This window comes from Nostoc sp. NZL, from assembly GCF_015714705.1.
GTDB lineage: Bacteria > Cyanobacteriota > Cyanobacteriia > Cyanobacteriales > Nostocaceae > Nostoc > Nostoc foliaceum_A.
This window is the reverse complement of record NZ_WBKL01000210.1, coordinates 1-57,671: the sequence shown is the minus strand read 5'-3', so window position 1 is coordinate 57,671 and position 57,671 is coordinate 1. Positions and strand designations below refer to the sequence as shown.

Genomic DNA, 57,671 nt, shown 5'->3' with positions numbered 1-57,671 from the left:
TAGTAATTGTTTAATTCGCTATGTGCAGCAACCGTTTCATAAAGAGCCAGATTTCGCAGTTACGAGTGTAAATTACAATTTACAAGAATTGTGGCAGATGGGGACAGAACCGCAATAATTGGAGATTTTAGAGAATTGATCTGCGATCGCAATTTTGTCAGAGTAATCGCTCTTAAGTCTGCCTCCTTTATTGGATAGGTAGTTATCCAAGTAAAAAGGGATGCTTTTAGTGAGAGGAATCACAGGACTAAACTAACTCTTTAGCAGAAATCGTCAAAGGCTCGACTTTGTGCGATGATCGCTTTCCTTTGGGTGCTACAAAGCGAATCTCGACATCGTAACCTGCACTCCTAGCAAGTTTTGCTAGAGTTTCAATTTTAGGAACCTGTTTCCCAGATTCAATCCGAGCTAGCTGTGGCTGTTTAATGCCAACCAACTTTGCAAAATCCCGTTGATTTAAGCCGCTAGCCTTCCTTAAAGCAATAACTTGTTTTGCACACTGGAATTCAGATTCCAAGGCATCGTATTCAGCCTTTACCTCTGGATCTGCTAAAACTTCATCACGGATAGAATCCCAAGAAATTGTGTTAGAAGTCATCGTTTTTTACCCTTCTTGGATTTATTACCTTCTGGAGAAGAAGCTTTCTCCTGCTGATTTTTCTCTTGATTCACAAGCTCCTTCATTCGTTGTTTAGCCAATTCCAACTCTCTTTTAGGTAGCTTTGGACTTTTCTTTTGAAAGCCGTGAAGTAATATGAATCGCTTGCCAGTGTAGGCAAAATAGATTACACGATAAGTATTTGTGTTTTGTTCTGCTCGAATTTCATAAAGCTTGTCTTCAACGTGCTTAACATGAGGCTCTCCTACAGATGTGCCTTGCTCCTGCAAGAGGTCAAAAATACGACCTAATCTAGCCTTGACCTTTGCCTCTTGTTCATCAAACCAATCTTTTGCTGGGGATTGACCGTCAGCAGATTGATAAAATTCTATTTTCCACTCGCTCACTTAAATGCACTATTCTGATAACATTAACGTTATCAGAAATCTTTACTATATTCAACGTTTTGTACCTGCCAAAGCTGAAAAGTTTTCGATAACCTTACAAATAGAGCCACTGCCTTGACCGTAGTTCTCGATTTTTGGCTTGTCAGATTTTGGTTTTAGGAGTCCTAGCAGCAAAAACGGGATTCTCAAAAACTTTTCATATTATTAAAACCATATATTTTTTCGCTCTTCTAAGTAATTTCACAAAGCACAGAACTAATTTTAGTGACTATAATTGCCAGACGAAGCTCTGTAACTAAGTTAAGTAAGCAGCAATCAACAAAGGCTAATTAGCCCAGTAAATTCTTTGATGCAATGATTCCGTAAGCCCACTCATTCGGAATATTTTGTGCTGCTTGCTGGTAAAAATACAGACTTCAATTATACAAGTCTGGCAAAAGGAATGACCTACCGCAAGAAGCTAATCGAAGTCGCGTTACCACTGGATGCTATCAATCAAGGTTCAAAGCCAGAAACAGAAAATCCTTTTCTAAAAGGACACCCTCGCTCTATTCACAATTGGTGGGCGCGTACACCACTATCTATTTCCCGTGCCATTCTTTTTGCACAACTGATTGATGATCCAGGAAATGACCTACCACCGGATGAAGCACAAAAGGAACGTGAAAAACTTTTAGATTTTGTTGCAAATTTAGCAACTTGGGATGCAACAACTGACAAACGTATCATCACAAAAGCCCAAGAAATAATTCGACAGCAGTTTCAGGGACAAATGCCTGAGTTTTGGGATATGTTTGGCGGACGTGCTAGTATCCCATTAGAAGCGCAGCGTTTAGGTTTAAAGGTAACAAGTAGTGACCTCAACCCTGTAGCGGTTACTATTCAACGAGCTTTATTAGAATATCCACCCAAATTCAGAAATCGACCCCCTGTTCATCCTCATCCTTCAATTCTTAAAGAAGGGTGGCGCGGTTTGACTGGTCTAGTAGAAGACGTAAAGTGGTACGGAGAATGGATACAACAACAGGCTGCGAAACAATTAGCAGAAGTTTATCCTAAAGGCCCAAATGGAGAGGAAATTACTGCATGGCTTTGGGCACGTACTGTTACGTGTCCAAATCCTGTTTGTAAAGCACAGATACCTTTGGTACGCACATTTGTGCTATCAAACAAAAGTGGGCAGAAAGTATGGATTGAGCCAACTATAGACCGCAGCCAACAACCACCTATAGTATGCTTTGAGATTAGAACTGGTAAGGGGACATCACTAGAAGGGACAGTCAGTAAAAATAAGGGAGCAACTTGTTTATGCTGTAGTACCTCAGTACATTTTGACTATATTCGTTCTGAAGGACAAGCTAAACGAATAGCTGTGCAACTTATGGCGATGGTGGCAGAGGGACAACGCGCCCGCTTCTATCTACCTGCCACTAGAGAACATGAAAATATTGCTGCTTTAGCAACCCCAAAATGGCAACCTAATACAGATTTACCAGAGCAAGCACTGGGTTTTCGCGTCCAACGCTACGGTTTCACAAAACATACTGATCTATTCACATCCCGTCAACTGCTAGTTTTAACTACGTTTTGTGAGTTGATAAGTCAAGCTCGCGATAGCATTATTAAAGAATCAGATGGCGATTTTGAATATTCCAATGCGGTCACTACATACCTGGCTTGTGCACTTTCAAGGTTGACTGATTACTGCTGCGCTTTCACTAATTGGAATGCTAAAAATGAAAACGTAGCACATCTCTTTCAACGTCAGACTATATCAATGGTATGGGACTTTGCAGAAGCTAACCCAATTTATGGTAAGTTATCATTTTCTGTAGCAAGTGAATGGGTTACAAAAGCACTGAGTTCTCTACCTGTAGATAGTAGCATCGCTAAAGTTGTCCAACTTGATGCCAGGAAAGGGTTTGATTCATGTCAAAACTTGTATGTTATTTCAACTGAGCCACCCTATTATGACAACATAAGCTATGCTGATTTATCAGATTTCTTTTATACTTGGTTACGCGCTATCCTGAAAGAAATAGACCCTACAAACTTTGCTACATTAGTTACTCCAAAAGAAGGAGAACTAATTGCGACATCTTACAGACATAATGGCTCAGAAGAAAAAGCAAAACAGCACTTTCGGGAAGGTTTTTTACAAGTTTTCCAGAACATCTATAAACAAGCAAGTAGAGATGTTCCAATTACTGTTTATTATGCTTTTAAACAAGAAGAAGAAGAAGACAAAGAGAATCACTCAGAGCGTGCTTCCACGGGATGGGAAACCATGCTTGAAGGTTTGGTAGATAGCGGTTTCCAAGTTACAGGAACTTGGCCTGTCCGTACAAATAAAAAAGCTAGAACACGTGCGATAAGCTCTAATGCTTTGGCATCTGCGATTGTAATCGTTGCCCGTCCTCGGCCCGAAACTGCCCCATCCACCACTCGCCGGCAATTCGTCAACACCCTCAAACGCGAACTCCCCGACGCATTTCAAAAACTCCAACAAGGCAACATCGCCCCGGTCGATTTAGCACAAGCCAGTATTGGGCCTGGTATGGCAATTTACTCTCGCTACAGTAAAGTCTTAGAATCAGACGGCACACCCATGCCCGTTCGCACCGCTCTGCAACTAATTAACCAAACATTAGATGAATTTCTCGCCGAACAAGAAGGAGAATTTGATGCTGAAACTTGCTTTGCTTTGATTTGGTATGAACAGCATACCTTTAATGAAGGTTTATTTGGCGATGCTGAAACCCTCTCCAAAGCTAAGAATACAGCAGTACAAGGCATGGTAGACGCTGGCATCCTCACTGCCAAGGCGGGTAAAGTACGACTATTGTGCCGCGACGAATTACCCAAAAATTGGAATCCCCAAACCGATAACCGCCTCACAGTCTGGGAAGCCACACAACACATGATTCGGGAATTGCAAGACGGTGCTGGAAATCAAGGTGCTGCAAATTTGCTATCTCAACTGGGAACCATAGGAGAAGCAGCAAGGGAATTAGCTTATCGACTCTATAACATTTGCGACAGAAAAGGCTGGGCTGCTGAAGGTGTTGCTTACAACAGCTTAGTGATTTCCTGGCCAGAAATTTCTCGCCTCGCTGCTGAAACCGAAGAATCGACTCCCTTACAAATGGCTTTACTTTAATTACTTTCGACTCTCGTTATTAGCCTCAGCCTATTAATACATTCTGGGTGGCTCTAACGCCCGGAGTAGATGTAGCTATCGTGAGGCAGCAGCCCTGAGTTCAAAGAAAAACTAGTATAAAAAATCTATGTCCGTAAGTAACCGCGAACGAGTTGGCAGGGTGCTAGACCTTTTGAGAGATGGCTTATATCCTTTTGTGGAAAGGGAAATGCGTTCCATTTATGGTGATAAGTGGGTAGTTGCCGCTACACCTTTTGTTCCAGAAGACCATAGCCTAAGACGTAATGTCCAGCAAATTCTCAAGCAGGACGAATCAGCACTCCTGAAACTCATGTCTAATCAGTGGCGTGAGGTTTTCAAAAAGACTCTGGGCAATGCAGAAAGAAGCTTGGTTGGGGAATTAATTGACACGCGCAACTCTTGGGCGCACAACAAGCCACTCTCTACAGATGATGCCTATCGCGCTCTTGATAGCGTATCGCGGTTACTTTCTGCTTTTTCTGCACCAGAAGCAGATGAAGTTGATAAACAAAAACAAGAACTTTTGCGGGTACGCTTTACAGAACAAGCTCGTCGTGAAACTCGTCGTGCTACTCTCCAACCTCTAGAAGGCAATCCTGTAGGCGGTTTAAAACCCTGGCGAGAAATTGTTACACCTCACCCAGATGTTGCCTCTGGTAGCTACCAACAAGCAGAATTTGCTGCCGACCTCTGGCAAGTTTATTTAGATGAAGGTTCCGACGAATACCGGATACCTACAGAGTTTTTTAGCCGCACTTTTCTCACCGAAGGGCTAAAGCAACTGCTCACAAATGCCTTGCTACGTCTTTCTAGCAATAAAGGCGACCCCGTTATCGAACTGCAAACCAATTTTGGTGGCGGCAAAACCCACGCGATGCTGGCACTATACCACCTGTTTATGGGCGTTCCGGCATCCGAGTTACCCGGATTGGAACCAGTGCTGGAAGCGGCAAATGTTTTACCTCCGCCAAAAGTTAACACAGCAGTGCTGGTAGGAAATAAAATTTCTCCCGGTCAGCCTCAATCTAAAAAAGATGGCACAGTTGTCCGAACACTCTGGGGCGAATTAGCTTGGCAACTGGGCGGTAGGGAAGCCTATGAAATGATTCGAGAGGCAGATGAAACTTCAACAAACCCTGGCGATACCCTCCGGCTGCTGTTTAACCGCTATGCACCCTGCCTGATTTTAATTGATGAATGGGTGGCTTATGCCCGACAGCTTCACGAAATAAACGACCTTCCGGGGGGCAGCTTTGACACTCACTTTACCTTTGCCCAGACTTTGAGCGAGTCGGCAAAAAATGCTAACCAAACTCTTTTGGTGGTCAGTATTCCGGCATCTGATAATGAGATTGGAGGCGATCGCGGTAAAGCAGCCTTAAGTAGACTCAAAAATGCTATTGGCAGAGTCGAATCTCCTTGGCGACCAGCAACTGCCGATGAAAGCTTTGAAATTGTGCGGCGGCGGCTGTTTCAACCCATTACCGAAGAAAGTGGCTTTATTGCCCGTGATGCCATCATCCGTGCCTTTGCAGAAATGTACCAAAACCAATCTCAGGAGTTTCCTAGCGAGTGCCGAGAAGGTAGTTACAAACGACGGCTAGAAAATGCCTATCCTATCCATCCAGAACTGTTTGACCGACTTTATAATGACTGGTCAACTCTCGACAAATTCCAACGCACGCGCGGTGTGCTGCGACTGATGGCAAAGGTGATTCATTCACTTTGGGAGGGACAGGACAAGAGTTTGTTAATCATGCCTGCCAGCGTGCCAATGGATGACGGACAGGTACAAACAGAATTGACTCGCTACCTGGAAGATAACTGGGTGCCAGTGATTGAAAAAGATGTAGATGGATATAATTCTCTACCATTGGCGTGCGATCGCCAAAACCCGAACTTAGGACGTTACTCTGCCTGTCGCCGTGTCGCCCGGACAATTTACCTTGGTTCCGCCCCAACTCTAAGAGCAGCCAATCGCGGTGTAGAAGATCATCGGATCAAGTTAGGGTGTGTTCAACCAGGGGAAAGTGCAGCAACTTTTGGCGATGCTTTGCGCCGACTTACCGACCAATCGACACATCTTTATGTCGATAATACTCGTTACTGGTTCTCAACTCAGCCTAGTGTCACCAGACTTGCCCAAGACCGAGCCGAGCAAATCCAACAGGATCAGGATAAAGTTTGGGATGAAATTATTCTCCGATTAAAGGCTGATAAACAGCGCGGTGAATTTGCTGGAGTACATATCGCTCCCGACTCCTCCGCAGATGTTCCTGATGAAATGGCCGTAAGGCTGGTTGTCATGGGGCCACAACATCCCCATAAAAATAAGGAAAGCGAAACCCAAGCCCGCACCAGAGCCGAAGAAATACTAAACCAAAAGGGAGCCAGTCCTCGGTACTGCAAAAATATGTTGCTGTTCCTGGCACCAGACAAGGCAAAACTGGAGCTATTAGAACAATCTGTTTGCCAGTACCTCGCCTGGAATTCGATTATTCGGGATAAAGAAGCCTTAAACTTAGATGTTTTTCAAAGCAATCAGGCGACGACTAAACAACAGCAAACCGACAAAGATGTAAAAAGTTTAATTCAGGAGGCTTACATCTGGCTGTTAGTACCGATGCAACCCGACCCTCAAGGAGAGATTGAATGGCAAGAAATCCGATTGCAAAAGCAAGACTCTCCTATTCTGCAAGCAAGCCGCAAAGCAGTTCATGAAGAACATTTGATTGCTAACTATGCCGCTAGTCGCCTGCGCCTAGAAGCCCTCGATCCATATCTCTGGCGCGATGTAAACCACCTCGACCTTAAAAAGTTGTGGGAGTACTTAGCGTACTACCTTTACCTGCCACGCATCAAAAATCAACAAGTGCTATTACAAGCGATCGCAGAAGGAGTTGCAGCGTTACTATGGAATGAAAACTTTGCTTATGCCACAGGCTGGGATGAATCCAAAGGACGTTATCTTGGTTTGAAAGCAGCTGAACACATTACCGTAACCCTTAGTAGTCAAAATCTGATAGTTAAGCCAGAAGTAGCGCAACGCCAAATTGACGCAGATGCTGCTGCTAAAGTAACTCCACCAGTATTTAAAGAAAAAACAGGAAGCTACAAGACTGAAAAAGACAAAACTATTGACATTGTAATAACAGAAAATGGCTCCTCTGATAGCCAAGTAACTGTCATAGTTCCACCAAAACGTTTCTATGGTTCAGTCAAATTGGACGCATTGCGGCTAAGACGTGACATAGGACAGATAGCAGACGAGGTTATTCAACACCTCAGTAGTTTAGTAGATGCTGAAGTAGAAATTACCTTAGAACTTCAGGTCACTGTCCCTGAAGGAGTGCCAGAGAACGTGATTCGCACAGTTAGCGAGAACTGTAGGGTTCTCAAATTTAGTAATCAGGGATTTGAACAAGAATGAAGTTGAGATACATAAACTTGTTAGATAGTAATGAGGTAAAGCATTACGTCACACCCAAAGAAGTAAGGGAAAGTCTTATGGGTTAACGGATTTGAGTGCGATCGGAATCTTAAATTTAGTTACTACCTATTTATTACTCGTAGTAACTGCATATCTTCCCATAGTTAATCTCCCTAACAAAACTAAACCCGTCAGGCATCTGACGGGTTTTTTGGGTTCTTAGGGGCAGAACTGATAATTTGATCTATCCATAGCCTGAGAGAATCGTTCTCTTCTCTCAGGCTGCTAATTTTCCCAAGTATTCATTTTGGAGTGCAGCAACTTGTTGTTTTAGATTCTCCAAGTCCGCTTGCATTTTGGCTAAGTCTGGAGTTCCTTGGAGTTCTTCAGCCATGTAAGAACGAATCCATCCCATGATCAATTCTGAGGCTGTCTTGCCTTCAGCCTTAGCTTTATTCATAAAAGCTTCCTTTGTCTCATCGTCCATTCTAACAATGATCTGATTGCTCAATTTTGTTGTCTGCCGCTTTGCCATACTACTTTCTGCTGAAAACTTTCAATCTGTAATAACTCTATTTACCCTAATTGTGGCGAATTTTGAAAATTTTGTAGTAACGCTCTTGCCTTAGTAATAACAAGTAACTACAATATAGTAACAAGACAAAGGCGATCGCCCTCCGGGAAGAGACTGCGATCGCCTTTTGTTAAACCCCGTTAATGAGGTTACTCAGATGATTGTACAAGATGAATTTGACAACCAAACCTCGGCTCAAGCAGAGTTTGAGGAATATGTTGACCATTTAGCTGACGCAGTAGCACCAGAAATTGAAATTGACTCAGTACCAGATGATTGGGGAGAACTTTATCGAGTTTGGAATGGTTCCCATCTGCTTGGAACTTTTTATCAGAATCTTGAGGGTAAATGGGTAACACAACCCTGCAATAGCGATAAAAGACATTGCTGTGATACCTCTGCTTCAGCGCAACTTTTGATCATTGCTGTCAACGGGTTACTGGTCGCGGATGTAGCCGCTTAATGGTTTTTCTCCTATCACCTGGAGACGTGAGGTTAGCCACGTCTCTTTCTTAATTTTTGGCGTGTTTGTATTTTTTTGTAGTACTGGAAGGACAAATTTATGCCCGTGTGTACTAAAACACTATAAATTAACACTCAGTATCTTTTTCTGATTTATGCTCTGCCTCAATATCGTAGTTGATAAAAAGAGCAGAAATGGAGATGTTCAGTGCTTTTGCAAGCTTTTCAACATTTTTGAGAGAAGGATTACGGGTTCCTGTCTCAATACTTGAGATGTAATTACGGTGAAGCCCAGCTTTTTCAGCTAGTTCTTCTTGAGAGTAATCTAGCTCTCGCCTTCTTCGTCTTATCGCTTTTCCAAAACGATATTCAATATTGATGTTATTTTCCCTCACAGCCTAATAGTGAGGTACTATCAATCATAAATCTACATATAATAAATGTAATATTGCACACTATAAGTGTTATTTTAATAATATTGGTGTATTTAGTGAAGTTTAAATAACAGAAGCCGCTATGAGCGTGATCACTATTCAATGTCGATTAGTAGCCAGCGAAGATACCCGCCGCCATCTGTGGCAATTGATGGCGGACAAGAATACACCTTTGATTAATGAACTACTTGAACAGGTAAGAATACATCCTGATATGGAGCAGTGGTTGAAGAAGGGCAAATTACCAGATGGAGTAATCAAACCACTGTGTGACTCACTCAGTAGTCAAGAACGCTTTGTTAACCAACCTAAGCGTTTTTACAAATCAGCTATTGAAGTAGTCGAGTATATCTACAAGTCTTGGTTGGCATTACAGAAAGAACGACAACAAAAAATCGATAAAAAAGATCATTGGCTCAATATGCTTAAAAGTGATGTAGAACTGGAACAAGAAAGTAACTTTAGTTTAAATATTATTCGGGCTAAAGCTATTGAAATTTTACCGCACTATATTGCTAAGTTTGAAGAAACTAATAAGCCGGATATTAAAAAGGAAAATGTAAATAAAACTAAAAAAAGTAAAAGCAAAAACAATAATTACATACTGTTTGACATTTTATTTAAGGCTTATGATCAAGCAAAAAATCCTCTTAATCGGTGTGCTATCGCTTACTTATTGAAAAATAATTGTCAGGTTAGCGAAGAAGAGGAAGACCCTAATCGGTATTCTCTACGTCGTAGTAAGAAAGTCCGAGAAATTGAACGTCTTAAAGAACAACTGCAATCGAGGATACCCAGTGGTCGTGATTTGACAGGACAAGAGTGGCTGCAAAGCCTTTTAGTAGCAACCACCACTGTTCCTGAAAGCGAAAATCAAGTTAAAATTTGGCAGAAGTATCTCTTACAAAATTCTAGTTCGATACCATTTCCAGTTCAATTCACAAGCAACGAAGACCTTATTTGGTCAAAAAATGAAAAAGGTCGTATTTGTCTTAGCTTCTCAGGTAAAGAGTTCAATAATCATATCTTTGAAATTTACTGCGATAATAAACAAATTTATTGGTTTCAAAGATTTTTAGAAGATCAGAGCATTAAGCGCAACAACAAAGACCAGCATTCATCTTCTCTCTTTACTTTACGTTCAGGACGTTTAGCATGGCAAGACAATAAAGGTAATGACCTTCCCTGGAAGATTCATCGTTTAACTCTTTATTGCAGCGTTGATACTCGTCTGTGGACGATTGAAGGGACTCAGGAGTTTAGGCAAGAAAAAGTAGACGAAATTACTCAAAAACTGGCAGACATCGAAAAAAAAGAAAGCTTAAATAAAAATCAGCAAATCTATGTTAAACGCCTTAACTCAACACTCACTAAAATCAATACCGCCTACCCACGTCCTAATCAAAACTTGTATCAGGGCAAAACATCAATTCTCATTGGTGTGAGTTTGGGTTTAGAAAAGCCTGCAACAATAGCTATTGTTGACTGCTCCACAAATAAAGTTCTTGCGTATCGAAGTGTTAAACAGCTACTTGGTGATAATTACAAGTTACTGAACCGCCAGCGACAGCAGCAGCAACGTAATTCTCATGAACGCCACAAAGCCCAAAAAAGCAACACACAAATTAAGTTGTCAGAATTGGAGTTAGGAAAGCACATTGATAACTTACTAGCACAAGCAATTATCATGTTAGCCAAAAATTACCAAGCTGGCAGCATTGTTCTACCCACAATGAAAAATGTACGCGAGAGCATCCAAAGTGAAATAGAAGCTAGGGCATTGAAAAGATGTCCTAATTACAAAGAAGGTCAGCAACAGTATGCTAAACAGTACCGCCAGAGCATTCATCGTTGGAGCTACAACAGATTGATCGAGTGTATTCAAAGCCAAGCAGCTAAGGCAAACATTTCTATAGAACAAGGCCCACAACCTATTCGAGATAGTCCTCAAGAAAAAGCGCGAGATTTAGCGATCGCTGCTTACCATTTTCGTCAAAATAAATCTTAATCTTCAGATTGAGCAAATATACTGAACCTTGACAATAAAATAAGTAATAGCGCCGCAGTTCATGTTCTTTGTAACCGCTGAACTGTGAAAAATATGGGGTAGTTTGACTATTGGAAGATAGTCTTGCTTTCTGACCCTAGTAGCTGCTCACCCTGATGCTGCTGTCTCCAGACAGGAATAAGGTGCGCTCCCAGCAATAAGGGCGCAGATATACTGCTGTAGTGGCTACTAAATCACCTCCGACCAAGGGGGAACCCATACCAATCCTTGTTTTCAGGCATTAGAAGAGATTAAAAATTTTCAGTCGATTCGCGCTTGCTTGCGGTGAAAGGGTTTTAGCGTTTAATGGCACACAAATTGCCCATTCAAACGGTAGTTGAAGAAGGGTGGAATATAGATCCGCGCTATCAACTCTGGAATCCTTCACAAAACAAGGATTCTATACAGGAAGGGGTACAATGACCCTTCCCGTGTTGAGCGGGTTGAAAGGTTTATGTGTGGAGACACATTCATTGAGGGAAATGGTACAATGACCCTTCCCGTGTTGAGCGGGTTGAAAGGCTGCATTGGAGGACATCCCCCTGCAACCCTCATGGTACAATGACCCTTCCCGTGTTGAGCGGGTTGAAAGTTATAGTATCCTTGCCTATCGCTACCTCAAAGGTACAATGATCCTTCCCGTGTTGAGCGGGTTGAAAGCATTAATGGGCATGGGAGTGCGGTCGCCAATTACAATGACCCTTTCCGTGTCAAGCGGGTTGAAAGAAAATTTTCTATATCGACCCCAAGGGCGATGGTAAGTTACAATTCCTTCCGGCAAAAATGGATTGAAGATGTAATACCTAACGATGAGCAAGAAAGGACAAGTTATATAAATTTTTCCAGTGCAGGGCTGGTGAAAATATAAAGATTACGAGATATGGGTATGGGTTGAAAGGGTTCAACTCCAACCTGCTTAACTATAAAGAACAAAAGTTCTCTGTTTAAGTAAGGTAGAGTAAAAGTTTTTAGAGCTTAAGTTAAACTTAAGCTTATGGTCTCCTATTTGGCAAATCTGATGTTGACCTGTCACCGCTCAAAGTCGATAAGTCACTAATATTGCGACATTAATTTGTGAACGGTTGTCTCAAATGAGCTACGACAGCAATTAGTGAAAGAGCGACATTAATGTGTGAAAAACGACATTAATTTGTGAACGGCGACATCTAATTTGTGAATGTACAACTAGGAGCTGAAACCCTTATATAATCGTTTTTTTAAAGTGGCTCAGGTTGGAATTGAACCAACGACCTCAGGCTTATGAGTCCCGCGCTCTAACCAACTGAGCTACTGAGCCATATATCTTCAAATCATAAACTAGTATAGCATACAAATTTGCTCAAGACTAGGATTTTTGCAATTTTCTTACAGCTTTTATCCCTGTTAAGGTCATAGAAAGCAAAAGAGGGAGGTAAACTCCCTCAACAAAACAAGGCGATGATTTAGTTACAGAAAGGCAAGTAATTATATGCGATCCGGTAACATGGCAATTGGGTTAACAGCACCCTTGCCTGATCGATGAATTTCAAAGTGAGTGTGTGGCCCAGTACTGTGACCAGTGCTACCCATTAAGGCAATTGTTTCTCCTTGATTCACCTGCTGACCAGGTTGCACCAGAATCTTGCTGTTATGAGCATAGCGAGTCGTGCTGCCATCAGGATGACGGATTTCGACAAGGTTGCCGTAACCACCTTTGTTCCAACCAGCTTTTTCTATCGTCCCCTCAGCTGAGGCGACAACTGGCGTGCCAGTGGAGTTAGCAACGTCAATTCCTTTGTGCATTCTACCCCAGCGCCAGCCATAGCCAGAAGTGAGCGTACCTTTCGCTGGCCATGTGTAAGATATGGTTGAGGAAGATGGAGGAGGTGTAAGTTCGTCAATGGGTCTGGGCAGATACTGATCCACTGCTGCCAAAGGCGGTACTATCTGTGGAGAAACTGTAGTTCCCCGCATCTTTCCTAAGGAGTCAGAAGCATTTACTCTTCCAGGAGGAGTTGCAACCTTTGTGGCAGATGGAGCGCGAGAGGGAGTCCACTGGCTAGCAGACCCTAGATTAGGTAAGAACTCTGGGTTTATTGCTTCGTTAGGGCGTACAGTCGCACGGAATTGGGTCTTAATTGGTTGAGCGCTATAGTTAGACTGAACAGACTGAATCGGTGTAGGAACTGGAATTGGTATAGCTACACTATTTGGTCTAGCAGCAGAGTTGGGTACAGTGAAATTATTAGGGGTAGAAATAGGAGTGAGCATCGCAGCATTATTAGTTTCAGTAGCTGCTGCCGACACAACTAAGTTACCAGACTGTTGAGCGCGATATTTCTGCTGTAACCTCTGGATTTCCGCTTGTAAGCCCCGTAAGCGGTCATTATTGTTATTGTTTCCCCTTGCTACCCTATTTGCTGGTGTTTTAGGCTGTTGCATTTCGGCAAAAGCTTTTGGCACTGGAATGTCACCACCCACGCCATAAGAACTAGCCGTGGAGGGGGCTGTTTCTAAGTCGGTCGCACTATTTGCCTGAACCTGAACAGTTACCGGTGTAGGGGCGGTAATGCTGCTACTGTTATCGGCAATAGTTGGTGATTGTGAAGTAGGTAGATATGAGTTGGCACTACCAATGTTCACCGGGGAGGTGGCTACCTTTGGAGTTTTGCTGGTCTCTACGAAAGTAGGCTTAGTCGCTACAGTTGCCTCAACTTGAACAGCAGGAATAACTAGTTTTTGACTAATTTGCAGTTCATTTGGATTATTGAGGTTATTTGCCTTAACTATTTCTGATACTGAAGTATTGTATCTGCTGGCGATCGCTGCTAGTGTATCTCCAGGCTTAACTTCGTAATCTGTTCGAGTCGAGGACGCAATAACTGTTGGTGTAGCTGGTGTCAGTGCACTCGTCTGTGTCTTCTGTTTTAACTTCGATATCAAGTTCGCTTTGCTTGTATCGCCAAAAGTGTCCGACTGGGCTAATACAGTCTTCTCTACTACAGTCGACTGCGCCAACCCCATATCAGCTTGGGATAAATCTTTGGTATCTCCAGACCGCAACTGTGCCAGACTATTTCTTAACCGATTCGATTTTTCTTGTAAGCGATTCAGTGCGAACTCTTGTTGCGCCTTCAGTTGTGCATTTATTTCACTGTTGGCTGCGCCAGATATTGCCACTGTCTGTGGCTGGGCAGTTAATGATGCATTTGTAATACCAACACCATCAGCACTAGAGTCAGACAGATTATTGACTGTTGGAAAACTAGTCTCAGCTAAGGTATTGTTCAATCCCTGTGCCACTTGGGGCTTCAGGTAGGTAGAATTTTTATAAACTGTTGTTCCTTGGGAAAACGTTTCTGATGCAGGAACTTGCAAAGACATTCCATTTGCCGCGACTTGCCATTTAGCTTCAAGCCCAGGCACTTGTGAGACTGCCGTTGGTTCCACGATAACAGGATTTTCCGGCACGGTCGCTGATGAGACTGCTTGGGACTCCAGCTTTGTGGAGGCGAATTTCACCTCAGTGTCAGGAACAGCAGGAATCGTTGAGCTTGCCTTTTGGCTTCCTACTGGCACCGCTGCTTGGGCTTGATCGCTTTGTCGAGTCACCAAAAGGCTGGTTGCTCCCATAGAGATTGCCAAGCCAATCATGGCGGCTTTTGTCCGCACCCGGCGGTTAACTTTTGGATTCATCACATTTAGCAGTTCTACCGGGGCATCATCGCTGCTGGGGTTATTGTTCAACACAGCTTTTACTCTCTTTTTTAATGCTCGTTTCAAAGACGACCTCCTATGATCACTAGCGCTTAACTGACCTCGATTTTTCAGTTGGATACTAGTCAATGATTTAGATCACAACAAATAATAGATCAAGATCACATTCACCAGAGATGCTTACGCAAGATTAACCTGCTTCTCTGATTTAGACAAGTTCACATGTGTTAGCAAAACTTAAATTTTGCTGTGTTTACTTGTCCGAACCACTCCTAACACCACTTAGGACGTTTTACTCTTTACCATTGTCCGCGCTTGTCTTGCGTCAATCGCGGGGACTGGACAAACTATTTGCCAAGTCCATAGTCGCTGCCGAGAATTAGATTGTTGCGACTTCTGGAAAAGTGATGCCCCCTACTGTAGATATCTTCAAGATATTTCTACCCAATCAGCCTTCTCAACACGAGACTTTACGTTGATTATTCCCTAAAAAACAACCGTATGAACTATTGGCTACTTTAGGGCTGCTTTCTAGAGTTCATTGAGCTAAAATCGCTCAAATTCATGGCATGAGAGGATTATAGCGGTTTTCACCCCCAATTTAGGATGTTTCAAATTCATCAAAATCTATCATTCAAATTTGGCAATATCCCAAGTTTTATATACAAATTTCTTATAATAACCTTCTTCTCCTTGTAAGTATCTTCCACTACAATTTACGAAAAAAACCAATTTTAAGTATATTGTTTTACATATTATTGCAGTAATCAAGAAATTTTTTGCTGCCATAAATCATTCGTCTAATAGATATCTGGAGATACAATAAGTATAATTACTTATAAATATGAAGGTAAACAACTATTGTAGATAGCCTAACTGACGACGGGTTTCAAATAATCCAATTGCTACACTCACTGACAGATTCAAGCTGCGAACCCCCGGTTGGCTCATGGGAATATACAGAGTAGCATCGCAATCTGACAGAATTTCTGGTGGTAAGCCCGTAGTTTCACTACCAAACAGCAACCAATCATCAGCTTGAAACTGAAAGCTTACATAATTACAATTTCCACCAACAGTAAAACCTAACCATCTGCCTCCACGCTCCTGATGTACGTTTTTAAAGGCTTCTAGCGATTCGTGATAGTGTAGCTTGACATAAGGCCAGTAATCCAAGCCAGCTCTTTTGAGGTAGCGATCGCTAATTTCAAATCCTAAAGGCCCCACCAAATGCAACTCTGTACCCGTAGCTGCACAAGTACGGGCAATATTACCTGTATTAGGAGGGATTTGCGGGTTAACTAAAACTACCTGAGGCATTTACCGTATGATTTACGTATGGTATAAAAAAAATTATTGTCAATGTTAAATCTACCAAAAGATAGAGGCTATTCATAGGTTTTGTTAATAATAATCAAGCATCCTCCATCGATTAGATTTTTAAAACGAAGCGTAAACCCTCCCAGAGCAATGCCTGAGAAGATATTTGGCTTAAATTGGAAAATATTAAGTTTTATGTAGAAAAAGTAAGTGTTTGTGTCTTTTAGGGCTGGTAGCGTCTCCAAGAAAATTGTCTAAAGACGGGAGATGTGGGTAGGGGCCGGAGACTGGGCATTAATTTGTCTCCTTCACCCTCCCCTACCTTTCTGCTCCTTAAGACTATGCCAGTAGGGACGAACACAATTTGTCTTCGAGTTCGATTTCGCGCTCTTGAGTGGCGACAATAGCTTGAGTGATAACGCGCTGGCTGTCAAAACCGACTGCGTGTAATTGCAACCATTGTTGAGCTTCATTGCCTTCGCGGAGGATTTTGTGCAAGGGCGAGAGGAAACAGCCAAAGCCTCGTTGTTTAGCGATCGCCCAAACATTTTGGTACATTTCAGAAATCCAATCTCTGGCTAGAATACTTCTGCCATCTTGCCAATGCCTCAAATGAGCATCGAGACTACCAGCAGCAACAGCAGCTTCGTTGTCAGCAGTCAGGGTGACGAGTTCTTCAGCAGAGAAAGTACTTTGAGTTAATGGATCGATGCTGGGATTTTCGATTATTTGCAATAAACGCGCCTCTAATAAGGCAGTAATGGCTAGCAAGGCAATGGGATCTGTGACTAAATCGCAAATTCGCAATTCTAGGCGATTTAGGTCATAGGGACGGCGATCGCCATTTGGTCGCACCGATGCCCACAAATGCCGCACGTTTTGCATGGTTCCTGCAACGAGTTGATCTTCCACCCACTGAATATGATCGGCGTGGCTGGCAAATAACGGCACATGGCTAGGCGTTTGTGGAAATACGCCCCAACGGGTGGAGTGATAGCCAGTAGCTTTGCCATCGAGGAAGGGAGATGAGGCGCTGAGGGCGAGAAATAGAGGTGCTTCCATACGGATCACCCGACACGCCCGCATTAATACTTCTGGGTCGCTGATACCTATATTGATGTGTACGCTGGCGGTGACTACTTTTGTCCCGTAGGTGTTTTCAATGTAGTCATGATAAGGGTTTGCTGGATCGGAACGCAGAAAGCGATCGCCTCCACCCAAAGATAAAGTACTCCCCGGTATCAAGGTATAATCGCCCAAACGATTGAGGTAGTTTCGCAACTCCTGCCGGGGACGCAGCAAGGCACACAATAAATTTTCGTAATTATGGGATGGTTGGGTTATGTATTCCACATTGCGGCTATCTGGCTCTCGCATAAATCCATCCAAAGCCGCAACGATCTTGTCGGAGAGACCGACGATTTCACCTTGAGGTGTGCCAGTGTACATCTCAATCTCAAAGCCTTTTAATAAGACCACCTTGTTCTCCTCGGCTCTCTCTACCTATAAATTGTATCGAATAAGACGAATCTCTGGATCTATCTTTAAGTCAATCAAAGGTTAAGAATCATTTAATTGATAATTCATACCAAATCAGGACGACGAATTTATTGGCTGTCTTTCGGAGAATCATTAATACTGAAGCTAAAAAATACACTAGTTTAATCTCCGCACTGTATAGTTCGGCAACATGTATGTTCAGAAATTTTGTTATTTCAAAGAGCTAATTTAAACTGAAAAGCTCCGTACTAGGTTTGTTTTCTTTTAGGTATATTGCGAAATAAAATTCTCAGGTGAATCACTCTTTTGGGCAATATTGAGGCGTAGAAACTGCGCCCATACTTCATCACTAAGTAAGTTTAAAGCAGTTTTGGGATTGTTAATTGCGATCGCGCCGATAACTTTACACCATCCCTGCTGCAATAACTCAATAAATTCCTCTTCAGTAGAAACTTGACTCAGCAACGAAAGTGCACTTTTAAAACTTGCTGAATCACATGATAAGTTTTTCGATTTCAATCCCTGTAGTGCTACATTTAACCATACAGGCAGAAGCTCAAACCAATTATTTTTCTGTATTTCTTTGAGTGCAATATCTTCCATACCTAGCACACCCCACACACATAAAGACTCTATAGCCAGTTTAGAGTCGCGGTTTTCTAGAGCATTTTTCCATAATTTTTGAGCATGATTTTGGAAGCGATTAGCGAGAAATTCATAAGCTTCCTGGACTTGATGCGGAATTGTAACTTTATAAACTGACTCGCCTTGTGGTAGATAATCGCCGCGATAAGATAGCCAGTTATGAGATCCGCAAAGATAGATTTCTTTATCAACTATTACTTCTTTGACATGGGAATCTCCCAACCAAAAAACCTGTGCAGATGGTAAACCATGAGGTGTTTTGATCGCTCGAAGTTTTTTCTCTACTTCTGGTGGAATTGGTTTATCTTCATCTTCTTGTAGCCGTGCAATTCCATGTCCAATTAAAATCCGAACTCCACGATTAGCCAATTTCTGTAATAAATTTAGAAATTTTTCATTGACAACTGCCTGATTAACCCAAGGAGAATAGATTAGAATCTGACTTTTAGCTGAATTTAAAACTTCTGAAAAAACTAGGCTAATTTGTCCATCGCGTAACTGTACAGCTTCACCTAACGCTTTATAGTTATCTACTTTTTCACCAGCTTTTGTGGCAGATTCTAGCGCCTTTTGGCGAATCTTTTCGAGTCTAGCTTCTATTTCAGTATTTTTCTGCTTGAGAATGGCTTCACGTTGAAAATTGATGGTTTCGGTTGACAATTTGCATAATGTTTGCAAGGATATTTTACCTTCAGCATGTAACAGTTCTAACCAATTTGATGCTGGCTCTAAAATTTGCTTTCCATTTTTTATTTGAATGCTCAATTTATCTTCAAGAGCATCGAAGATAATGAAAAGCGATATTTTTCTCCAAATTTTTTGAGTCGAAGCTAGTACCTTACAGGAAGTGACGATTTTTCCCTCTTCTGGGATATGAAGTTCTAAACCTGAAGTTTGAATACTTTTTTGGATTTCCTCAAGCGGTAAGGAAGCAATATCAGCAATTGTATTATCAATAGTTATAAAGTCTGCCAAATCAGGCAAATTTATCACTGTCTCATTTAAGGATTCAGATTGAAATGTGATTTTGTCGCTTAAGGGGTCTATAATAGCATTAATTTGTACAGCATATGGCGGCTGTGGTACAGACCCTTTTTCATAAAATGAGCGGCCTTCAGAAGTAACTGTAATTGGCGATGTTGCTGATAGAGTTTGTAATGAACGAAGAGTTGCAGTAGTAGTTTTAATAAATACAGAATCAAGCCCAAGTACAGAGGCTAATTCATCCTCTGTTGGTGGTGGTTGAAATTCAATCGCAGCGCGGATGATAAATTCTTCGAGGACGTTAAACTGGCGTGGTTCCTTAATATTTATTTCTACAGGAGTTTGACCTAGGCTATAGCGAAATTGACGCGCTGCTAAAACTGACAAACTAGGACTTTGCGCTTCAATTTCGTCTACAAAATTCTTAAGATTGTCATCAATTGGTTTAGCAGAAGAGGCAAGAAACATCAACAAAACAAGATTGGATAATTTAATTTGTACAAATACTTTTAACCGATGAGGCAAATTATCTTTATGCTTTCAACAAGCCTTGACGACGACTAGCCCACCAAGCAAATCCAGCACCAGTCACAAACATTAGCAGACCATAAATTGCCCCAGGAATGGCCATTGTGGGAGTATTCAGCAGTGTAGGCGTAGAAGCGATCGCGATCGCCAGTGTCCCATTTTGAATTCCTACTTCTACTGTAATTGCCGTAACGCGTTTTTCTCCTAATCGGGTTAAGGTAGCGATCGCAAAACCTAAAGCCATTGCAACCACATTCAAAACCAGAGTTGCCCAGCCCACATCTATTACGTAAGAAATAAAATTATTCCGTTCTCGCAGCAGCACTCCAGTAATTACCACCGCCAGGAAAAATAAAGACAGCCACTTCACAGGTTTATCTGCCTTGTCTGCCAATCCGGGTGCATACCGCTTGGCTATCATCCCAATTGCTATAGGTAGAAGTGTAATCACCGCAATCTGCAAAACAGTACTTAAGAAAGGTAATTGTAGCGTTGTTCCTTCTCCCAAAAATCTCTGCATTGACAAATTTACTACCAGAGGAATCGTAAAAACCGTAATAAAACTACTAATAGCTGTTAGGGTCACAGAAAGAGCAACATCACCCCCAGCCAAAAACGTAATCATATTAGAAGTAGCGCCACCGGGACAGGCTGCTAAAATCATCACACCTACTGCTAATTGTGGGTCAAGGGGAAACACCGACGCAATGCCAAAGCCCACAATCGGCAACATGATCAACTGCGCCACCAAGCCAATCACCACTGCTTTGGGATAGATTACAACTCGCTTAAAGTCTTCTAGGGTCAAGGTTAACCCCATGCCTAACATGATAATAAATAGAGCTAGAGGCAGAAAAACAGCCGTCAGAAAATTTGCTTCCATCCTTAACCCGCGTTGGTAACAATAAAAGTGCCTTTGGATTGTACCGTGTTTCCCCTTAGGGGATTGATGGCTGTTGCAAATTAAGCTCTTGAAATGGTTCAGAAGACTCTTCTAATTTCAAGCTACCAGCAGATTTACCGTTGATTTGTAGAGTATATTTTCCCTGTGGTAAGCCTTCTAAATAATAGACTCCAGCACCGTTGGTAACAGAAAAACGCCGAGTTCCTTGATCTGGTTGTATGGCTTCTACCCGTGCGCCTGCGATCGCTTGACCTTGAGCATCCGTAACTACTCCCGATCGCGTGTAAGAACGAATTAACGGAATCATCACAGAGGTGTAACTACCAGCAATCACATCAACGGCTAAGGATTCAGCCGCAGCCTGCCAATCAGGAGGTAAACCTGCTGGATCGAGGTCGAGGCGATAAACGCCAGGAGACATCCTTACTAAAGTGCGTAGGCAAAGCCCGCCGCAGGCATCGCCCTGGATTTGTGGTAAAAATGACTTAAGCGGTTTATTGTTCAAAGTCAACAATAAATCAGCGTTATCTGTATAAACTTCTTCCCTTCCATCCAGTTTGCCGTTATTGTTTCGGTCAAAAAATGGCTTAATCAAAAGTCCGCCTTGTGTACGGAAGTAACTAGAACGGCGATCGCCTGGACTAATACCCCCTTGTAAATTCAGGCTAGAAGCTAAATCTATGCTGAAAGTTGCTTCATCGGAACTCGGCGATACACCTTGATAACGCGCCCGTAATAGCAAACCTGGTAAAACTGTTGTTGATAATGTGGCTAGTAGTCCACTACCCTGAGAACCAATACCATAGCCCAACTGTGCTTCCCACTGATAGCTACCATCAATCGCCTGTTGTTGTGAACGATACCGCCAACTCACACTTAGCAAGCTGTCGCTACGATTTTGATTCTGTGTTTCATAATTTAACAGCAGTGAACTGCCACTATTAGAAAAGCTATTTTTAGAAAAGTTGTAAGTCAGTTCCGACAAACTGCCAATTTCGTTACCGCGTTGCGTTAATTCTAGTTTCCCAAGACGTTGCAGCAAATTCCAGCGCAGGCGGTTTTTAGTATCTAAGCTGACACGGGCAAAGGTAAAGGCATCTTTGCCATTCAAGTTAAATTGCATTCCCCCAGATGTTGCATCAGCTGTATCAGTACTGGCGAATAAGGTGAATTGAGGCAAAACTCGCCAATCTAAATTAAAACGGCTAGACAAGCGATCGCTGGTAAATGCAGCACTCAAGCTGGAAGATGGATTATAGCGAATATCTGTGTTCACAGCCCACTTATTACCCGTCAGTGCTGAAACTGCTACCTGCAAAGGTAACTTTCCAGGACGCCAAAATAATTCTGCTAAGGCTCTAGGCGATTCGTCGTACACTCCACCTAAGCCTACTGTCAGATTTTCTGATAAACCCCAACGCCCAGCAATTCCCCCCCGGAAGTCAGAAAAGTTTCCCAACAGACTTTGATTTTCAACAAAATCCCGTCGTAAGCCACCAGAAACGATTAATCCTGAAGCACCTGCTGGTAATTGTCCTAGTACTGTAGAAAAAGTAGCTTCTTGAATTTCTGGTTGTGCGGTGAGTCGCCCTTGGGGATAGAGCAAAACGCGATAATTGTTGCCCAAAAATTGATTTTGGCTTTTAATATTTTCAAAGCGGTAAATGCCAGAAGAATCAACTAAAATTTCGGCAATCACGCGATCGCCAAAACCTTGTACTAACCGCGCTAATGTACCTGGTTCAGCCTTACCAGAAATTGTGCGTCCAATAGAATCTGCTTGTAAACGTTGGCGAGGATCAGAAGAACCACCACCAAAGGGTTGAGGTGGTACAAACCCCTGTCGTTGAATGGATGTAAAACCCCAATAGTCTCCTGTTCCTTGAGTTTGCCAAAACGTTGGCTGGGAACCTACAAAATAATCAGCTGAATTAGTTTGTCGCAGAAACTGCGCTTCGGCAATATTCCAAGTTTGTAGATTTTCTAGATTTGGTTGATCGGTGCGGATGAACCACGAACCACCAAAAGCACTACCAACAGCAAGAAAATCACCTCTATAGTTTGTCGATCTGGTAGCACTACCGCTAGCATTTACCTTCTGTTCAATTGCGGCGATACTAAACTTTTGAGGTGCAACGTGTGGTAATCCTTCTAGTTGAATCGGAGTTTCCGTTTCTGCTAGTTTGCCACTAGATTGATCTAGTCCTGGAACATCCAAAACAATGGCGTATTCATTGATATCAAATTTTGCCGCTACGCCAAATAGAGTTTGTAAATTTTGAATTGTAAAGACTAATCCTAATTCTGGATCGGTGCGAAGTTTCGTTGGATCGATGCGAGTCACAACACCAGGCGATCGCACTTCTAATTGACCATCAGGTAAAGTGGTAATATTTAATTTCAACCCTTGAATTACAGCATCATAGGGTAACAGCCAATTTGCAAAATCAATTGCTTCAGAACCATCTTCTTGACCACGCACTAAAATGCTAGGATTGACATTGCGGTTCCCTACATTCAATCCTACGGGAAAAACTTTAAATTCGGAATCCTTCGCTAATTGGATAGTTGTGGGCGTTTGGGAATTTGAAATCGCAGGTGTATCTGCCTTCGCAGGGGTGATAATAATTTGACAGATCAGAGCGATCGCAGCTAGCAGATACTTACCTCTACTAGTTAATAACCGAAGTTGCACAAATTTTTCATTTTCCAGTAAAATCTCTTATAAAAATAAAGGCGTTGCAATACAACGTCTCTACAAACATATAATTCCCACGCAGCAGGCAAAATTATCGATATTAATGCTGTCTTTTACAGCAAGACTAATTCTCCCAAACCAGGCTACAGATGCCAGATTTAATTTGAATTTATTAATTACGAATTACGAATTACGAATTACGAATTATTACACAAGCTATTTCTTTTGTGATGCAGCCGTTTGTGTAGGAATAGTAATATTTATATTGAAGGGCAACTTACTTTTATTACTGTCTTCACCCCAGAACAACTCACCACTTAGCTGATATTGACCAGGATTCAGGGCTGGTTGGTCTTTGTTGGGGTAACTTAATAAGAAATTGCGATCGCTATTTGCCACCACAGCATTAGCATCTACCCGCCCAGTTTTGACAACAGTTTGCCCTTGACGTAAAGTCCAATTTACACTAGGGAGAACAGTTGCTTGACCGCTATTCCGAACTAAGAGTTGAATTTGTTTTTGCTCTGGATTAAAGCTGGCACTATCAATTGCTAGTTTGGGAGAAAGGTTGCCTTTTCTGACATATAATGTCACGCCAATTCGTGCCACTAAAGTAACGTTATTACCAGCAGCATCTTTTGATTCAGTGAGAGTTTCATTAAACACTACCGCTCGATATTCCCCGTCAGGTAAATTAGGAGCCAAGCGACTGATAAGGCGCACTCGCCGGACTTCTCCTGGTTTGACAGTCAACTCACGCGGTGAGAATTGCAGATATTTTGTCAGGTCACTGGGGCTAGAGGATAAGGTTTGAAACCCTGCATCGCGGCTATATGTGAAAGGTTGAGCATAGATCCGAATCCGAGAAGGGGTCTTACTGGTATTGGAAATCGTGATCATTCCTTGGGCTTGTCCGCGTTCCGCTTTAGCTTCAATCACCAGAGGAGAAACGCTCATTTGTGCTTTAGCAGCAACAGGAAACAAAATTAGGGCGAATAAGCCAGCACTAACAGCAGCTAGAGAGCGCCAATTATTATTGAACATATTGATAACTATGGCAGGATTGTAAATTTAATTCCTGATTTATAGTTCCCAAAAGCAGACTTATTTTATCTCTGGGTAATCAGAAAAATATCTTGTCGCTTGAAGATTTATTCTCTAGCGACAAGATATTCAGCAACTATTTTTCTCAATCAATCTGAAGGGAAACTGGAAAAATTTTAGACTATGGCACGATAGTCAAGGTTGTCACATAGCTGTAGCTTCCAGGAACAAGGGGACTGCCCTTATCTACTATCATGTTTATATCCAAAGGCAAACCGCCACCAGGAGGCAGCGGCAGAGAACCACCACCTTGAGAACTCGTACTGCCAAAAGGTGAATTGATCTCCCCGACAGAGAACATAGGTGTAAACCCAGGACCTCCGGTTTGCTGTGGTTGAGATATACTCACTCTGGCACCTTGGTTACAGCTAACAATAACCTTACCAAATACCCCTCCAGGAAACATTGCCGCTAGTGCAGTTGGGTTAGTCTGCTGGTTGAGTCCCAATTTACCAGGGGTAATTTGATCGAAGTTGCAGACACCAGCGACATTTCCCGTAAACGGAACATCAGCGGTTTGTGCCATTGTTTTAGGTGCAAGAGCAGCAGAACCAACAATTATCAAAGCAGCGGTTAATAAAGAACGACGAATCATTTTTAAATCCTTTTAAAATAAATAAGGGTTGGAGAAAACAGTTATGGTGCGATCGTTAAGGTAACAACGTAGGTATAAATTCCCGGCGTAAATGCTACTGGTCGTTCTACCAATAAACCCACCTCTAAATTGGTGTTACCTGCTGGCAAAGTTGTGCTTCCACTACCAACATCACTGCGAACATTGGTCGAACCAAATTTTAAAAACCCAATGTGCGTTGTGCCAGATGGATCGGCACTAGGGCCAGATACAAGCCTGGGGGGAGAAACAGAGATAGTGGCAGATGTGCTGCTTTGTACACCGATAGTGGCAGGACTTTCTGATTCAAACTTTGTCGGAATTCCGCCAGAATCGCTAGCAATAGTTGGTTCAGCAGTGCCAGAGGCAGGAGAACTAAAGCTAGCTTCAACTGGTACTGTTCCACTGAACGGAACATCTGCATTTTGAGCTAGCACAGCTTGATCTAAAGCGAATGCCTGCACGCTTAATGCACTTGCCAGCACCAGGCTAGAGGTTAACGCTAGACGGTAAAGCATAAAGAAGTTAACTGATTACTCAGCTTTGTCCTGTATCAGTGTCTTGTTCTTATGCTAGCCATCAAAAATTACTATATCTGCCGTAACAACACTTAATTTTCATCCCTGAGATCAAATTCCGTTAAGATGCTTAGCCCAAGTTACAGTTTATGAAATTTAGGTTTTTTGTATCAGGACTTACGCAAAAATTGCTAAAAAGCTTAATTTATCGAACCGCCAAGAACGCCAAAGTTTTGTATAGTCTGCATCTGCATAAGTCGTATGTATGTGTCGATTCGGGCGGTGCCTGCGGAGGGTTACGCCTACGCACACCAGGGGTGTGGGCAAAACATCCTTATTAAGAGCGCTAGGCGATAAAGACTTTGATACCCACGGCATTGAAATTAAATGGCTTGTAATAGCACTATTTCAGGGATTCAAAACGTATATTTAACTAGAATTAAGGTATTGTAGCGATTCTAGTTTGGATACCATAAGCGATAGGGGCGTACAAAAGTGCGCCTCTAGCAAGGACAAGCGAGTTTAGCTATAAGTTAATATCTACCGTTTTACGGGTATTAGAAAAATGAGGTTTAAAGACTGGGCGACTAGGGTGCTACTAATCTCGCTGATGTTCATCGCTTTAATTGTAGTGTTGCTAATTGGACGAGCAACAAAATTACAAAATAATCCGACAACATCCCGTACATCAAATCCACAGGTTACAGCCTGGAGTCAATATCCCCAAGCACAATTACAATCAGCGAAAGAGCCAGAAAAGAAATCTCAAGATGTTATTAAGTCCCCAGTCAAGGCTAAAAAGCCTATAGCAAGGTATATAACCACTCAAGCTTTTGCACAGTACAGGCCTAATTATGAAGTTGTCTTAGTTAACCCAACGAACTATGGAGAACGGTACGCTCAAGATGTTAACGGCGTTCCTCTCAACAACCAACCAATTATCGTCCTCCATGAAACTGGTTATTCTGCTTCCAGCGCCATTAATTTCTTTCAAGTAGCCCATGATGATGAAAGTGTGCAAGCAAGTTACCACGCCTTAATCAAGTTAGACGGAACGGTGGTTTATCTAGTACCGCCAGAAAAGCGGGCTTTTGGTGCAGCTAACTCAGTATTTGATAGTCCTGATGGAGTGGAAACTGTGAAGACTAATCCAAGTTTGCCCCCGTCTGTGAATAATTTTGCTTATCATGTTTCTTTGGAAACACCCCCAGATGGCTATGACGCTAGCAGCAAACAATCCCATAGCGGCTACACGGAGGCTCAATATAATTCTCTTGCTTGGTTAGTTGCTCAAAGTCAAGTCCCAGATGATCGCATCACTACGCACCATCTAGTAGACCGTTCTGGTAAAAAAGTTGACCCGATAAATTTTGATGGTAATAGATTTCTGAGCTTACTTAAAACTTATCGTCAAGTTAGACCAATCTATAGAGTGAATAAATAAAAAGTGGTGCGTTATGCTACGCGATAACACACCCTTGTATCTTAGAAGAAAATCATCCAAGCTATTTGCTAAAGCTATAAATTTGCTGCGTCTCAAGGCGATCGCTAATCGATGAAGGCAGTGTACCATCTGAAAATGTCTGTCGATCCAGTTGGACTTGTAAATTACTCAAGGGATCGCAACCAGAGGAAATCAGAAATTCTATTTTCTGGATGTAAGGCAAAGTTGCTAGGTTGTCCAGAATTTGGAAGATAGCCTGTATATAAGGATGACCACTTTGTTGATACCAATCAGAACTAGCAACTTTTGGCTGATCAAAACCCAAGTGTACTGTTAAAGATGGCTCATCAAATATAGCGATCGCTAATGGACGCGCTTCTTCCTGCAATAATAAATCATTACTTTTTGCTAAGTGTCGCAGTTTCTCCAAGCGTTCATAACGTTCCGTCACAGCTTCCGGGTCATCTTGCCAATGAATTGCTACTGTTACCAGATAAGTCTGTAACAGCATGTGGCCCAGCTTTTTCGCCTTTGTTGCCAGGTAATATGAATTGTAGTCGGTTGCCTCAATCAATAACGGCAAGCGATCGACTACTTCTAATCCATAGCCTTTAACTCCAGCAATTTTACGGGGATTATTGGTAATCAGGCGTATCTTTTTGATGCCTAAGTCCATGAGCATTTGTGCCCCCATGCCGTAGTCGCGCAAGTCAGCGGGAAATCCCAAGCGCTCATTTGCCTCTACTGTATCCAGCCCCATATCCTGCAACGAGTAGGCTTTCAGCTTGTTAATCAAGCCGATTCCCCGTCCTTCTTGACGCAGGTATACAACTACACCTTGACCCGCAGCCTCAATCATTTTTAGTGCAGCTTGTAACTGCATTCGACAGTCGCAGCGCAAGGAACCCAAAGCGTCACCAGTTAAGCATTCTGAGTGCATCCGCACCATTACAGGCTCATCTTTAAAGTTAGCTGGATCGCCCTTGACAATTGCAACGTGTTCAGTATTATCCAGAGTGTGGCGGTAGGCGTAAATTTCAAACTGGCCAAATTGACTTGGCAGCTTGGTAATTACCTCACGGTACACTAAGCGATCGTGCTGGAGGCGATAACTGATTAAATCCGCAATACTAATAATTTTTAAATTGTGACGTTTAGCATATTCAATTAACTGCTGCAACCGCGCCATTGAACCATCGGAGTTTTGAATTTCACAAATTACCCCTGCTGGGTATAGCCCTGCTAGTCGAGCTAAGTCCACAGCTGCTTCCGTATGTCCTGCGCGTTTGAGTACGCCTCCAGCCTTAGCCCGAATGGGAAAAATATGTCCAGGACGACGTAAATCGGTAGGTTTTGTGGCTGGATTGAGAGTAACCTGGATAGTGCGGGCGCGGTCTTCTGCTGAGATGCCAGTGGTCACGCCCAATTCTGGCCCGGCATCAATACTGACAGTGAAGGCAGTTTGGTTAGTATCTGTAATGTTGCTTACCATCAAGGGTAAGTCTAGCTCGTCTAAGCGATCGCCTGTCATTGCCAAACAAATCAGCCCTCTAGCTTCCACCGCCATGAAATTAATCATGTCGGGTGTGGCAAATTGGGCAGCACAGATTAAATCGCCTTCATTTTCTCTATTTTCATCATCTACCACTACAATGACGCGACCAGATTTTAGGTCTGCTAAAGCGGCATCAATCGAATCAAATTTAAAAGCTTGGGTAGTATTAGGCTGTGACACAGAAAGATTTCCAGCTACCAACGTAAATTTTTTTAACAATTTCTTCTTTTAGATTGTAGCTCCTTTATAAGGCAGAGAAGTAGACTAGCAATGATTTGATAACGTGGCAAAGATTTCTGCCATTAAAAGTGGGGATAAAGTGCAGTGATAGTAAAAGATGAACAGGACGCGGGGACATGGAGATTTATTTTTCCGCATCCTCTTCCCTGTTATCCGAAAAACTAGAGGGGTTTCAGGCATTTTGTACGCTGTGCGTCTAGTCGCTGATATTGTTGATAGCTGATAACGAATTCACCATTCATGGGATAAGGATTTCAGATCATGGGCAAATTTAGACGCGTACCCGTTGGGATTGTTGGCGCGTCGGGCTATGGCGGAGTACAGTTAGTACGACTACTGATGGATCATCCAGAAGTCGAACTGGTTTATTTAGGCGGTGAGAGCAGTATCGGCAAATCTTTTGGGGATCTCTACCCGCATCTGGCTCATGCAACTAACCTGCCAATAGAGGCGGTAGAACCAGAAATAATTGCTTATCGCTGTGAAGTAGTTTTCTTGTCTTTACCAAATGGTCTGGCTTGCCAAATCGCGCCCAAACTGTTGGAAAAAGGATGTAAAGTACTAGATTTGAGTGCAGACTATCGGTTCAGTGATTTGACAACTTATACAAATTGGTATGGTACAGAGAGAAGCGATCGCACAATTGCAGCTACAGCAGTTTATGGATTACCAGAACTTTATCGCGATCGCATTGCCGAAGCTGAACTCATTGGTTGTCCTGGTTCATATCCCACTGCTAGTCTCCTTGCACTTTCACCACTCTTAAAGCAAGGCTTAATCGTCCCAGAAACAGCTATTATCGATGCCAAGTCTGGCACATCTAGCAGTGGACGACAACCTCAAACAAACTTATTACTAGCTGAAGCAGACAACTCCATAGCAGCTTTCAATATCGGCCGTCACCGTCATACCCCAGAAATTGAGCAAATTTGCAGTGACTTAGCTGGTCACGAACTCATGATCCAATTTACACCCCACCTTATCCCAATGGTGCGCGGTATTTTGGCAACGGTATATGCCACAATGCGCGATCCTGGTCTAGTGCGAGATGATTTAATCACAATTTTCTCAGCCTTCTACCGCAACTCTCCTTGGGTGAAAGTCTGCGGTAGCGGCGTTTACCCCCAAACCAAATGGGCTAACGGCAGCAATCTTTGTTACATCGGTGTAGAAGTTGACCCACGCACAGGTCGCGTGATTGTCATGTCAGCAATTGACAATTTAATTAAAGGACAGGCGGGTCAAGCGATTCAGTGTCTGAACCTGATGATGGGCTGGGATGAAACCTTGGGGTTGCCCAAGTTGGGGTTTTATCCCTAAATCAGTTAGGAATTAGGAGTGATTAGTTATGAATTAAAAACTCCTAACTCCTAACTCTTAACTCCTAACTCTATTTAGGCCCTAACCCGACAGCACCAGCATAAACGGCGCGATCGCCTAGTTCATCTTCAATTCGCAGCAAGCGATTATATTTTGCTACCCGTTCGCTGCGACAGAGAGAACCTGTTTTGATTTGACCGGCACGAGTTGCTACGGCTAAATCAGCGATCGTTGTGTCTTCTGTTTCACCAGAACGATGGCTAATTACTGAACGGATACTGTTGCGAGTTGCCAAGTCAATAGTTTCCAAGGTTTCGGTGAGAGAACCAATTTGATTGAGTTTAATCAAAATGGCATTAGCAGCTTTTTCCTGGATGCCTCTTTGCAAGCGAGTGGCGTTAGTCACAAACAAGTCATCCCCTACCAATTGCACCCGCGAACCTAATTTCTGGGTGAGCAATTGCCAACTTTGCCAATCTTCTTCGTGTAAACCATCTTCAATTGACACAATTGGGTATTGATCAACTAGTTGTCCTAAATAATCAATAAACTCTGCTGGGGCGTGAGGTTTACCATCGTAAACATACTGCCCATTCTTGTAAAATTCGCTAGCCGCCACATCCAATGCCAAAGCTACTTCTTCCCCTGGTTTGTAGCCAGCTTTCTTAATAGCAGCAACCAGCAATTCTAAAGCCACCTGATTAGATTCTAGGTTAGGGGCAAAACCGCCTTCATCGCCCACGCCAGTCAGCAAACCCTTTTCATCCAATACCTGACTGAGGGTGGCAAACACTTCTGCACCCCAGCGCAATGCTTCCCGGAAGGAAGTTGCGCCAATTGGGACAATCATAAACTCTTGAAAATCCACGTTGTTTGATGCGTGTGCGCCACCGTTAATCACATTCATCAACGGCACTGGGAGCAAATTCGCTAAAGGGCCACCCAAATAGCGATATAGGGGAATTTCCAGAGATTCAGCACCAGCTTTAGCAGCTGCAAGGGAAACTCCCAAAATCGCATTAGCTCCCAAATTGGATTTGTTAGGAGAACCATCTATGGCGATCATCGTGCGGTCTAGGAGTTCTTGGTTGAGGGCATCCAAGCCTAGTAATTTTGGTGCAAGTGCTTCTTTGACGTTTTGTACTGCTTTGAGTACGCCTTTGCCCCCATAACGGCTTTTATCGCCATCACGCAGTTCGTGAGCCTCAAAAGTGCCAGTAGATGCACCACTGGGAACCTGCGCCAGTCCTACAACACCGTTGGCTAAATGCACTTCGGCTTCAATTGTCGGTCTACCGCGTGAATCAAGGATTTCACGGGCTGCGATCGCCTCAATGGCAGTATCTAGAAATTTACTCATCTGTACTTTATCCTTTGTTCGAGTGTGTTACGCATACAGTCCAACTGCCTAACCCAATCGCTAGCATAGGCGTTTAAGAGACTTTATTGGCTGAGGTTAAAGAAGATTTCCATTATATGGATAGGGATCAACGCCAAAAATGGGTAAAATGTTTTTTCTGTCCTTTACCTTGTAGGCTATTACATTTTGAAATTACACAGTCACTTCCTAAGTTCGTTGACCGCTGACGGTTAACTGTCAACTGTCAACACGAAAAGATGTGCAAGTTAAATGCGCGACAGCTTAATTCTTTCCCTGATGGCATTTCTGCCTTCAGACTTTGAGCTAGGTCAAATATTGGCAGAGAATAACAGTGAACTACCCACACTGGCCTGACGGTACAGTGTGGGCTTCCTGTCCAACAGAAAGCGCAGTAGTAGATTTCTTGCGTCCTCTATTACTCCGACTTACATCTGGGCAACAAGCTTTATCCCCCGTTCCAGAGGTCAAAATTCGTAGTCCTTCATCTCGAAGATTAATGCTCGCGTTCACGTCCCTATCATGCTTAGTTTTACAATGTTCGCAAGTCCAGGTTCTTATATCTAGCGGTAAACTACCGACTTGATTCAGACATACATGACAGGTTTTTGAACTAGGAAAAAATCTATCTACTTCTTGATAAATCTTTCCTTCCATCCCTGCCTTGTATTTCAGCATTGTGCAAAACATTCCCCATCCAACCTGATGAATGGATTTAGCCAAACAATGATTTTGCATCATGCCCTTAACATTAAGATTTTCAACTACAATCACTTGGTTTTCGTTAACTATCCTACGAGATAGCTTGTGCAGAAAATCTTCACGGCAGTTAGTAATCTTTCTGTGAACTCTAGCAACTTTTCTTCTAGCTTTAATACGGTTATTAGAGCCTTTCTGTTTTCTAGATAGTTGTTGCTGCTTGAGCTTTAAGTTGTTCTCGTGCTTATTGAGTATTCTGGGATTGTCAAATTTAGAGCCATCACTAGTCACTGCGAAATGTGTTAATCCCAAATCAATACCTATTGCTTTACCCTCTGTGCATGTCAAAGGCTTATCCTTACCATCCTCAAATAGGATAGCTGCAAAGTATTGGTTAGAAAAGTTTTTGGATATGGTGACAGTCTTAACTTTTCCCTCAACAGGTCTATGAATTATTGCTGATACATCCCCTATTTTTGGCAGTGTTAAATAACTATCAGCAACTTTGACATTTTGAGGATACTGGATAGACTGCAAAGCATGTTTTGATTTGAATCTGGGATATTTGGCTCTTTTTTCAAAGAAGTTGTTAAAAGCAACTCCCAAATTTAAGCAGACTTGCTGTAAGCACTGCGAGTAAGTCAAAGCCAACCAATTATGCTCTTTTTTAAGTTGTGGGATTAGCTTTTTAACTTCATAGCCAGATAATCCTTTCCCTGCCTCCTTATATGTTTGGTTCATCAAGTTCAGACAATAATTCCATAGCCAACGGCAACTGCCAAAAGCTTGCGCTAGTGACTGCTGTTGTTGGACATTTGGATATAACCTGACTTTGACGACTTTTAGCATTTTAGAGCAAAATCAATTTACTATAAAATAGCATAATATAAGATTTGTTCTTTTCCTCCATGCCCTCTTCCCTAATTTCGCTTACGCTCAATATTAAGTCAGAGGACTGTCGTCAACTCACGCGCAATTCATCTCACGTCTCACGCTCCTATCGACGGTGAGACGTGAGATGAATTGCTGTTTCAGCTAAATCAATTACAGAGAAAAGGTCAATATGCGATTACTACACACAATGCTACGGGTAGGCAACCTTGAAGAATCCTTAAAGTTCTACTGTGAAGTTCTAGGAATGAAATTACTGCGCCGAAAAGATTATCCAGGGGGAGAATTTACGTTGGCTTTTGTTGGCTACGGTGATGAAAGCGACAACACGGTAATAGAACTAACCTACAACTGGGGGGTGGAAAAGTACGAATTAGGTAATGCTTATGGTCACATTGCCCTTGGTGTTGATGATATTTACGCTACGTGTGAGGAAATCCGCAATCATGGCAGTAAAGTCGTGCGCGAACCAGGCCCGATGAAACATGGCTCGACAGTAATTGCTTTTGTGGAAGATCCAGATGGGTATAAAATTGAACTCATCCAACTGGGAACTCAAGGGTCAGCAGTCAAACAGAAATCACAAGAGCAACTTGTGAGTCAGTAATTCTGATAATCAAGAATATTATATGTAGCAGTTTCTCGTTTGAATGCAATACATGGTAGAGGCACACCAATGAGCAATGCTGTGCCTCTACGAGTACTCTGTATTCCATACAATTGAGAACCGTTATAGCTCTATCACAGACAATAAAGCTGTAAGAAAATCCGCACCGATGTCTTGAAAAGGTGAACCAGATACGGGAGAATTGATTTTTTCCCTAGACAGGTGTATCGCGCTCCTGTTAATCGAACACGCGAGACTTTTCGCTTTTTACCTCCCCTTTTTTAGGCGGGTTAGGGGATCTTCTCTGCGTAAATCCTATTAGTATTACGTCCATACTGTTGTTGATGAGCAACACTAATCGCGTAGGCGTAGCCCTTCGTAGACATCGCTCCAATAGCAGTATCGGGCAAAGTCCGCTCAGAACAGTATTTTCGTTTTAAATTAGGAAATAGGTAATTGATTAAACTATCACCAATTGCCAATCCAAAATTGCCACCGGAGATACACGCGGATATACGCTGAGAATGTTTGGATAATTGGAGATTATGGACTAGAGACTAATTCTCTTCCCAATTCCCAATCCCCAAGCCCTAAACTAAAAATCAAAATTCCAAAATTATAAAGATGCAACCTACAGATCCGAATAAATTTACTGATAAAGCCTGGGAAGCAATTGTTAAATCTCAGGATATAGTCCGTGCCTATCAACAACAGCAACTAGATGTTGAACATTTAATTATTGCCCTGTTAGAAGAACCCACTAGTCTAGCAATACGTGTTCTGGCTCGATCTGAGGTCGATCCAATCCGCTTCCAACAGCAGCTAGAAGCCTTTACCCAACGTCAGCCGAAAGTTGGTAAAAGTGATCAGCTCTACCTTAGCCGTAGTTTAGATGTTTTACTAGACCGAGCCGAGGAAGCTAGAGTCAGAATGAAAGACTCCTACATTTCTGTGGAACACATACTTTTGGCCTTTGCTGAAGACGATCGCGTTGGACGAAAGATACTCAAAGGCTTTAGTGCAGATGCAGCTAAATTAGAAGCTACTATCAAAACCATTCGCGGTAGCCAAAAGGTGACTGATCAAAGTCCAGAATCCCGCTATGAAGCTTTACAAAAATTTGGCAGAGATTTGACAGAACAGGCAAAATCTGGAAAACTCGACCCAGTGATTGGGCGGGATGACGAAATTCGGCGGGTAATTCAAGTATTGTCTCGTCGTAGCAAAAATAACCCTGTGTTGATTGGTGAACCTGGGGTAGGTAAAACTGCGATCGCAGAAGCTTTAGCACAGCGAATGGTAAATGGTGATGTTCCCGAATCTCTGAAAAACCGCCAACTCATCTCTTTAGATATGGGCAGTTTGATTGCTGGGGCAAAATACCGGGGTGAATTTGAAGACCGTCTAAAATCTGTTCTCCGGGAAGTTACGGAATCTAACGGTCAAATCGTCCTGTTTATTGACGAACTGCATACCGTAGTTGGCACCGGTTCCAATCAACAAGGGGCAATGGATGCCGGAAATCTGCTCAAACCAATGCTGGCGAGGGGAGAACTGCGTTGTATTGGCGCTACTACCCTCGACGAGTTCCGCAAACACATTGAGAAAGACGCTGCTCTAGAACGCCGCTTTCAACAAGTATTTGTCGATCAGCCAACAGTGGAAAATACTATTTCCATTCTGCGGGGATTGAAAGAACGCTACGAAGTGCATCACAATGTCAAAATTTCTGATTCGGCGTTGGTAGCAGCAGCAACTTTGTCAGCACGTTACATTAGCGATCGCTTTTTACCAGATAAAGCAATTGATTTGGTGGATGAAGCAGCAGCACAGTTGAAAATGGAGATTACCTCCAAACCAGCGGAATTGGAAACCATTGATCGCCGCCTCATGCAGTTAGAAATGGAAAAGCTATCATTAGCTGGCGAAGAAAAGGGTACTCCCCAAACGAAAGAACGTTTGGAGCGCATTGAGCAAGAAATTGCCGATTTAACGGAAAAACAGCAAATATTTAATGAGCAATGGCAAGGTGAAAAGCAGATATTGGAGGCTATAAGCGCCTTAAAGAAAGAAGAAGATGCCTTGCGAGTGCAAATTGAACAGGCAGAACGTGCTTATGATCTAAATAAAGCTGCCCAACTGAAGTATGGCAAATTGGAAGGAGTGCAGCACGAGCGCGAAGCCAAAGAAGCGAGCCTTTTAGAAATTCAAAACCAAGGTTCCACGTTGTTGCGAGAACAAGTCACCGAAGCCGATATTGCCGAAATCGTCGCTAAATGGACAGGAATTCCCGTCAATCGCCTATTGGAATCAGAACGGCAAAAATTGCTGCAACTAGAAAGTCATCTACATCAACGAGTTATTGGGCAAGAAGAGGCTGTAGAAGCGGTAGCAGCAGCGATTCGCCGCGCCCGTGCGGGAATGAAAGATCCCTCGCGTCCCATTGGTTCATTTTTGTTCATGGGACCCACAGGTGTGGGTAAAACCGAACTCGCGCGTGCTTTAGCTCAGTTTCTCTTTGATTCTGATGATGCCTTGGTGCGCTTGGATATGTCTGAGTATATGGAAAAACACTCAGTTTCTCGGTTAGTAGGAGCGCCTCCAGGATACGTAGGCTATGAAGAAGGCGGCCAGCTTTCCGAGGCGGTTCGCCGCCGTCCTTACTCAGTGGTGCTGTTGGATGAAGTGGAAAAGGCGCACCCCGATGTGTTCAATATTTTATTGCAGGTTTTGGATGATGGGAGAATTACTGACTCTCAGGGAAGGACGGTAGATTTTCGCAACAGCGTTATTGTGATGACCAGTAACATTGGCAGCGAACATATCTTGGATGTATCTGGTGATGATTCCAAGTATGAAACGATGCGGGTTAGGGTAATGGAAGCCTTGCGATCGCATTTCCGCCCCGAATTTCTCAACCGCGTTGATGATATTATTCTTTTCCATGCCCTCAGTCGCACGGAAATGCGCCATATCATCCGTATTCAACTCAAGCGGGTAGAAAATCTTCTGCGCGAGCAAAAAATCTTCTTTGAGATATCCCAAGCAGCTTGCGATCACCTTGTCGAATCAGGCTATGACCCAGTTTATGGTGCGCGTCCACTCAAACGCGCGATTCAGCGAGAAGTAGAAAACCCCCTCGCCACCAAGTTATTGGAGAATACTTTTATCTCTGGAGACACGATTATCATTGACAAAAATGAAAATGGTCTGTCTTTTAGCAAAAAAGTGCTGGTGAAGGTGTCAGTACCACAGATTGCTACATAGTCTGAGAAGGCGATTAGAAATCGTAGAAGCGGTAAAGTGAATAAGCGATCGCTAGGTGTCCAGATCACCGACTTCTCAAAGAAGTCGGTGATCTAATTTTCCACAAATGATTTACGATTACTATATGTATGTGCGATCGCTGTTAATTTAAGTTGCTTAAAACTGATATTTAATATACAAATTTCATACTTCTTTTAAGCATTTTCCTTCTGATTTGCATAGTCATCATAAAGTCCTTCATCTTTTAATATATAGCTATTCAAAAATCCATCATGGTTACGGATGCTTTCAATTTCTTCCGCATGAATTATGTTTTCATCCTCAGTTTCCCAGTCTTCACCATCCAAAACTGAGAATTCTGTTAATTCCGGGTCATTCAAAAAATCTTCGGCTATGGCGGCGATAAAAGGTTCAAGTATTTTGTGACGTTCTGCCAAAGATAGGCTAGCAATTTCTTGGAGAGATAGCTGTTTTTGCTCTTGGGCATTTTCTGACATTTGATTTGTGTTCCTGAAGATGGGTTAACTTTATATTTTGTAATGTATAGGCATCGCTGTTAATTTCAGTTAGTCTTTTCAATCGAAATGAGAAGGCGATCGCTACATTAATCATTACATTAGTTTAGCCTTTCTAGTGGTTATTGAATTAAAGCTTGAAAGCACTTATCTTGCCGAATACTATCAAAATCGGAGTCAGCTTTTGCCCATTTAATACATTGATCATGATTCAAACTAATTGCTTTTTGCAGTTTTTCTAATGCCTGCTCAATATTACCTTTAAGAGCATAACTGCAAGCTTTATTGTACCAAGCTTGGTGAGAATGTGGTTTGATTTTCAGTACTTGTTCATAGGATGCGATTGCCTCTTCATAACGTCCCAAATCATCTAGTACAATTCCCCGATTGTTCCAAGCTTCGTGTTTATTTGGGTTAATTTTCACTACTCGATTATAAGATATGATTGCTTCTTCTTTGCATCCTAAATTGTATAGAGCAATCCCCCGGTTGTACCAAGCTTCGTGTTTATCTGGCTGAATTTTTAGAGCTTGTTCGTAGGATGCGATTGCTTCTTTATTGCATCCTAAATTCCGTAGAGCAATCCCCCTATTATACCAAGCCCAATCGTAATTTGGTTGCAATTTGAGTGTTTTATCATAGGAAGTTATAGCTTCTTGGTAGCGTCCTAAATTGCTTAGTGCAATACCCCGCTTATTCCAAGTTTTGTAATCATTTGGTTGAATTTGTATTGCTTGATCGTAGGATATGATTGCTTCTTCATTGCGTCCTAAATTCTTTAGTGCATTGCCTCTGTTATACCAAGCTTCGTGTTTATCTACTTTAATTTTTAGAGCTTGGTCGTAGGATACAATAGCTGCTTCATATTCTTTCACAGTGATTAACAAGCTTCCCAGTTCAAGTAGTAAGTTAGCCTTACAATTTTCTGTCTGATGTCTTTCCGCTAGTAAGTCTTTAATTTCCAGTATTTTCTCAATTTTTTGTTCGGGGCTAAGTTTCAAGTATTCCTCATAGTCTCCTTGCAACAGCAGGCGATTTGATTCTTGTTCTACTACTTCTGGTGTTGTAGGTAATTCAAACACTCCAGAACGCCAATCAAAAAAATCTGGAGCACGATGAATAAAATAGTTTATCGAAAAAGAACGCAAAATGAAAACAAAGCTAATGGGAAAATCATCTCTAAAACTTTCTCGCTGTTGGTTTAGGTGATTTAAAATATGGGGAACACTGGTTAAATTGCTAAATTGACCTTCTGTGATTTCCCCAAAACTTCTTTTTTCATACTTATATAAAGAATATTCCAAACCTGTAATCAATAAAATCTCAACTTGCTTATCTTTAACAAACTCTGCGACTGGCTGATATAAATTATCAATTGCCTCAATCAAGCGTAAAACTGCAATCTTCTTCTGCGGAATCTCCTGGGGAAGTTTGATAATAAACTTGTCTGCTTCCCCAGGTGTACATTGGACAAAAAACAAACCAAATCCTGATTTCCGCCTCAGTGCGCGAAGCAAGTCTTGATAAGCTTCTTCTGGTTCTGAGGGTAAATCATCATCCCAATCACTTAAATTTGGGTTCATGGAAGTTTCGTTACAGCTTCTTTAAATTCTGGAATTCCTTGAATCAATGGATGAATATCATACCAACGCTGCATTTCTCCATCATCATCAAAATAACGGTATTCTAAAAGACAGCGATTATACATCAAACTCCGATACAAGTCATCATTAATAATGCGCTTAGAACAAGACACTTCCGCTAACAAACACCATTGATGATTTTCCACAGCGCGGCGATAAGTATCTCTGGCTTGAGTAATTGCTCGTCGCACTGCCTTTTCTGAAACAGGTAACTCTTCAGTGCGTCCAAAGGCATCTTGAGTTAACAATAGCAAATTCCTCACGTGACCTCCACTCATTAAACAAAGTCTGTCTAAGGTTTGGGGACTGTCGAAAATTTCCGTTTCTAGTGATAGTTCGGGGGCAATTTGCCGGACTCGCTTGTTAATTACTTCTTTCACTTTCTTGAGTCCTGGCTGATAAATGTCTCCCTTGAGAGTGTTTACCATAATCATCGGCAAAATTTGGGGGTCGCCGTAGATATCTCTGAGGTCTGTTGCCCTTGTAGAATAGACCATTGAAATGGGGACAGTGTAAATCAAATGGCAATCTAAAGCTTGGAGTTGTTCGCTACGATCTAAAAAGACTTCCTCATAGTTGGTGCGTTCTCCGTCTTTGACTAACACCATCCGGTCTAAGTTATCGACAATTACCGCCAGTTTATTGTAGCCATTAGGTAAGTGTTGTTTTGCATCCACCAGAAACTCATTTAACACCTGAATTAAAGTGACGGTATACGGATCAATTTTTTGGCGAATCTTCTGGCGTAATTCAGGAACAGCCCTTAAATTTGCGGTCAACTTGGCGAATTGAGTTAGCTGGGCTTCTACTCCCAGACTCTCAAATTCTATGGGAGTCTGCGCCAAATCTTTCAAATCTTCCCAACGACCTTTCAACCATTCAAGTATCGGACGAGGACTAGCAATTCCTTTTAAATCTTTGAGCAAACGGCGGGTACAGGCGAGGAGTATATCTGTATATTGAGCATCTTCAGAATCGATATCCTCTTCATCAGCCGCAAAATACACAACATAAAATTCCCGATTTTCTAAATACTTCTTTAACCTGAGTAATTCTGTAGACTTCCCCGCACCCCGATGACCAGAATACAATTGGCAAGTATTTGTATCTGCTAATCGCATCCGATTTCCCAACTCTTGTTCAATATCCGCATCTCCGCGCACATCCTGACAATCTACATATTTTGGATCACCTGCGGGTAAGGGTTCAAAGGGGTTAAAGGCATTGTAGAGCTTTGCGAGTAAGTCAGAACTATTAACCATAGGTAAAAAATATTGCAATGTTGCTCATAATAATGGAGATTATAAAAAATTGAGGTATTTGGCAAAAGAAGGAAGAAATCAGTAAGAAGTAAAATACAGCACTAGTATTCTTCTAATCATTGGGTCGAGGTGCTGTTATTTTCACTAGTTTTGCGGGAATCCTGTAGTTGTATACCCACCAAATTAGTGAATCCATCAGATTAGATAGGTATTGTTTATGCAACTCATCACTTCGTTAGATATTAGAAATTCGGAATATTTATCAAAAAATCGGCTCATCAGTTATCACCACCAGTTGCGTCTAATTTTTTCGCTGGGTCATGAGGTAAAAAACGTTCTGGAAATTGGGATTTTTAATTCCCTATTAACAGACCTTCTGAAAAACAATGGATACAATGTCTTCACCGCTGATGTTGACCCCAACCTCAAGCCAGAAATGATTTTGGATTTGACAACAGATTTTTCATTGCCAAAAGATAAATTTGATGCAATCGTCCTGTTTCAAGTGCTGGAACACTTCCCTTACGAACAGTCAGAACAAGCACTGAAAAAACTTGCCGAAGCAACCAAGAAATTTTTGGTGATTTCGATTCCTTATTGCACTCAATACTTGTCATTTCAGATCAAAACCTCTTTTTCTGGTAGACCAAGGCATTTATTACTCAATGTGCCAAAATTCTGGAGTACAAAGCCAATATGTGACGAACACTACTGGGAAATGGGTTTAAAAGGATATCCGAAAAAGCGGATTTTAAACTCTGTTGTCAATGCTGGGTTAACTGTTAAGCAAGAATTTATCGATCCTACTTACCCGTACCACTATTTTTTAGTGTTAGAAAAAACTAGCATAAATACTTAGATATGTGTCTCAACTAAGCTAATAAAGCTGCGGTCAAAATCGGGAGTAGGGAAATCCGAATCATACAATGGGGGCAAACAACGCTCAAAAAAGGAGCGATCGCCTAAGCTATGCTTTTAAAATCCTAATTGGTATCATGCTCTCCTGTGTTCTCCGGGTTTATCCTTGAAAACAGAGGGCTAGGCTGTATTAGCCACTATCATCATTTCAGATACTAACATCGAAAATTACCAATTATGCTAGAACAAGGCACTATCAGTATTCATACTGAGAATATTTTCCCGATCATCAAGAAGTCGCTTTACTCAGATCACCAAATTTTCTTGCGGGAACTGGTATCCAATGCTGTAGACGCTATCCAAAAGCTGAAAATGGTATCCCGCGCCGGAGACTATGCTGGAGACATCGGCGAACCGGAAATTGAAATTGCCATTGACAAAGATAAGAAGACTCTCTCCATCTCCGATAACGGTATCGGGATGACCGCAGATGAAGTTAAGAAATATATCAATCAGGTTGCCTTCTCTAGTGCTGAAGAATTTATTCATAAATATGAAGGCAAATCAGATCAACCGATTATTGGTCACTTCGGTCTTGGTTTCTACTCTTCCTTCATGGTGGCGCAAAAGGTAGAAATTGATACCCTCTCCTATCAAGAAGGAGCACAGGCGGTTCACTGGACTTGCGATGGTTCCCCAGCTTTCACCCTAGAAGAATCGCCCAAGACAACTCGCGGTACTACTATTACTCTCAGCCTGCAAGGAGAGGAGGAGGAATTTCTAGAGTCAGCACGGATTAAGAATCTTGTCAAGACTTACTGCGACTTCTTGCCAGTACCAATAAAACTAGAAGGCGAAGTATTAAATAAGCAAAAAGCACCGTGGCGAGAGTCTCCGAGTAATCTGAGTCAAGAAGATTATTTAGAGTTTTACCGCTACCTGTATCCTTTTCAAGAAGAACCTCTGCTGTGGGTACATTTAAATACAGACTATCCCTTTATCATCAACGGGATTCTGTATTTCCCCAAAATGAGGCCGGATGTAGATGTTACCAAAGGGCAGATCAAGCTATTTTGCAATCAAGTTTTTGTTAGCGACAACTGCGAAGAAATCATCCCGCAATTTTTGATGCCGATGCGGGGTGTGATTGATAGTACCGATATTCCGCTAAACGTATCACGGAGTGCCTTGCAAGGCGATCGCACCGTGAAGCGAATTGGTGATTATATCGCCAAAAAAGTAGGCGATCGCCTCAAAGAACTTTTCCGCGATAATCGTGAACAATACATTAGTGCTTGGAAAGACCTCGGCACCTTTGTTAAATTCGGCGTTCTCAACGACGAGAAATTCAAAAAACAAATCGAAGATATCATCGTCTTCCGCACTACCGCCAAGCTGACAGAAAAAGTTGCTGCTGAAACTCCAGTGGTTGAAGTCCAATCTTCAGACGGGGATGCTTGGCAAGATGTCACTCCCTCGCCCAGTGCTGAGAACTCAGCGCCCAGCGCTCCTTACACCACACTGAAAGAGTATCTAGAACGCAACAAAGAACGTAACGAAAACCGAGTTTTCTACAGCACCGATGAAACAACCCAAGCTACATACATAGAACTACACAAAAATCAAGGCTTGGAAGTCCTGTTTATGGACTCCTTCATCGACACTCACTTTATCAACTTCTTAGAGCGGGAATATCAGGATGTTAAGTTTACGCGAGTAGACTCAGATTTAGATAATACTCTGCTGGAACAGGATAAAGATAAGGAAATTGTCGATCCTAAGACAAACAAAACCCGCAGTGAGACTATTAAAGAGTTATTTGAGAAATCTCTCAACAAACCCAAACTCAACATCCGTACCGAAGCGTTGAAATCAGAAGATCCTCAAGGTACACCACCTGCGATCGTTCTTCTACCAGAGATTCTGCGCCGCCTGCGAGAAATGAATGCCATGATGCAGCAGGGGACAGCAGAGTTTCCCGATGATCACATTTTGCTGGTGAATACTGCTCACCCGCTAATTCAAAATCTGGCCAATCTTAACCAAGGTAGTATTATTCAAGGTGACGGTCAATCGCCTAACGATCAGTTAGTTAACTTGATTTGCCAACACGTCTATGATTTAGCGTTGATGTCTCAGAAAGGATTTGACGCTGAGGGAATGAAATCCTTCGTCGAGCGATCGAATGAGGTACTCACTAAGCTGACGGAACAAGCTAGTAAATAGTGCTGAGTTAGGAGTTAGGAGTTAGGAGCTAGGAGTTAGGAGTTAGGAGTTGGGAGTTAGGAGTTGGGAGTTAGAAGTTGGGAGTTAGAAGTTGGGAGTTATTTCTGCCGCCACTCCCTACTCCACTTCTGTTGCCTAAGACATAGAATGGAAAGGCTGTATTAAAATAAGGATCTGGAGATAGTTGCTATGTCTCGTCGCTGTGAACTAACTGGTAAGAAGGCAAATAATGCCTTTGCTGTTTCCCACTCTCACCGCCGTACTAAACGCCTTCAGCACGCTAATCTGCAAAGCAAGCGTGTTTGGTGGGAAGGCGGAAATCGCTGGGTGAAGTTAAAGCTATCTACCAAAGCAATCAAAACCCTACAAATTAATGGGTTAGAAGCAATGGCCAAAGAAGCTGGCATTAACCTGAATCATTACTAAGTAATGTAGATTTTATAATCTGATACTTTCATCAGGTGGAATACAGGTAATTCGTAGGGGCGTGCAGCTAGCTGTGCGCCCCTAACGCCTATCACCAAGGCGGCGGGAAGCCCACTTGCGGGGTGTCGATAGCCGCCCCACCGTCGTTAACTGTTGACTGATGACTGATGACGGTTGACGGTTGACGGTTAACAGTCATCAGTCTTTCGTGTTGTTCCATCCCCTTTTAGGGGTGGGATGAGCTTAAATATTGAGTAGTAGGCTTTGTATATTTTGAATACTGATGGTGGCAAGAGAGAAATATGTATTGATTACACCACGGTTAAAAATGGGTGTCTTTGAATACAGATGCTTATCAGTCTTTTATTTTTCAGAACTCCTACATAGAAAACCGTAGAGTGAAGAAAAAACCTCTGGAGTCACCAGAGGTTTTGGTTCCTGATTTAGTTTCTACTAGTTACTACAACTTGTCCTCAGTCATTTCCCGATAATGAACGAAATTATTTAACTCATCCCACCCCTTGAAGGGATGGGGAGACAATTTCCCCTTGTCTCCCCATCCACCTGTTCTTTGGACTTGGTGGTAAAAAATAATCAAATTCAGATATCCCCGAACCATTATCTGCGATCGCAACCGCATCAACAACACTCGTTAATAAAGTCAAAAGCGTTGAATCATTCGTGAGTATTGCAATTTTCACAAATAAAATAGGATTTATATATATATTGAATTCGCTATCAAGTCAATTTTATCTGACTTCTTCTAAGGGTCTTCGCGCAAAATACCAAGTGTCCATAGTCTTTAGATATTTTAAAAATTAGGAACTAATTTTATTGGCTTAATTTTAGTAAAACCTGTCTCCAGATAGAGCAAGTTCGTTGCAAACGCATCTACAGATTTTTTTTGCTAAACTAGATTATTTTCATACTATAGATAGATATGCACATATCAAATATGGCAGATAGTAATGTATGTAGTTTTCCTACTATGGACAGATGTAGACTTACTATGAATTCATGAAAATACTGTATTTGTTAGCAACTAATAAGTTAGGTATTCTGCGGTTTGGCTCAACAAGTAATTTTAAATTAGCAATTATTATTAAAACAAAAATTTTAATTATCAACCTATTATTTTTCTAAATTAAATGATTTGTAAAATTTTAGTAAACTATTTATCAAGGTTTGATAAATATTTATTGTTTTTTCTAAAAACTATTGACTAGATGTAAGATTATTCTTAAATAAAGAATAGTGGATTACGAAAAAGATTTAGTGGCTGTCACTTTTGGGTTGAATTTTTATTCTAGATAGTTTAAAGTTTATGACTATCTGCTGATGAGAAAGTAGTTAGTTTTAGGATAGTCTAAGAAGTAGATTTGCACTCATACCTGACCTTGACCCTTTTTAGATTCTAATTAACGAAACAAGATTAAACCTCTTGTTGATAATCAACGCTAAACCTACCTAAACATTAGTAGGTTAATCTCTGAAACCGTATTGTAGAATTCAGTAAAATCATCAATATAAGGGCTACCCGAAGGCTGGAAAGTGTTTGCCTATTACCATCAACTAGGGGCGAATGGTCTTAACCAATACCATTATTGCACCGGGCTTCAGGAAAGTCTGTCAAATTCTAGCGGCTAGCCAGTGAGCAGTTTACTGGTTTTAAGTATTTTTATTCCAAGTGAAAACCATTAACGCCGATTTTCGATTTATTAAAATCTGAGTCGGCGCAGTAATATCCCTCCTAAATTCTCAGAATACTAGGGGGAAATTCTTAGCCTTATTTGCACACTACGTCAATCTTGAATCAACTTCTAGGACTAATTAATGTTGCATTTGTGTATCCTGATTTATCAGGATTTTAACAACAGATGCGAAAGACAAATTTGATCACATTTGACAGTTGGCGGCAACTGATAAAAATTATGTCAGAATACTTCAGTCAAGAGAAAGCTTTTGAATGCTACGACATGCACGAAAGCAAATTTTTAACGCCTTTTCAGAGGAAGGCACTGCTGAAAAATTTGCAAGCTAATTTACAGCCAGAATATCGCCGGCGAATTGAAATTATGTTGCTGGCGGATATGAGTAAATCTCAAAGTCAAATCTGTGAAATATTAGGTTGTTCGCAGGAAATGGCGCGGTACTGGATTGGCATAGCAGAGGCGGGCCTAGCGCACAAATGGAATGAGCGACCAATAGGTAGACCCAAGACTGTTAACGATCAATATATTCAACGTTTGAAAGAATTGGTTAGTAATAGTCCCCGTGAATATGGCTATGCATTTAGCTACTGGACAGCCCAATGGTTGAGCAAACATTTAGCAAATGAATTTGGCATTGCAATTACCGATCGCCATGTTAATCGCCTGCTTAAAAAAATGGGACTTTCTACTAAGCGCAAAAACTCTTGCCCACCACAAACTGACCAGAATAAGGATGCTGGCATTACAATCTGCGACTTGCAATCTAACTCCGAACCGAGTTTGCATTGGTCATTTAATCTAATTCAGACCAATAACTAATACTGTTTTGGAGGTCAGAAAATGCCATCAGCGTTTTCCCAGCAATATTTAGCTGAACAAATCGCCCAAACCTTGGGTAAGTCGCTGTCAAAGGAAGAACTTGACACATGTCTCAGAGGGCTGGAAATTGTTGAACCACAAGTAGCAAAGCAGTTTTGGCAAGCAACTACAGCCGAGCCAGGAATTTATATTGTCCTGAGTGGTAAAGTCAGACTGCTGGATAGCTCTAACAACTTAATCACCACCCTCTTGTCTGGAGCATCATTTGGCGATCTGACTCTATTTCCAGAAAAGGAACTCCGTCCTTATGTTGCTAGAGCTTCGGTAAACTTAAAGCTTTGCTATATCAACCGAGAGACTTTACAAGAGCTAATTCGCATATCGTTTAGCATCCGCGATCGCCTTTTAAGACGTGCAGAAGTTTGGGATTTGCTGCTGTTATGCTGCCACAACTCCTTAATTGGGCATAATGGCTCTGTTGAGGAGATGTTCAAAGCCTTATCCCTATTTGAGCGGCACAATCTGGAGAGTGGTTCCTTGAGTGGTAACGTCAGCAAAGATATCAAGCTTTGGTTACTACATCGGGGAGAACTGCTGCATTCTAACGGGCGAAGATTGACACCTGGAAACATCTACGTGAATCCAAAACAAGGAAGTTGGCAGGTAGCACAACCAGCGATCGCTTACAGTTTGAGCAATGCTGATTGGCAAACAGCATTACAACATTGGCCGCAATTAGCAGATTTAATAGACTTCCAAGAGCATCAAGCTGGGCTAGGGATAGAGGACAGGGGACAGAATATAAGGGACAGTGTTTCCCAAAACCCAATTCCCAATTCCCAATCCCCAATCTCCAGCGTCGAGCCAAAACAAAAGCAAAAAAGACAACGGGCGTACTTTCCTAGCCCAAGATTGAGGGCGGGGCATTGGTTGGGACGCTTAACTAAACGGTATCCGTTCTTTGAACAACAAAGCGCCTCTGACTGTGGAGCATCTTGCTTAGTGATGATTAGTCGCTATTGGGGTAAGCGCTTTAATGTCAACCGCATACGGGATTTAACCAACATCAGCCGTAGCGGGGCATCAATGCGGGGTTTAACAGCGGCGGCAGAAAGTATCGGCTTTGCAACCCGTCCGGTGAAAGCTAGCTTTGATAAATTAGCACAACAACCCTTACCTGCGATCGCTCACTGGGAAGGTAAGCACTACGTTGTCCTCTATGAAGTCAATAAAAAACGTGTGATTATTGGCGACCCGGCCATCGGTCAACGCACCCTTACCCCTAGCGAATTTAAAGCCGGTTGGACTGGTTATGCGTTGTTACTACAACCCACAGACGTACTTAAAGCAACCCAGGAAGCAGTTACACCATTTTGGCAGTTTTTTGATTTAGTCAAACCCCACTCCCAAGTACTGCTAGAAGTCTTTATGGCTTCGGTGTTGATTCAGTTATTTGGACTAATTACACCTTTATTTACTCAGCTGTTGTTAGACCGAGTAATTGTGCAAGGTAGCACCCTAACTTTAAACGCCGTTGGTTTAGGGTTGCTAATTTTTGGCTTTTTCCGGGTTGCTCTTAATGGATTGCGACAATATCTACTAGATCACACGGCGAATCGCCTGGCAGTAACACTGCTTGTAGGTTTTATTAAACATACCTTTCGCTTGCCTTTAGCCTTTTTTGAATCGCGCTACGTTGGTGATATTGTGTCTCGCGTCCAAGAAAATCAAAAGATTCAGCGCTTTCTAACTGGAGAAGCACTATCAATTGGTTTGGATTTAATGACAGTGTTTGTCTATGTGGGATTGATGTTTTGGTATAGCTGGCAAATGGCATTGTTTAGTTTAGCGATCGTGCCGCCTTTTGTACTATTAGCACTGATAGCTACACCGTTCTTGCGTCGCATCAGCCGCGAAGTTTTTAATGCTTCAGCTACAGAAAATAGTTATCTGATCCAATCCCTCACAGGTATTCGCTCAGTTCGCTCTATGGCAATTGAGCAAACAGTCCGTTGGCATTGGGAAGAACTGCTGAATAATGTCATTAAAAAGACCTTTAGCGGCCAGATAATTAGTAACCAGCTCCAAATTTTCAGTTCTAGTATCGAAACACTGGTAACCACAGGATTACTTTGGTTTGGTGCATGGCAGGTAATTCAAAACCAACTGACCATTGGACAATTAATTGCATTCAATATGTTGTTAGGAAATGTCATTCGACCTTTCCAACGACTCGTTGTACTGTGGAATCAATTGCAAGAGGTGATTATTTCCACTGAGCGGATTAATGATGTCTTAGAAGCTGAACCAGAAGAAGATTTACAATATCAACCCCGCCAGTCTTTAGGTAGTTTACGTGGTCATATTATATTTGAGAATGTGACTTTTCGTTATCACCCAGAAAGCGATATTAACGTGTTAGAAAATCTCAGTTTTGAAATCAAACCTGAGCAAACTATAGCGGTCGTCGGGCGTAGCGGTTCTGGGAAAACTACTCTCTCCAAATTGATTTTAGGACTTTATCTGCCGACGGATGGCAAAGTGTTGATTGATGGTCAAGATATGACCAATATTTCTCTGCGATCGCTCCGCTCACAAATTGGTGTTGTAGATCAAGATACATTTTTGTTTGGCGGTACGATTCGAGACAATATCAGCATTGCTCATCCAGAAGTTTCCCCAGAAGAAATTATTGAAGCGGCGCGTCTAGCAGGAGCAGATGAGTTTATTAAGCAAATGCCAATGGGCTACGAAACCCAAATTGGTGAAGGTGGGGGTATGTTATCCGGTGGACAACGCCAACGCCTAGCGATCGCTCGTGCTTTGTTAGGAAATCCCTGCTTCTTGGTATTCGATGAAGCAACCAGTCACTTAGATGCTGAATCTGAGCGGATTATTCAGAACAACCTCAAAAAGATTCTCCAAGGACGCACAAGTTTAATCATTGCTCATCGTCTCTCCACCGTGCGTCATGCTGACTTGATTTTAGTTTTAGATCGGGGCATTTTGGTCGAAAGCGGTACTCACGATCAATTAATCGCCAAGAAAGGTCATTATTTCTATCTCAACCAGCAACAACTAGCGCAAACAGGTTGAAAGGGGCTGGGGGATGAGGAATGGAGGGACAAGGGGAATTAGAGACTCGTTCATCCACCTTTGATACTCGTTCATCTACCTTTGATACTCATTCATCCACCTTTGATACTTGTTCATCCACCTTTGATACTCGTTCATCCACCTCGAAGGCTCATTAATGGAGTTCAAATACTCATTAATGAAGCTCAGAACCTCAAATCTATCAATCCCCCATGCCTAATCCCCAATTATTATGCCAAACCCATCTAATAATTCATCATCCGCCTTTGCTATACCAAAGCAGGCTGAATTTCACCTGGTTGAAGACGCAAGTGCCATTCTTCATCCTCAGACACAAAAAACATCTGAAGCAAACGATTGGTTTTATGGCACCGAGGAACTGCTAGATGCCTTACCAAGGATCTGGACGCGCTCCATGTTGTATTTGCTGATAGGCTTTGCTGGGATCATTTTACCTTGGGCAATGCTTTCTAAAGTTGATGAAACAGGAAGTGCTAGAGGGCGAATGGAACCTGAAGGAGCAACCCAACAATTGGATAGTCCAGTTACTGGTAGCGTTACTGCTGTCAACGTCAAAGAAGGCACAACTGTAAAAGCAGGACAGGTTTTGCTTGAATTGGAGTCTGATGTGCTGCGAACGGAATTGCAGCAGGTGCAGACAAAACTAGAAGGTTTATTAAATCGGCGATCGCAACTGGATCTCCTAAAAAACCAAATTCTCCTGACGATTAACATTCAAGAACAACAAAATAAATCCCAAGAATTAGAAAAAATTTCCCAAGTTAGTCAGGCGCAGCAAAACTTTGATGCAAAACAGAGTACTTATAACTTACAACGACTGGAAAAACTGGCTCTAGTGGAACAGGCTAGCCAGAATATCAGTTCTACCCAGATTGCTCAAAAGTTAGCCAAGAGTCGTTTAAGCCGAGATTTAATAGAAGTTGCACGTTATCGCCAGCTTTTGCGACAAGGCGCGATTCCCCAAACCAAAGTTGTGGAACTAGAAAAGATCGCAGAAGAAAGCCAACGTTTGCAGGAACAAGCAAAATCTAATATTACACAAGCCCAGTTGCGGTTAAAAGAAGAACTGAATCGTTATCAGTCGCTAATGAGTCAAGCTGGCTCAGATATTCAGCAGGCAAAACTTCGCCTGCAAGAGCAGCAAAGCAGCTACCGCAGTGTGGTGCAAGCAGGTAGACTGGCGGTGCTAAAAAATCAGGAACAGCTTAAAGACTTACAAACACAAATTACTAGCCTGCAATCCGAAATTGCTCAAACCGGAAGCCAAATCACATCCTTACAGCTACAGATGCAACAACGAGTAGTGCGATCGCCTATTGATGGCACAATTTTTGAGTTGCCTATCCAAAAACCAGGCTCAGTAGTAGAACCGGGACAAATGATTGCCCAAATTGCGCCCGACAATGCTTCCTTGATTCTAAAAGCTCAAATGCCCAACCAAGAAAGTGGTTTTTTAAAGGTGGGAATGCCAGTTAAAATCAAATTTGATGCCTATCCCTTCCAAGATTATGGGGTAGTAGAAGGGCGTGTCACTTGGATTTCACCTAACTCGAAAGTTCAAACGACTAATCAAGGTAGCATCGAAACCTATGAGTTGGAAATCTCCCTAGTTCAGCCCTATATCCAAACTGCCAACAAACGTATTCCTCTAACACCAGGTCAAACAGCAAGCGCAGAGGTGGTTATCCGTCAACGCCGAGTGATGGACTTTATCCTAGATCCGTTTAAGAAGTTGCAAGAAGGTGGTTTGGAGCTTTAGTAATTACACTATAGGTAGGGGCGCACAGATAGATGTGCGTCCCTACAAGGGGTTATGGTTCAAATAAATGAAAAAGGCTGTAAGCCAGCTATGGTAAGGAAATTTTAGAGTTATCCTCCGTCGTTGATCGTCTATGCGATCGCACAAATTATTGTCCTTAAAGTAAATCAACTATAGCCCAACAGCATCAGATAAGAACAAAAAACTTGTAGAGACGGCGATTTATCGCGTCTCAAAAACCCAAAATTTTTGCCAGTAGCCCTTAACTGAACCTTATTGAACTATAGCCCTACTTAATCATTTGTGAATAACGAGATACCCGATTTATTAGAGAAGTCGGGTATCTGAGCAGTGCAATTTAATTTGTATAAAGCATGACTATTTTTTATTAGTATAGATATTTTATTTTGATTGTTTATTTTTACATGTTTCTTTTTCTGCTAGTATATCTTTACCAAATAATAAAAATCATTAAACACTTCAAAATTATTTTATTGTTGCACAAGATAAAATATTTAGGTTACTATTAACCAAAGGCAATAATAAATAATTAAATCTAAAAGCCATTATAGATATAATTAATATTGTCTGAATAGCACTAATAACGTCCTATTAATTTAGGTTAGCAATTGGAGGAATTAGATGATGTCAAATGTATTGACTGTTTCTCCTGAGGATATTCTTGACCACATAAAGCTTGCTTGCCAAATCCCTAGTATATTGGAGGCGATCGCAACTCGAAAAATTGTTGAATATGAAGCGAAAAAGGCAGGTATTCAAATTGGTTTAGAAGAACTACAACAGGCCGCAGATAGCCTGCGTTTAGCCAACCGACTTATCAAAGCAGAAGATACCTGGGAATGGTTAGAAAAATATCATCTTTCTTTAGACGACTTTGAAGCAATAGCCGAAACTAAGCTACTGTCTGCCAAGTTAGCCAATCATTTATTTGCAGACAAAGTTGAACCATTTTTTTATGCACACCAACTAGATTACGTTGGAGCAGTAACTTATGAAGTTATATTGGATGATGAAGATTTAGCTCTCGAACTGTTTTATGCGTTGCAAGAAGGTGAAATTAGTTTTCAAGAAATCGCCCGCCAATACATTCAAAATACAGAAATACGCCGGGCTGGAGGATATCAAGGAATACGTCTCCGCACCGATTTTAGACCGGAGATCGCAGCAGCCATCTTTGCTGCTAATCCCCCACAAATTCTCAAGCCAATAACTACTCCAAAAGGAGTGCACATAATTGCCGTTGAGGAAATCATTAAACCTCAATTAGACGAACAGCGACAGTTGAAAATTATCGAAGACTTGTTTACTAATTGGTTAAAGGCACAAATTGCCAATATGGAAATAGTGACAAAATTCACAAAGGATGTCAGTCCTCAAGTATCCAAAGATGTGTTAATACAGGCTTAATTCTGCTTCTAAAAATGCTTAACAGTAAGTTGTGGCGGAAGTTTGTCTATCTTGAATAAACAAGGGGTTTAAGCCCCTTGTTACGCCCCAAGTCTTGTTCAGGACTTACGCAAAATACTTCTCAAACTCCTATTCCTCCGTGTTCTCTGTGCCTCTGTAGTAGCCTGCGGCAAGCTGCTTCTCTACGAGACGCTTCGCGAATGCGTCTACGATTTTCCGTTACCTGTCCGTAAGTCCTATTAACAATAGGACTTACGCAAAATTATGAAAAAACGAACCGCCAAGTACGCCAAGTACGCCAGGTAATAAGAGTTGTAGAGGGTTTTTGCGTAAGCCCTGGTTAATTGAGATAATAACACCAGTTGCTCATGAGGGTTTCCCCTATGAGCAACTGGCATGCGAATTTTATGAGACTGATGCTATTTTTTAATATTTAGTTTTAACGACGTTTATCACTACGCCCTTGAATCCAGGCTGACTCTAGTTTAAAAAGTCCTAAATTCCCAGAATCGGCTTGATGACAGTTTGCTTTGCGAAATCGGCAGTTATTTTTGATTAATCGAATGTAGGTACGCGAGGGTATGTATTTGAGAGGATTGTAGCCACCAAAACGTAGGATTAAAACACAAGCCCAGGAATACTTTCCAGCAGAAACAGCTTTGACTATCTGTTCCAATTCTTCATTAGTAAAGTTAAAATTGTGATCTAATTGTTCATTAGACTCGGAAAATTCTTGAGTCATATAATTACCTCGTCAGCGAAAATATGATCTTCAATCAGGAATCAGGAGTATCACGTCCAGCGGTTTAGAGATTCAAGGAAGTGTAGATATCATCCGAGTTGGCATTGAGATAAGGACGTTTCAATTCAATTTCCCATAATGAGAAATGTCGCAGAATTGCTGACATCCTATCTGCTGGCGTATTATTCCCTAGTTGCCAAGCTTCAACCAAACCATTAGCGACAATTTGGCAGCGGTGTGTACCAAAACTTTCTTGGTCACCAAACTTGCGGTCTGGTTCTTCAGCGATCGCTAACCCTGGTGCTATAAACTTGGTAAATAAAGGTACTTGCTCCTGAAAATGCAATTGATTTTCTCTATATACTCTCTCTAAGACTGGACGAACAAGTTCATAGTCCTTTTTGTCAAAATAAAGCACTGCTGAGTCGTAACGCCCATAATCGGAAGGGTTGTACAATGCTTTAAATGAGAAAGCAATAGATATAGCATTGAGTTGGGTAGTCAAATCGTTCATGACTGCAACTGAACCTTCTGGGGTCAAGTTGAAGTACACACGCACCAGAGTTTGATAATTTCGAGCCATAGCTGCATTAGCAACTGCCATATAAAATCCGTTTTGTACCAGATTATTAGGCATTCTGATTGCTACCGAGTCACCGATATTAGCAGCTTGTTGTAAGCTATCAGGTTCAATGTGTAGCCTCAAACCATTCTTATGCACCACCAAACTACCATCGATGTCTTCTTTGACAACCAGCCAATCATGATTCCAGTAGCCTACACCTCTGTTATTTTCATGTAAGCGATCGTAAAAAGCTATATCTACGCCGTATAACGTATTGTTTTCGAGATTTTGGTTCACAGCCAAATTCGTTGCTTCAGCGTTGGATGACAAAAGACTTTTCGATGAGCCGTTGTAGTAGAGAGCGTAAAGAAAACTACGTAGTTGATGACTCAAAAACTTATTTTGGAAATCTAAAGATAATTGCTGAAAGTGAGGGACTATTGATTCTGGTACTTCCACCGGGTCAAAGTCTGGATGTTTAATACAATGGTAGGACTGGATTTCAACCTTATGAACGATATCTTGTAGTGATATCTGCAATGACTCTGGAATATCTGACAGTTGATTTGCCAGCGAATCTAATAGTTGCATAAAACCTTGCCTGTCAATGATGTGGAGAGATAGGGACAGACAAACAAAAATGTTTGCGTCCCCTTGTTGACTTTGAATTTATTTTGAAGCGGGAGATAAGTTAATCGGAGAGAGGGCTGATGCATCTACACCAAAAATTGTTGATATCGATGCTTCTGGACGGCATAATAAACTCTTAGCAACCTGGAGTATGCAAATACCTTTATTACCAAAGGTTTTTTCGTGCTGGAGTTTGGCTTGAATAGCTTTAATCAAAGCAAAACCGCAAAACTGCATAACCCTCTGTAAGAAATCAGGACGATGTTCTAAAATTTCAGGGAAAGCAGTAAGATAAGCAGTTATTAACTCTCTAATAGAAGGTTGGAGCAGATGTAGAGGAGTTGTTGCTAGGCGTAAAGACTCTTGAATCGCCATTGTTTTACTAGTCATCATGCTATGTAGCCAAAGTTGTAAGTAGCTGGCTATCAGTGTTCCTAAATCACTAGCAGGATCTCCCCAAGCGCCGCGTTCCCAATCAATCAATCGAATAATACTCTCATCTGAGGACGATTCATCAAAAGCAGCTTCTTCCCAACTCAGAGATAGGAGAATATTGTTCAGTTTCAGATCATTATGGGTTAAACAACACGGCGTGAAAGCATTAGTCAACTCTGCGATCGCCTCTCCTAAACTATCATAACGTTGATAAAGAGACAAAAATTTCAGTCCATCGGTGGGCAACTTGCCAAAAACTGCCGGGGTAACTCTATCCATTCCAAGATTCAGGTTAGGAGTTCCTTGTTTGAATGTATTCTCATTTTGGAAAAACTCCTGATAGTCTTGACGGTTAATAGATAGACGATGGACTGATGCCAAGGTGGTTCCAACTACCCTGGCAATTTCTATAGGAAAGAATTTCAATTTCTTTTCGATATAAAAATCCATCAAATCCCGATAGTTAGTTAGATAATTGAAAACAATGATGGAATTCTGAGCATCAAAATGTACTGCCTCCGACAAATATGAGCGAATATCGCTTAGTTCTGGGAAGGTTTGCAAAAACTTGTGAACTCGCCATTCTTTTACAAACTCGCCAGCAGTCTTTCCCTCTCGTTTATAAGGTTCTTGCTTAATTAGGAGTTTCCGCTCATCTGGCAAGCTGATTAATAAGTTAAAGTTTTTAGCAGGTTTTAGCTCGATTTTGCTTAAAGACTTTTCATCTTGAGTACATAATCCATGAAGAATTAGGTAATCAAAAGCATTTTGAGAACTCAATAGAAATGATGCCATAGCTTCACGTCGGGGTCAAGATTAACAACTAAAAATTTTGCACATTTAGAAGACATTAGTAATAGATAAAAACCTATTATGCCCACCTAATTATGTCTACAATAATCATACAAGTCCTACTATTATCTTCGGTTGTATGAATAAATAATCAAGAGAATGTTAAAACAAGTCTAGAAATGTTTAACCTTTTGACTGGATGTACTATTGACTATTGAATGATTTTGCTAACTCTGTAACTCCATAGATAGTAAATGCCAACAACGCAAACTGAAGATTTTTCACACTATAGTTAAGAATTTGAGCAAGAGCGTCATCTGCACCAGCATATATAGATATATAATCTACGTTGCTCACGCCTATGAAAAAACTTTCTGAATTAGATGTATGCAGATCAGAAATGGTGATTCTTGACATGGATTTCGATTCCCAGAAGACATTGATCAATTAGTCAAGGTGAGCCAAGTTAAGTATTAATTACTTAATCATCTCGCTCGGTAGTCAGGAAAAAACTAATAAAATTGATCAACTGCTCTAATTGAGCTTGATGAAGCTGTAAATTACTTAACCTAATCGGCTATCCTGGTTTTTGGTAATCAAGAAAGCTGATTCTTGAAATCTTGTCCTAAAATAATTGTCACAGTTGAGAAGATTTGGTAGCGATTAAGCAATACATACATAGCTTAATCGCTAATTCCAAAAGTTTCACAGAGCAATGTAGCTCAGTAGTAAATTACAAGAAAGTATCAGATTCGCTGAATGACTTGATGATGTGTGCGGTCAAGCTAGCTCCAAAGGCTAACAATCCAAACTCTTGTGCCTTAATGCCGTAAGCTAAAAGTGGCTCTAGTCCGTCAGCAACATTGGAAACTTCACTACCACCACCACCATAAATAGTGATGGAATCAACATTGTTCAGGTCGTTGAGGAAGCTTTCAGAATCTTGGAACAGTTCAGAACCAGTGGTATTTAGTTGTGAAAGAGCGATACTCGCCATAATTTTCTCCTAAAATAATTGTTACTGTTGAGCAAATTTATTTGGCAGCGATTAAGCTGTATATTGCTTAATCGCTAATTCCAAAAGTTCCACAGAGCAATGTAGCTCAGTAGTAAATTACAAGAAAGTATCAGATTCGCTGAATGACTTGATGATGTGTGCAGTTAAGCTAGCTCCAAAGGCTAGCAATCCGAACTCTTGTCCCTTAATACCGTAAGCTAAAAGTGGCTCTATGCCCTCGGAAACGTCGGAAACTTCACTACCACCACCACCACCATAAATAGTGATGGAATCAACATTGTTCAGGTCGTTGAGGAAGCTTTCAGAATCTTGGAACAGTTCAGAACCAGTGGTATTTAGTTGTGAAAGAGCGATACTCGCCATAATTTTCTCCTAAAATAATTGTTACTGTTGAGCAAATTTATTTGGCAGCGATTAAGCTGTATATTGCTTAATCGCTAATTCCAAAAGTTCCACAGAGCAATGTAGCTCAGTAGTAAATTACAAGAAAGTATCAGATTCGCTGAATGACTTGATGATGTGTGCAGTTAAGCTAGCTCCAAAGGCTAGCAATCCGAACTCTTGTCCCTTAATACCGTAAGCTAAAAGTGGCTCTATGCCCTCGGAAACGTCGGAAACTTCACTACCACCACCACCACCATAAATAGTGATGGAATCAACATTGTTCAGGTCGTTGAGGA

At 41.8% G+C, this 57,671-nt stretch carries 46 protein-coding genes and 1 tRNA gene (1 of these 47 running past the window's edge); 19 read left to right on the top strand and 28 right to left on the bottom strand.

The window, feature by feature from the left end; genetic code table 11:
* Positions 1-118: the end of a helicase-related protein gene (locus F8R90_RS31700; RefSeq protein ID WP_196514033.1), read on the top strand. 3,401 nt of this gene lie to the left of the window's left edge; only the last 118 of its 3,519 coding nucleotides appear in the window; its start codon lies off the left edge, out of view; the stop codon is at positions 116-118.
* A gap of 129 nt (positions 119-247) precedes the next feature.
* Here F8R90_RS31700 and F8R90_RS31695 read toward each other — a convergent pair whose 3' ends face one another.
* Positions 248-598, bottom strand: a complete 351-nt coding sequence (locus tag F8R90_RS31695) for a helix-turn-helix transcriptional regulator (protein ID WP_196514032.1) — start codon at positions 596-598, stop codon at positions 248-250.
* On the bottom strand, positions 595-1,005 hold the full coding sequence (locus tag F8R90_RS31690; RefSeq protein WP_196514031.1) for a type II toxin-antitoxin system RelE/ParE family toxin: 411 nt from the start codon (positions 1,003-1,005) through the stop codon (positions 595-597). The genes F8R90_RS31695 and F8R90_RS31690 overlap by 4 nt, the downstream gene beginning before the upstream one ends.
* 442 nt (positions 1,006-1,447) lie before the next feature.
* Here F8R90_RS31690 and F8R90_RS31685 point away from each other — a divergent pair, with 442 nt between their 5' ends.
* Positions 1,448-4,165: a DUF1156 domain-containing protein gene (locus F8R90_RS31685; protein ID WP_230967198.1), complete on the top strand. Its 2,718-nt coding sequence runs from the start codon at positions 1,448-1,450 to the stop codon at positions 4,163-4,165.
* A 127-nt stretch (positions 4,166-4,292) separates the two neighbouring features.
* On the top strand, positions 4,293-7,616 hold the full coding sequence (locus F8R90_RS31675; RefSeq protein ID WP_196514030.1) for a Swt1 family HEPN domain-containing protein: 3,324 nt from the start codon (positions 4,293-4,295) through the stop codon (positions 7,614-7,616).
* Between the two features lie 277 nt (positions 7,617-7,893).
* Here the strand turns inward: F8R90_RS31675 and F8R90_RS31670 are convergent, their stop codons facing one another.
* Positions 7,894-8,076, bottom strand: a complete 183-nt coding sequence (locus tag F8R90_RS31670; RefSeq protein WP_230967196.1) for a hypothetical protein — start codon at positions 8,074-8,076, stop codon at positions 7,894-7,896.
* A gap of 271 nt (positions 8,077-8,347) precedes the next feature.
* Here F8R90_RS31670 and F8R90_RS31665 point away from each other — a divergent pair, with 271 nt between their 5' ends.
* Positions 8,348-8,653, top strand: coding sequence for a hypothetical protein (locus F8R90_RS31665; RefSeq protein WP_196514029.1), 306 nt, complete (start codon positions 8,348-8,350; stop codon positions 8,651-8,653).
* A 127-nt stretch (positions 8,654-8,780) separates the two neighbouring features.
* Here F8R90_RS31665 and F8R90_RS31660 read toward each other — a convergent pair whose 3' ends face one another.
* Positions 8,781-9,047 (bottom strand): helix-turn-helix domain-containing protein, encoded by a 267-nt coding sequence (locus F8R90_RS31660; RefSeq protein ID WP_196514028.1) that lies wholly within the window; start codon positions 9,045-9,047, stop codon positions 8,781-8,783.
* A gap of 121 nt (positions 9,048-9,168) precedes the next feature.
* On the opposite strand from F8R90_RS31660, the gene cas12k reads away from it, so the two are divergent.
* Both cas12k and F8R90_RS33975 read left to right on the top strand, forming a co-directional pair.
* Positions 9,169-11,094: a type V CRISPR-associated protein Cas12k gene (cas12k, locus tag F8R90_RS31655; RefSeq protein ID WP_196514027.1), complete on the top strand. Its 1,926-nt coding sequence runs from the start codon at positions 9,169-9,171 to the stop codon at positions 11,092-11,094.
* Between the two features lie 566 nt (positions 11,095-11,660).
* Positions 11,661-11,894, top strand: a complete 234-nt coding sequence (locus F8R90_RS33975) for a hypothetical protein (RefSeq protein ID WP_442946772.1) — start codon at positions 11,661-11,663, stop codon at positions 11,892-11,894.
* Positions 11,895-12,356: 462 nt separating this feature from the next.
* On the opposite strand, the gene F8R90_RS31650 is transcribed toward F8R90_RS33975, so the two are convergent.
* The 10 genes from F8R90_RS31650 to F8R90_RS31605 all read right to left on the bottom strand — a co-directional run bounded on the left by F8R90_RS31650 (position 12,357) and on the right by F8R90_RS31605 (position 25,643).
* Positions 12,357-12,430, bottom strand: a tRNA-Met gene (locus F8R90_RS31650).
* A 167-nt stretch (positions 12,431-12,597) separates the two neighbouring features.
* Positions 12,598-14,895 carry a peptidoglycan DD-metalloendopeptidase family protein gene (locus tag F8R90_RS31645; RefSeq protein WP_196514026.1) on the bottom strand — a complete coding sequence of 766 codons (2,298 nt, stop codon included), beginning with the start codon at positions 14,893-14,895 and terminating at the stop codon, positions 12,598-12,600.
* Positions 14,896-15,687: 792 nt separating this feature from the next.
* Positions 15,688-16,149 carry a tRNA (cytidine(34)-2'-O)-methyltransferase gene (locus F8R90_RS31640; RefSeq protein WP_196514025.1) on the bottom strand — a complete coding sequence of 154 codons (462 nt, stop codon included), beginning with the start codon at positions 16,147-16,149 and terminating at the stop codon, positions 15,688-15,690.
* Positions 16,150-16,488: 339 nt separating this feature from the next.
* Positions 16,489-17,628, bottom strand: coding sequence for a glutamate--cysteine ligase (gene gshA / locus F8R90_RS31635; protein ID WP_196514024.1), 1,140 nt, complete (start codon positions 17,626-17,628; stop codon positions 16,489-16,491).
* 285 nt (positions 17,629-17,913) lie between these two features.
* A complete protein-coding gene (locus F8R90_RS31630; RefSeq protein ID WP_196514023.1) occupies positions 17,914-19,746 on the bottom strand; it encodes a phospholipase D-like domain-containing protein in 1,833 nt (610 codons plus the stop codon).
* 64 nt (positions 19,747-19,810) lie between these two features.
* A complete protein-coding gene (locus F8R90_RS31625) occupies positions 19,811-20,689 on the bottom strand; it encodes a bile acid:sodium symporter family protein (protein ID WP_196514022.1) in 879 nt (292 codons plus the stop codon).
* A gap of 55 nt (positions 20,690-20,744) precedes the next feature.
* Positions 20,745-23,405, bottom strand: a complete 2,661-nt coding sequence (locus F8R90_RS31620) for a carboxypeptidase-like regulatory domain-containing protein (protein ID WP_196514021.1) — start codon at positions 23,403-23,405, stop codon at positions 20,745-20,747.
* 219 nt (positions 23,406-23,624) lie between these two features.
* Complete coding sequence (locus F8R90_RS31615) at positions 23,625-24,452, bottom strand: P pilus assembly protein, chaperone PapD (RefSeq protein ID WP_196514020.1); 828 nt, start codon at positions 24,450-24,452, stop codon at positions 23,625-23,627.
* 181 nt (positions 24,453-24,633) lie between these two features.
* On the bottom strand, positions 24,634-25,107 hold the full coding sequence (locus tag F8R90_RS31610) for a hypothetical protein (protein WP_196514019.1): 474 nt from the start codon (positions 25,105-25,107) through the stop codon (positions 24,634-24,636).
* A gap of 41 nt (positions 25,108-25,148) precedes the next feature.
* Positions 25,149-25,643, bottom strand: coding sequence for a hypothetical protein (locus tag F8R90_RS31605; RefSeq protein ID WP_196514018.1), 495 nt, complete (start codon positions 25,641-25,643; stop codon positions 25,149-25,151).
* Positions 25,644-26,208: 565 nt separating this feature from the next.
* Between F8R90_RS31605 and F8R90_RS31600 the strand changes: the two genes are divergently transcribed.
* Positions 26,209-27,087, top strand: coding sequence for an N-acetylmuramoyl-L-alanine amidase (locus F8R90_RS31600; protein WP_196514017.1), 879 nt, complete (start codon positions 26,209-26,211; stop codon positions 27,085-27,087).
* A 61-nt stretch (positions 27,088-27,148) separates the two neighbouring features.
* Here the strand turns inward: F8R90_RS31600 and ribBA are convergent, their stop codons facing one another.
* The gene (gene ribBA, locus F8R90_RS31595; RefSeq protein WP_196514016.1) at positions 27,149-28,822 is read right to left on the bottom strand and encodes a bifunctional 3,4-dihydroxy-2-butanone-4-phosphate synthase/GTP cyclohydrolase II; all 1,674 of its coding nucleotides are present in this window, start codon (positions 28,820-28,822) and stop codon (positions 27,149-27,151) included.
* A 321-nt stretch (positions 28,823-29,143) separates the two neighbouring features.
* Between ribBA and argC the strand changes: the two genes are divergently transcribed.
* Positions 29,144-30,202, top strand: coding sequence for an N-acetyl-gamma-glutamyl-phosphate reductase (argC, locus tag F8R90_RS31590; RefSeq protein ID WP_190889677.1), 1,059 nt, complete (start codon positions 29,144-29,146; stop codon positions 30,200-30,202).
* Positions 30,203-30,272: 70 nt separating this feature from the next.
* Here the strand turns inward: argC and eno are convergent, their stop codons facing one another.
* Positions 30,273-31,562: a phosphopyruvate hydratase gene (eno, locus tag F8R90_RS31585; protein ID WP_196514015.1), complete on the bottom strand. Its 1,290-nt coding sequence runs from the start codon at positions 31,560-31,562 to the stop codon at positions 30,273-30,275.
* 357 nt (positions 31,563-31,919) lie between these two features.
* Positions 31,920-33,128, bottom strand: a complete 1,209-nt coding sequence (locus F8R90_RS31580) for an RNA-guided endonuclease InsQ/TnpB family protein (RefSeq protein WP_196514014.1) — start codon at positions 33,126-33,128, stop codon at positions 31,920-31,922.
* A gap of 214 nt (positions 33,129-33,342) precedes the next feature.
* On the opposite strand from F8R90_RS31580, the gene gloA reads away from it, so the two are divergent.
* Together gloA and clpB are read left to right on the top strand one after the other, a co-directional pair.
* Positions 33,343-33,777 carry a lactoylglutathione lyase gene (gloA, locus tag F8R90_RS31575; RefSeq protein ID WP_196514013.1) on the top strand — a complete coding sequence of 145 codons (435 nt, stop codon included), beginning with the start codon at positions 33,343-33,345 and terminating at the stop codon, positions 33,775-33,777.
* Positions 33,778-34,401: 624 nt separating this feature from the next.
* Positions 34,402-37,044, top strand: a complete 2,643-nt coding sequence (gene clpB / locus F8R90_RS31570) for an ATP-dependent chaperone ClpB (RefSeq protein WP_196514012.1) — start codon at positions 34,402-34,404, stop codon at positions 37,042-37,044.
* 194 nt (positions 37,045-37,238) lie between these two features.
* Here clpB and F8R90_RS31565 read toward each other — a convergent pair whose 3' ends face one another.
* The 3 genes from F8R90_RS31565 to F8R90_RS31555 all read right to left on the bottom strand — a co-directional run bounded on the left by F8R90_RS31565 (position 37,239) and on the right by F8R90_RS31555 (position 40,464).
* Positions 37,239-37,541: a hypothetical protein gene (locus F8R90_RS31565; RefSeq protein WP_196514011.1), complete on the bottom strand. Its 303-nt coding sequence runs from the start codon at positions 37,539-37,541 to the stop codon at positions 37,239-37,241.
* A 140-nt stretch (positions 37,542-37,681) separates the two neighbouring features.
* Positions 37,682-39,142, bottom strand: coding sequence for a tetratricopeptide repeat protein (locus tag F8R90_RS31560; protein WP_196514010.1), 1,461 nt, complete (start codon positions 39,140-39,142; stop codon positions 37,682-37,684).
* On the bottom strand, positions 39,139-40,464 hold the full coding sequence (locus F8R90_RS31555; RefSeq protein WP_196514009.1) for an AAA family ATPase: 1,326 nt from the start codon (positions 40,462-40,464) through the stop codon (positions 39,139-39,141). The genes F8R90_RS31560 and F8R90_RS31555 overlap by 4 nt, the downstream gene beginning before the upstream one ends.
* Before the next feature lie 217 nt (positions 40,465-40,681).
* Between F8R90_RS31555 and F8R90_RS31550 the strand changes: the two genes are divergently transcribed.
* From F8R90_RS31550 to F8R90_RS31535, 4 genes are all read left to right on the top strand, one after another.
* Positions 40,682-41,323: a class I SAM-dependent methyltransferase gene (locus F8R90_RS31550; protein WP_196514008.1), complete on the top strand. Its 642-nt coding sequence runs from the start codon at positions 40,682-40,684 to the stop codon at positions 41,321-41,323.
* 236 nt (positions 41,324-41,559) lie between these two features.
* Positions 41,560-43,548: a molecular chaperone HtpG gene (gene htpG / locus F8R90_RS31545; RefSeq protein ID WP_196514007.1), complete on the top strand. Its 1,989-nt coding sequence runs from the start codon at positions 41,560-41,562 to the stop codon at positions 43,546-43,548.
* A 189-nt stretch (positions 43,549-43,737) separates the two neighbouring features.
* Positions 43,738-43,974 (top strand): 50S ribosomal protein L28, encoded by a 237-nt coding sequence (rpmB, locus tag F8R90_RS31540; RefSeq protein ID WP_100900070.1) that lies wholly within the window; start codon positions 43,738-43,740, stop codon positions 43,972-43,974.
* 332 nt (positions 43,975-44,306) lie between these two features.
* A complete protein-coding gene (locus F8R90_RS31535) occupies positions 44,307-44,465 on the top strand; it encodes a hypothetical protein (RefSeq protein ID WP_196514006.1) in 159 nt (52 codons plus the stop codon).
* Positions 44,466-44,483: 18 nt separating this feature from the next.
* Here the strand turns inward: F8R90_RS31535 and F8R90_RS31530 are convergent, their stop codons facing one another.
* Entirely contained in the window at positions 44,484-44,675 is a 192-nt protein-coding gene (locus tag F8R90_RS31530) for a hypothetical protein (protein WP_196514005.1), read from the bottom strand.
* 1,230 nt (positions 44,676-45,905) lie between these two features.
* Between F8R90_RS31530 and F8R90_RS31525 the strand changes: the two genes are divergently transcribed.
* From F8R90_RS31525 to F8R90_RS31505, 5 genes are all read left to right on the top strand, one after another.
* A complete protein-coding gene (locus F8R90_RS31525) occupies positions 45,906-46,505 on the top strand; it encodes a helix-turn-helix domain-containing protein (protein ID WP_196514038.1) in 600 nt (199 codons plus the stop codon).
* 21 nt (positions 46,506-46,526) lie between these two features.
* Positions 46,527-49,601, top strand: coding sequence for a peptidase domain-containing ABC transporter (locus F8R90_RS31520; protein ID WP_196514004.1), 3,075 nt, complete (start codon positions 46,527-46,529; stop codon positions 49,599-49,601).
* A 20-nt stretch (positions 49,602-49,621) separates the two neighbouring features.
* Positions 49,622-49,759, top strand: coding sequence for a hypothetical protein (locus F8R90_RS31515; protein WP_196514003.1), 138 nt, complete (start codon positions 49,622-49,624; stop codon positions 49,757-49,759).
* A 74-nt stretch (positions 49,760-49,833) separates the two neighbouring features.
* Positions 49,834-51,381: an HlyD family efflux transporter periplasmic adaptor subunit gene (locus tag F8R90_RS31510; protein WP_196514002.1), complete on the top strand. Its 1,548-nt coding sequence runs from the start codon at positions 49,834-49,836 to the stop codon at positions 51,379-51,381.
* A gap of 645 nt (positions 51,382-52,026) precedes the next feature.
* A complete protein-coding gene (locus F8R90_RS31505; RefSeq protein ID WP_196514037.1) occupies positions 52,027-52,809 on the top strand; it encodes a peptidylprolyl isomerase in 783 nt (260 codons plus the stop codon).
* A gap of 439 nt (positions 52,810-53,248) precedes the next feature.
* On the opposite strand, the gene F8R90_RS31500 is transcribed toward F8R90_RS31505, so the two are convergent.
* The 7 genes from F8R90_RS31500 to F8R90_RS31470 all read right to left on the bottom strand — a co-directional run.
* Entirely contained in the window at positions 53,249-53,551 is a 303-nt protein-coding gene (locus F8R90_RS31500; RefSeq protein ID WP_196514001.1) for a HetP family heterocyst commitment protein, read from the bottom strand.
* 64 nt (positions 53,552-53,615) lie between these two features.
* Positions 53,616-54,707 (bottom strand): T3SS effector HopA1 family protein, encoded by a 1,092-nt coding sequence (locus tag F8R90_RS31495; protein ID WP_196514000.1) that lies wholly within the window; start codon positions 54,705-54,707, stop codon positions 53,616-53,618.
* 78 nt (positions 54,708-54,785) lie between these two features.
* Positions 54,786-55,976, bottom strand: a complete 1,191-nt coding sequence (locus F8R90_RS31490) for a phosphotransferase family protein (protein ID WP_196513999.1) — start codon at positions 55,974-55,976, stop codon at positions 54,786-54,788.
* Between the two features lie 201 nt (positions 55,977-56,177).
* Positions 56,178-56,390 (bottom strand): hypothetical protein, encoded by a 213-nt coding sequence (locus F8R90_RS31485; protein ID WP_196513998.1) that lies wholly within the window; start codon positions 56,388-56,390, stop codon positions 56,178-56,180.
* Positions 56,391-56,706: 316 nt separating this feature from the next.
* Complete coding sequence (locus F8R90_RS31480) at positions 56,707-56,970, bottom strand: hypothetical protein (RefSeq protein WP_196513997.1); 264 nt, start codon at positions 56,968-56,970, stop codon at positions 56,707-56,709.
* Between the two features lie 117 nt (positions 56,971-57,087).
* Positions 57,088-57,354 (bottom strand): hypothetical protein, encoded by a 267-nt coding sequence (locus F8R90_RS31475; RefSeq protein ID WP_196513996.1) that lies wholly within the window; start codon positions 57,352-57,354, stop codon positions 57,088-57,090.
* A 117-nt stretch (positions 57,355-57,471) separates the two neighbouring features.
* Positions 57,472-57,671: hypothetical protein (locus F8R90_RS31470; protein WP_196513995.1), on the bottom strand; the 200-nt coding region annotated here is incomplete at its 5' end.

What these genes read in the sequence shown, in the direction of transcription:
- F8R90_RS31500 (WP_196514001.1), bottom strand. Translation starts at nt 53,551, where the DNA reads ATGACTCAAGAATTTTCCGAGTCTAATGAACAATTAGATCACAATTTT.
- F8R90_RS31615 (WP_196514020.1), bottom strand. Translation starts at nt 24,452, where the DNA reads ATGTTCAATAATAATTGGCGCTCTCTAGCTGCTGTTAGTGCTGGCTTA.
- F8R90_RS31485 (WP_196513998.1), bottom strand. Translation starts at nt 56,390, where the DNA reads ATGTCAAGAATCACCATTTCTGATCTGCATACATCTAATTCAGAAAGT.
- F8R90_RS31505 (WP_196514037.1), top strand. Translation starts at nt 52,027, where the DNA reads ATGTCAAATGTATTGACTGTTTCTCCTGAGGATATTCTTGACCACATA.
- F8R90_RS31580 (WP_196514014.1), bottom strand. Translation starts at nt 33,128, where the DNA reads ATGCTAAAAGTCGTCAAAGTCAGGTTATATCCAAATGTCCAACAACAG.
- F8R90_RS31495 (WP_196514000.1), bottom strand. Translation starts at nt 54,707, where the DNA reads ATGCAACTATTAGATTCGCTGGCAAATCAACTGTCAGATATTCCAGAG.
- F8R90_RS31605 (WP_196514018.1), bottom strand. Translation starts at nt 25,643, where the DNA reads ATGCTTTACCGTCTAGCGTTAACCTCTAGCCTGGTGCTGGCAAGTGCA.
- F8R90_RS31555 (WP_196514009.1), bottom strand. Translation starts at nt 40,464, where the DNA reads ATGGTTAATAGTTCTGACTTACTCGCAAAGCTCTACAATGCCTTTAAC.
- F8R90_RS31695 (WP_196514032.1), bottom strand. Translation starts at nt 598, where the DNA reads ATGACTTCTAACACAATTTCTTGGGATTCTATCCGTGATGAAGTTTTA.
- F8R90_RS31600 (WP_196514017.1), top strand. Translation starts at nt 26,209, where the DNA reads ATGAGGTTTAAAGACTGGGCGACTAGGGTGCTACTAATCTCGCTGATG.
- htpG (WP_196514007.1), top strand. Translation starts at nt 41,560, where the DNA reads ATGCTAGAACAAGGCACTATCAGTATTCATACTGAGAATATTTTCCCG.
- F8R90_RS31560 (WP_196514010.1), bottom strand. Translation starts at nt 39,142, where the DNA reads ATGAACCCAAATTTAAGTGATTGGGATGATGATTTACCCTCAGAACCA.
- argC (WP_190889677.1), top strand. Translation starts at nt 29,144, where the DNA reads ATGGGCAAATTTAGACGCGTACCCGTTGGGATTGTTGGCGCGTCGGGC.
- F8R90_RS31640 (WP_196514025.1), bottom strand. Translation starts at nt 16,149, where the DNA reads ATGCCTCAGGTAGTTTTAGTTAACCCGCAAATCCCTCCTAATACAGGT.
- F8R90_RS31610 (WP_196514019.1), bottom strand. Translation starts at nt 25,107, where the DNA reads ATGATTCGTCGTTCTTTATTAACCGCTGCTTTGATAATTGTTGGTTCT.
- F8R90_RS31490 (WP_196513999.1), bottom strand. Translation starts at nt 55,976, where the DNA reads ATGGCATCATTTCTATTGAGTTCTCAAAATGCTTTTGATTACCTAATT.
- cas12k (WP_196514027.1), top strand. Translation starts at nt 9,169, where the DNA reads ATGAGCGTGATCACTATTCAATGTCGATTAGTAGCCAGCGAAGATACC.
- clpB (WP_196514012.1), top strand. Translation starts at nt 34,402, where the DNA reads ATGCAACCTACAGATCCGAATAAATTTACTGATAAAGCCTGGGAAGCA.
- gloA (WP_196514013.1), top strand. Translation starts at nt 33,343, where the DNA reads ATGCGATTACTACACACAATGCTACGGGTAGGCAACCTTGAAGAATCC.
- F8R90_RS31510 (WP_196514002.1), top strand. Translation starts at nt 49,834, where the DNA reads ATGCCAAACCCATCTAATAATTCATCATCCGCCTTTGCTATACCAAAG.
- F8R90_RS31475 (WP_196513996.1), bottom strand. Translation starts at nt 57,354, where the DNA reads ATGGCGAGTATCGCTCTTTCACAACTAAATACCACTGGTTCTGAACTG.
- F8R90_RS31565 (WP_196514011.1), bottom strand. Translation starts at nt 37,541, where the DNA reads ATGTCAGAAAATGCCCAAGAGCAAAAACAGCTATCTCTCCAAGAAATT.
- F8R90_RS31685 (WP_230967198.1), top strand. Translation starts at nt 1,448, where the DNA reads ATGACCTACCGCAAGAAGCTAATCGAAGTCGCGTTACCACTGGATGCT.
- F8R90_RS31525 (WP_196514038.1), top strand. Translation starts at nt 45,906, where the DNA reads ATGTCAGAATACTTCAGTCAAGAGAAAGCTTTTGAATGCTACGACATG.
- F8R90_RS31675 (WP_196514030.1), top strand. Translation starts at nt 4,293, where the DNA reads ATGTCCGTAAGTAACCGCGAACGAGTTGGCAGGGTGCTAGACCTTTTG.
- F8R90_RS31520 (WP_196514004.1), top strand. Translation starts at nt 46,527, where the DNA reads ATGCCATCAGCGTTTTCCCAGCAATATTTAGCTGAACAAATCGCCCAA.
- F8R90_RS31670 (WP_230967196.1), bottom strand. Translation starts at nt 8,076, where the DNA reads ATGAATAAAGCTAAGGCTGAAGGCAAGACAGCCTCAGAATTGATCATG.
- F8R90_RS31630 (WP_196514023.1), bottom strand. Translation starts at nt 19,746, where the DNA reads ATGTTTCTTGCCTCTTCTGCTAAACCAATTGATGACAATCTTAAGAAT.
- F8R90_RS31665 (WP_196514029.1), top strand. Translation starts at nt 8,348, where the DNA reads ATGATTGTACAAGATGAATTTGACAACCAAACCTCGGCTCAAGCAGAG.
- eno (WP_196514015.1), bottom strand. Translation starts at nt 31,562, where the DNA reads ATGAGTAAATTTCTAGATACTGCCATTGAGGCGATCGCAGCCCGTGAA.
- F8R90_RS31480 (WP_196513997.1), bottom strand. Translation starts at nt 56,970, where the DNA reads ATGGCGAGTATCGCTCTTTCACAACTAAATACCACTGGTTCTGAACTG.
- F8R90_RS31515 (WP_196514003.1), top strand. Translation starts at nt 49,622, where the DNA reads ATGGAGGGACAAGGGGAATTAGAGACTCGTTCATCCACCTTTGATACT.
- rpmB (WP_100900070.1), top strand. Translation starts at nt 43,738, where the DNA reads ATGTCTCGTCGCTGTGAACTAACTGGTAAGAAGGCAAATAATGCCTTT.
- F8R90_RS31625 (WP_196514022.1), bottom strand. Translation starts at nt 20,689, where the DNA reads ATGGAAGCAAATTTTCTGACGGCTGTTTTTCTGCCTCTAGCTCTATTT.
- F8R90_RS31550 (WP_196514008.1), top strand. Translation starts at nt 40,682, where the DNA reads ATGCAACTCATCACTTCGTTAGATATTAGAAATTCGGAATATTTATCA.